General features: G+C 44.4%; 54 protein-coding genes and 1 riboswitch. Of the genes, 19 read left to right on the plus strand and 35 right to left on the minus strand.

Annotation, left to right across the window (positions count from 1 at the left end; all coding sequences use genetic code 11):
• The first annotated feature begins 237 nt into the window (after positions 1 to 237).
• From DW938_RS03295 to DW938_RS03350, 12 genes are all read left to right on the plus strand, one after another.
• Positions 238 to 2,949, plus strand: coding sequence for a response regulator (locus DW938_RS03295; protein ID WP_118123878.1), 2,712 nt, complete (start codon positions 238 to 240; stop codon positions 2,947 to 2,949).
• 5 nt (positions 2,950 to 2,954) lie between these two features.
• On the plus strand, positions 2,955 to 3,713 hold the full coding sequence (locus tag DW938_RS03300) for a response regulator (RefSeq protein ID WP_181984357.1): 759 nt from the start codon (positions 2,955 to 2,957) through the stop codon (positions 3,711 to 3,713).
• 90 nt (positions 3,714 to 3,803) lie between these two features.
• Positions 3,804 to 4,496 carry a cytidylate kinase-like family protein gene (locus tag DW938_RS03305; protein ID WP_118123880.1) on the plus strand — a complete coding sequence of 231 codons (693 nt, stop codon included), beginning with the start codon at positions 3,804 to 3,806 and terminating at the stop codon, positions 4,494 to 4,496.
• A gap of 125 nt (positions 4,497 to 4,621) precedes the next feature.
• A complete protein-coding gene (urtA, locus tag DW938_RS03310) occupies positions 4,622 to 5,863 on the plus strand; it encodes an urea ABC transporter substrate-binding protein (protein ID WP_118123881.1) in 1,242 nt (413 codons plus the stop codon).
• Positions 5,864 to 5,961: 98 nt separating this feature from the next.
• Positions 5,962 to 6,867 carry an urea ABC transporter permease subunit UrtB gene (gene urtB, locus DW938_RS03315; RefSeq protein WP_117927753.1) on the plus strand — a complete coding sequence of 302 codons (906 nt, stop codon included), beginning with the start codon at positions 5,962 to 5,964 and terminating at the stop codon, positions 6,865 to 6,867.
• A 17-nt stretch (positions 6,868 to 6,884) separates the two neighbouring features.
• A complete protein-coding gene (urtC, locus tag DW938_RS03320) occupies positions 6,885 to 7,994 on the plus strand; it encodes an urea ABC transporter permease subunit UrtC (protein ID WP_118123882.1) in 1,110 nt (369 codons plus the stop codon).
• Between the two features lies 1 nt (position 7,995).
• Entirely contained in the window at positions 7,996 to 8,775 is a 780-nt protein-coding gene (gene urtD, locus DW938_RS03325) for an urea ABC transporter ATP-binding protein UrtD (RefSeq protein WP_118123883.1), read from the plus strand.
• Position 8,776: 1 nt separating this feature from the next.
• Positions 8,777 to 9,469: an urea ABC transporter ATP-binding subunit UrtE gene (gene urtE, locus DW938_RS03330; protein ID WP_117896372.1), complete on the plus strand. Its 693-nt coding sequence runs from the start codon at positions 8,777 to 8,779 to the stop codon at positions 9,467 to 9,469.
• Between the two features lie 26 nt (positions 9,470 to 9,495).
• Positions 9,496 to 10,566, plus strand: a complete 1,071-nt coding sequence (locus tag DW938_RS03335; protein WP_118123884.1) for a response regulator — start codon at positions 9,496 to 9,498, stop codon at positions 10,564 to 10,566.
• A gap of 54 nt (positions 10,567 to 10,620) precedes the next feature.
• Complete coding sequence (locus DW938_RS03340) at positions 10,621 to 10,818, plus strand: hypothetical protein (RefSeq protein WP_118123885.1); 198 nt, start codon at positions 10,621 to 10,623, stop codon at positions 10,816 to 10,818.
• 105 nt (positions 10,819 to 10,923) lie between these two features.
• Entirely contained in the window at positions 10,924 to 12,042 is a 1,119-nt protein-coding gene (locus tag DW938_RS03345; RefSeq protein ID WP_118123886.1) for an iron-containing alcohol dehydrogenase family protein, read from the plus strand.
• Positions 12,043 to 12,235: 193 nt separating this feature from the next.
• A complete protein-coding gene (locus DW938_RS03350) occupies positions 12,236 to 12,430 on the plus strand; it encodes an acetyltransferase (protein WP_117859442.1) in 195 nt (64 codons plus the stop codon).
• Between the two features lie 50 nt (positions 12,431 to 12,480).
• Here DW938_RS03350 and DW938_RS03355 read toward each other — a convergent pair whose 3' ends face one another.
• A complete protein-coding gene (locus DW938_RS03355) occupies positions 12,481 to 13,428 on the minus strand; it encodes a WYL domain-containing protein (protein ID WP_118123887.1) in 948 nt (315 codons plus the stop codon).
• On the minus strand, positions 13,425 to 14,669 hold the full coding sequence (locus DW938_RS03360; protein ID WP_118123888.1) for a WYL domain-containing protein: 1,245 nt from the start codon (positions 14,667 to 14,669) through the stop codon (positions 13,425 to 13,427). The genes DW938_RS03355 and DW938_RS03360 overlap by 4 nt, the downstream gene beginning before the upstream one ends.
• 142 nt (positions 14,670 to 14,811) lie before the next feature.
• On the opposite strand from DW938_RS03360, the gene DW938_RS03365 reads away from it, so the two are divergent.
• On the plus strand, positions 14,812 to 16,047 hold the full coding sequence (locus tag DW938_RS03365; protein WP_118123889.1) for an RtcB family protein: 1,236 nt from the start codon (positions 14,812 to 14,814) through the stop codon (positions 16,045 to 16,047).
• 12 nt (positions 16,048 to 16,059) lie between these two features.
• Positions 16,060 to 16,512 (plus strand): DIP1984 family protein, encoded by a 453-nt coding sequence (locus DW938_RS03370; RefSeq protein ID WP_118123890.1) that lies wholly within the window; start codon positions 16,060 to 16,062, stop codon positions 16,510 to 16,512.
• A gap of 364 nt (positions 16,513 to 16,876) precedes the next feature.
• Here DW938_RS03370 and DW938_RS03375 read toward each other — a convergent pair whose 3' ends face one another.
• The 12 genes from DW938_RS03375 to DW938_RS03430 all read right to left on the minus strand — a co-directional run bounded on the left by DW938_RS03375 (position 16,877) and on the right by DW938_RS03430 (position 36,076).
• Complete coding sequence (locus DW938_RS03375; protein WP_117905653.1) at positions 16,877 to 18,076, minus strand: cation:proton antiporter; 1,200 nt, start codon at positions 18,074 to 18,076, stop codon at positions 16,877 to 16,879.
• 43 nt (positions 18,077 to 18,119) lie between these two features.
• Positions 18,120 to 18,191: riboswitch (Fluoride riboswitch) on the minus strand.
• 46 nt (positions 18,192 to 18,237) lie between these two features.
• Positions 18,238 to 20,418 carry an ABC transporter ATP-binding protein gene (locus DW938_RS03380; RefSeq protein ID WP_118123891.1) on the minus strand — a complete coding sequence of 727 codons (2,181 nt, stop codon included), beginning with the start codon at positions 20,416 to 20,418 and terminating at the stop codon, positions 18,238 to 18,240.
• A 34-nt stretch (positions 20,419 to 20,452) separates the two neighbouring features.
• A complete protein-coding gene (locus DW938_RS03385; RefSeq protein WP_181984358.1) occupies positions 20,453 to 20,995 on the minus strand; it encodes a DUF1854 domain-containing protein in 543 nt (180 codons plus the stop codon).
• 16 nt (positions 20,996 to 21,011) lie between these two features.
• The gene (locus DW938_RS03390) at positions 21,012 to 23,282 is read right to left on the minus strand and encodes an ABC transporter ATP-binding protein (RefSeq protein WP_118123893.1); all 2,271 of its coding nucleotides are present in this window, start codon (positions 23,280 to 23,282) and stop codon (positions 21,012 to 21,014) included.
• A 375-nt stretch (positions 23,283 to 23,657) separates the two neighbouring features.
• Entirely contained in the window at positions 23,658 to 25,154 is a 1,497-nt protein-coding gene (locus DW938_RS03395) for a sodium-dependent transporter (protein ID WP_118123894.1), read from the minus strand.
• 274 nt (positions 25,155 to 25,428) lie between these two features.
• Positions 25,429 to 26,382 carry a carbohydrate kinase gene (locus DW938_RS03400; RefSeq protein WP_118123895.1) on the minus strand — a complete coding sequence of 318 codons (954 nt, stop codon included), beginning with the start codon at positions 26,380 to 26,382 and terminating at the stop codon, positions 25,429 to 25,431.
• A 14-nt stretch (positions 26,383 to 26,396) separates the two neighbouring features.
• The gene (locus DW938_RS03405; RefSeq protein ID WP_118123896.1) at positions 26,397 to 27,767 is read right to left on the minus strand and encodes a glycoside hydrolase family 32 protein; all 1,371 of its coding nucleotides are present in this window, start codon (positions 27,765 to 27,767) and stop codon (positions 26,397 to 26,399) included.
• A 55-nt stretch (positions 27,768 to 27,822) separates the two neighbouring features.
• On the minus strand, positions 27,823 to 29,760 hold the full coding sequence (locus DW938_RS03410) for a PTS beta-glucoside transporter subunit IIBCA (protein WP_118123897.1): 1,938 nt from the start codon (positions 29,758 to 29,760) through the stop codon (positions 27,823 to 27,825).
• Between the two features lie 180 nt (positions 29,761 to 29,940).
• Positions 29,941 to 30,927 (minus strand): LacI family DNA-binding transcriptional regulator, encoded by a 987-nt coding sequence (locus tag DW938_RS03415; RefSeq protein ID WP_118123898.1) that lies wholly within the window; start codon positions 30,925 to 30,927, stop codon positions 29,941 to 29,943.
• A 140-nt stretch (positions 30,928 to 31,067) separates the two neighbouring features.
• Complete coding sequence (locus tag DW938_RS03420; protein WP_118123899.1) at positions 31,068 to 32,420, minus strand: MATE family efflux transporter; 1,353 nt, start codon at positions 32,418 to 32,420, stop codon at positions 31,068 to 31,070.
• Entirely contained in the window at positions 32,413 to 35,097 is a 2,685-nt protein-coding gene (locus DW938_RS03425) for a glycosyl hydrolase family 59 (protein WP_118123900.1), read from the minus strand. Before DW938_RS03425 ends, DW938_RS03420 begins: the two co-directional genes overlap by 8 nt.
• A gap of 160 nt (positions 35,098 to 35,257) precedes the next feature.
• Positions 35,258 to 36,076 (minus strand): AraC family transcriptional regulator, encoded by an 819-nt coding sequence (locus DW938_RS03430; RefSeq protein WP_181984359.1) that lies wholly within the window; start codon positions 36,074 to 36,076, stop codon positions 35,258 to 35,260.
• Positions 36,077 to 36,465: 389 nt separating this feature from the next.
• On the opposite strand from DW938_RS03430, the gene DW938_RS03435 reads away from it, so the two are divergent.
• Together DW938_RS03435 and cysK are read left to right on the plus strand one after the other, a co-directional pair.
• A complete protein-coding gene (locus tag DW938_RS03435) occupies positions 36,466 to 37,179 on the plus strand; it encodes an acyl-ACP thioesterase domain-containing protein (RefSeq protein ID WP_118123902.1) in 714 nt (237 codons plus the stop codon).
• A gap of 164 nt (positions 37,180 to 37,343) precedes the next feature.
• Entirely contained in the window at positions 37,344 to 38,276 is a 933-nt protein-coding gene (cysK, locus tag DW938_RS03440; protein ID WP_022286644.1) for a cysteine synthase A, read from the plus strand.
• A gap of 164 nt (positions 38,277 to 38,440) precedes the next feature.
• Here cysK and DW938_RS03445 read toward each other — a convergent pair whose 3' ends face one another.
• The 15 genes from DW938_RS03445 to DW938_RS03515 form a co-directional block, all read right to left on the minus strand.
• On the minus strand, positions 38,441 to 39,643 hold the full coding sequence (locus DW938_RS03445; RefSeq protein ID WP_118123903.1) for a transglutaminase domain-containing protein: 1,203 nt from the start codon (positions 39,641 to 39,643) through the stop codon (positions 38,441 to 38,443).
• Between the two features lie 17 nt (positions 39,644 to 39,660).
• Positions 39,661 to 40,182, minus strand: a complete 522-nt coding sequence (locus DW938_RS03450) for a DUF4358 domain-containing protein (protein ID WP_118123904.1) — start codon at positions 40,180 to 40,182, stop codon at positions 39,661 to 39,663.
• Between the two features lie 145 nt (positions 40,183 to 40,327).
• Positions 40,328 to 41,239, minus strand: coding sequence for a dihydroorotate dehydrogenase (locus DW938_RS03455; RefSeq protein ID WP_118123905.1), 912 nt, complete (start codon positions 41,237 to 41,239; stop codon positions 40,328 to 40,330).
• Positions 41,232 to 42,005: a dihydroorotate dehydrogenase electron transfer subunit gene (locus DW938_RS03460; RefSeq protein WP_118123906.1), complete on the minus strand. Its 774-nt coding sequence runs from the start codon at positions 42,003 to 42,005 to the stop codon at positions 41,232 to 41,234. The genes DW938_RS03455 and DW938_RS03460 overlap by 8 nt, the downstream gene beginning before the upstream one ends.
• 18 nt (positions 42,006 to 42,023) lie before the next feature.
• On the minus strand, positions 42,024 to 42,506 hold the full coding sequence (locus DW938_RS03465; protein WP_117896421.1) for a hypothetical protein: 483 nt from the start codon (positions 42,504 to 42,506) through the stop codon (positions 42,024 to 42,026).
• Positions 42,507 to 42,527: 21 nt separating this feature from the next.
• A complete protein-coding gene (gene pyrF, locus DW938_RS03470) occupies positions 42,528 to 43,463 on the minus strand; it encodes an orotidine-5'-phosphate decarboxylase (RefSeq protein WP_118123961.1) in 936 nt (311 codons plus the stop codon).
• A gap of 28 nt (positions 43,464 to 43,491) precedes the next feature.
• Complete coding sequence (locus tag DW938_RS03475) at positions 43,492 to 44,760, minus strand: dihydroorotase (RefSeq protein WP_118123907.1); 1,269 nt, start codon at positions 44,758 to 44,760, stop codon at positions 43,492 to 43,494.
• An 87-nt stretch (positions 44,761 to 44,847) separates the two neighbouring features.
• Positions 44,848 to 45,327 carry a hypothetical protein gene (locus tag DW938_RS03480; RefSeq protein WP_117876837.1) on the minus strand — a complete coding sequence of 160 codons (480 nt, stop codon included), beginning with the start codon at positions 45,325 to 45,327 and terminating at the stop codon, positions 44,848 to 44,850.
• Between the two features lie 39 nt (positions 45,328 to 45,366).
• Complete coding sequence (ilvD, locus tag DW938_RS03485) at positions 45,367 to 47,034, minus strand: dihydroxy-acid dehydratase (RefSeq protein ID WP_117876839.1); 1,668 nt, start codon at positions 47,032 to 47,034, stop codon at positions 45,367 to 45,369.
• A gap of 42 nt (positions 47,035 to 47,076) precedes the next feature.
• Positions 47,077 to 47,595, minus strand: a complete 519-nt coding sequence (locus tag DW938_RS03490) for a hypothetical protein (protein ID WP_117876841.1) — start codon at positions 47,593 to 47,595, stop codon at positions 47,077 to 47,079.
• A gap of 15 nt (positions 47,596 to 47,610) precedes the next feature.
• Positions 47,611 to 48,411 carry a hypothetical protein gene (locus DW938_RS03495; protein WP_118123908.1) on the minus strand — a complete coding sequence of 267 codons (801 nt, stop codon included), beginning with the start codon at positions 48,409 to 48,411 and terminating at the stop codon, positions 47,611 to 47,613.
• 28 nt (positions 48,412 to 48,439) lie between these two features.
• The gene (locus DW938_RS03500; protein ID WP_022286632.1) at positions 48,440 to 49,399 is read right to left on the minus strand and encodes an ROK family glucokinase; all 960 of its coding nucleotides are present in this window, start codon (positions 49,397 to 49,399) and stop codon (positions 48,440 to 48,442) included.
• A 28-nt stretch (positions 49,400 to 49,427) separates the two neighbouring features.
• A complete protein-coding gene (locus tag DW938_RS03505) occupies positions 49,428 to 49,673 on the minus strand; it encodes a hypothetical protein (protein WP_117858428.1) in 246 nt (81 codons plus the stop codon).
• 10 nt (positions 49,674 to 49,683) lie between these two features.
• The gene (locus tag DW938_RS03510; protein WP_117858431.1) at positions 49,684 to 50,640 is read right to left on the minus strand and encodes a type I phosphomannose isomerase catalytic subunit; all 957 of its coding nucleotides are present in this window, start codon (positions 50,638 to 50,640) and stop codon (positions 49,684 to 49,686) included.
• 128 nt (positions 50,641 to 50,768) lie between these two features.
• Positions 50,769 to 51,485 carry a hypothetical protein gene (locus DW938_RS03515; protein WP_118123909.1) on the minus strand — a complete coding sequence of 239 codons (717 nt, stop codon included), beginning with the start codon at positions 51,483 to 51,485 and terminating at the stop codon, positions 50,769 to 50,771.
• Between the two features lie 302 nt (positions 51,486 to 51,787).
• On the opposite strand from DW938_RS03515, the gene ruvX reads away from it, so the two are divergent.
• Both ruvX and DW938_RS03525 read left to right on the plus strand, forming a co-directional pair.
• A complete protein-coding gene (gene ruvX, locus DW938_RS03520) occupies positions 51,788 to 52,219 on the plus strand; it encodes a Holliday junction resolvase RuvX (protein ID WP_022286628.1) in 432 nt (143 codons plus the stop codon).
• A complete protein-coding gene (locus DW938_RS03525) occupies positions 52,182 to 53,042 on the plus strand; it encodes a metallophosphoesterase (RefSeq protein WP_118123910.1) in 861 nt (286 codons plus the stop codon). The genes ruvX and DW938_RS03525 overlap by 38 nt, the downstream gene beginning before the upstream one ends.
• Here DW938_RS03525 and DW938_RS03530 read toward each other — a convergent pair.
• The 6 genes from DW938_RS03530 to ylxM all read right to left on the minus strand — a co-directional run bounded on the left by DW938_RS03530 (position 53,001) and on the right by ylxM (position 56,259).
• Positions 53,001 to 53,309: a sulfite exporter TauE/SafE family protein gene (locus DW938_RS03530; RefSeq protein ID WP_242992354.1), complete on the minus strand. Its 309-nt coding sequence runs from the start codon at positions 53,307 to 53,309 to the stop codon at positions 53,001 to 53,003. The genes DW938_RS03525 and DW938_RS03530 overlap by 42 nt on opposite strands.
• 81 nt (positions 53,310 to 53,390) lie before the next feature.
• Entirely contained in the window at positions 53,391 to 53,750 is a 360-nt protein-coding gene (locus DW938_RS03535; protein ID WP_242992356.1) for a sulfite exporter TauE/SafE family protein, read from the minus strand.
• A gap of 55 nt (positions 53,751 to 53,805) precedes the next feature.
• Positions 53,806 to 54,039, minus strand: coding sequence for a KH domain-containing protein (locus DW938_RS03540; protein WP_022286624.1), 234 nt, complete (start codon positions 54,037 to 54,039; stop codon positions 53,806 to 53,808).
• Between the two features lie 113 nt (positions 54,040 to 54,152).
• Positions 54,153 to 54,395, minus strand: coding sequence for a 30S ribosomal protein S16 (gene rpsP / locus DW938_RS03545; protein ID WP_022286623.1), 243 nt, complete (start codon positions 54,393 to 54,395; stop codon positions 54,153 to 54,155).
• Positions 54,396 to 54,462: 67 nt separating this feature from the next.
• On the minus strand, positions 54,463 to 55,830 hold the full coding sequence (ffh, locus tag DW938_RS03550) for a signal recognition particle protein (RefSeq protein WP_022286622.1): 1,368 nt from the start codon (positions 55,828 to 55,830) through the stop codon (positions 54,463 to 54,465).
• Positions 55,831 to 55,863: 33 nt separating this feature from the next.
• Complete coding sequence (ylxM, locus tag DW938_RS03555) at positions 55,864 to 56,259, minus strand: YlxM family DNA-binding protein (RefSeq protein WP_022286621.1); 396 nt, start codon at positions 56,257 to 56,259, stop codon at positions 55,864 to 55,866.
• Positions 56,260 to 56,467: 208 nt separating this feature from the next.
• Here ylxM and DW938_RS03560 point away from each other — a divergent pair, with 208 nt between their 5' ends.
• Positions 56,468 to 57,436, plus strand: a complete 969-nt coding sequence (locus tag DW938_RS03560; protein ID WP_118123911.1) for an aldo/keto reductase — start codon at positions 56,468 to 56,470, stop codon at positions 57,434 to 57,436.
• Positions 57,437 to 57,671: the final 235 nt, after the last annotated feature.

Raw genomic sequence — 57,671 nt, forward strand, 5'->3', positions numbered from 1 at the left:
TTTGCTTCTTTTCTCAACTTTGTTCATTTTGCCTATTGATTTTTCTTAGCAGGTTTCTTTTTTCTTAATTTTGTCCAATATCTATTGTAGCACTACAAAAGTTGAAATAGCTAAAATTCCACAACAGTTGACAAAACTGCAAAAATATGATATAATTTTAGTGTAATAATTTAAGGGCAATGACGCTCCGTGTATTTTTCACGGGGCGTTTTTTGTTTTTTTGTGGGGGTGTTTTCTGTGAAGGTCAGTAAAAAGAAGGGCAGAAGTGTGCTCAAAAGCCGCAATATCACCATCTGTGCAGTTGTGGTGTTTCTTCTTATTACTGCTCTTACTTTAATGAGCAGCAGATATATGTCCCGGTGTATCGACAGAGAGAATACCGCACAATCAAACAGGGGAGAGCTTTCTGACCTTGGGCAGGAGCTTGCGGACGCTTCCGATTATCTTACCGATGAAGCTAGAAAATTCTCCGTAACAGGAGATATCGAACATCTTTATAACTATTGGTATGAGGTCTATGAGGAAAAGACCCGTGACCGTGTTATAAATAGCCTTTCCGCTCTTGATCCTCCTGAGAACGAAACTGCGCTTCTTGCGGAAGCCAAAAAGTATTCTGATACTCTCATAAAGACCGAAACGGTGTCAATGAAGCTTATGCTCACTGCAAAAGGCATAACAGCTAAACAGTATGGCGACAGCAAGGGAGGCAGGTTGGCCGAGTATGTTTCCATTGTGGAGGATACGCCACTGCTTGAGGAATACAGCGGACTTAGCCCTGATGAAATGAAAGAGCGTTCCCGCGAGATACTTTATGACAGCTTTTATAACGATTCTAAAACCATGATAATGTCGCCTATAGAACGCTTTCGTCAGGCTCTTAATAAACGTCTTGATGCAGAGGTGGAAAGCGCTGCCGCAGGACGTGAAACTGCACTGGTGATACAGCTTGTGTGTTCAGCGAGCGTGCTAGTTATTGTGGGCATAGTACTGATAGTTTTTGAGAGCCTTTATGTCAGACCTATAAACGACTACTCTGAGAGCCTTTCAAAGCGTAATGAAAATTCTGCCGAATTTGACCTTTCAAACGTCCGTGTGTCACCAAAGGGAGCGTATGAGCTTTTTCGATTTGGCGAGCTTTTCAACCGCCTTTCGCAGATACTTCAAAATGAGCTTAAAAAGCGTGAAACAGCCGAGGCACAAATGCGTCAGGCTAAAGAAGAAGCAGACAGGGCGAACAGTGCAAAAAGTGATTTTCTTGCACAAATGAGCCATGAGCTTCGCACGCCGCTTAATGCTATCACAGGCTATCTTTATATGCTTTCAAATACCAGTCTTAATGATGCTCAGAAGAGATATTGCACTAATATAAACACAGCCTCAGAAAATCTTCTTGGTCTTATAAATAACGTTCTTGACTTTTCCAAAATAGAGTCGGGAAGCTTGCAGCTCGAATACACCGATTTTGACCTGGTGAAGCTTATAAGCGACACCTATTCCATAATGGAAAGCACAGCCATAGCAAAGGATATCCCATTGCGTCTTGATATATCGGGGGATTTGCCGAATTGCATCAGCGGCGACCCTTTGCGATTGAGGCAGGTGATTGTAAATCTTATCGGAAATGCGGTGAAGTTCACCGACAGGGGCGAGGTGGTCTTTGACTGTAAATGTCAGGAAATAAAGAGCAAAAGCGTTGTTATCAAGTTCAGTGTTTCAGACTCAGGGGAGGGCATACCCCAAGACAGGCTTGAGAGCATTTTTGAACCTTTTATCCAAAGCGACGCAGGAGTGACAAGACGTCACGGCGGAACAGGTCTGGGGCTTCCTATCTCGCAATCTATCGTCAAGGCGGCAAGCGGTGGTAAATATAGCATCGAGGTTACATCTCAGCTTGGAAAAGGCTCGTGCTTTAGCTTTCTTATGCCGTTTGATGTCGCAGAGCCGTCACAGGTGCAGAGCGAAAATGATACTTCTCAGGGCGTGCTTGTTGAAAAAACGGTAATTTTGTTGGTGGACGACAACAGTGTGAACCTGGATATCGAAAGCGAGATATTAGGTACATACGGCTTGCAGGTGGATACCGCCGACAGCGGCTCAAAGGCTATAGAATATTGCCTTGGTCATAGTCCTGATATGATAATTCTTGACCTTCATATGCCTGATATGGACGGCTATGAAACAGCAAGACACATAAGAGAACTTCCTGATTTCAGACTTACGCCAATAATCGCTCTTACTGCCGACGTTGTTTCGGGCATAGAACAAAAAGCCTATGAAGCAGGCATGGACGGCTATATCTCAAAGCCTTTCCGACCTGATGATCTTAGAAAAATGATATACAAGCATTTGCACATAAGGCGTGAAATGCCCGAAAAAGCTACAGAGCAGGGTGATGAGGTGTTTGATTGCGTTGCCTGCCTTGACGCTTTGGGTGGAAGCAAAAGCATACTATTTGATATAATAAAGCGTTTTATTTCCGAACACGGAAGCGACCAGAAATATATCTGCCAGCATATCGAAGCGGGAAACTATATGAACGCGCGGATTATACTCCATGACGTTATAGGGATTTCGGGCAATCTTTGTTGCAGAAAGCTTCATGAAAGTGCAAAGGCATTAAGTGATATTCTCAAATCTGATGCACCGCAAAATGCTGATACAAAAGACTTTGAGGAGCAGTGGGAAAAGGCAGTGAGCAGGCTTGAAGAATTTTTGCAGCTTGATGATGACAGCATGGTGCAAAATGCAGAGAGCCAGAAAAACTCACAGCTTGTAAAAGAGCTTTTAGACCTTTGTAAAGCCTTTGATATCTCTGCGGCGGAATATTTTCAACAGCATAGGGCAGAGTTTAAAGAGTGCATGGAAAAGACGAAATTCAGGCAGCTTGAAGAATACATAAACAGATACGACCTTCTCAGCATCACACAGTCTGAGGATTTATGGAGGTGACAAGTGTGTATAAGATACTTTTGGCAGAGGACGACGCAGATATGCGTTTTATCTACTCACGAATGTCAGTGTGGAAAGAATGTGGCTTTGTTATAGCAAAAGAGGTGTCAAACGGCAAGGACGCTCTTGCTGTGCTTAGATCCGAAGATTTTGACCTTGTGCTGACGGATATAAGAATGCCGTTTATTGACGGCATAGAGCTTCTTGGAAAGATAAACGAGCTTGGCATAGATGTGGCAGTGGCTTTCATAAGCTCATATGACGAGTTTGAATATGCACGAAAAGGGCTTGTGCTTGGGGCGTTTGACTATCTTTTAAAGCCAGTCAATGAGCAAAAGCTTGGAGATATGCTAAGACGTGTAACCGAAAAGCTTGAAGAGAAGAAGGTTGAAAACACCTGCTCAGACTATGTGCTTTCGGCACTTGAAGCCGTGGGCAAAAGTAGCGGAGACAGCTTTACTCAGGATATCTGCACATATTTTTCAAATACAAGCTGTCGGGATATCTCAGTTGAGCAGGCGGCGGAGCATTTCGGCTTCAGCCGTGACTATTTCGGTAAGCTTTTCAGACGGCAGATAGGAGAAAGCTTCAGCAAATTCAGCACCCTTGTGAAAATAGAATACGCAAAAGAGCTTCTGCGGCAAAGCGGTATGAAAGCCTATGAGATAAGCGAGGAGCTTGGCTATTCAAGCGCAGACTATTTCACAAAGGTGTTCAAAGAGATAACGGGCGTTTCCCCTGCGCAGTACAAACAATCATTGTGACTTGTCTGAAAAATATAGGGTTTTCTCTGATTTTTAGTGTTTTTATCTTTTGAACCCTGTGCTATACTATAAGCACAGGAGGTGATAGAAATGGACAATTTCGTTATTACCATAGCAAGAGGCTTCGGAAGCGGAGGAAAGCAGATCGGACTTGCTCTTTCAAAACAGCTTGGGATACCTTGCTATGAAAGCCAGATACTCAGCATGGCTTCAAACTACAGCGGAATAAACAAGGATCTGTTTTTTAAGGTGGATGAAAAGCTGAGGGGCTACCACCTTATCAAAAGGCTTATGAAGTCTGCGAATAAGGACGATATCGTTGAGCCGACGGACAGGAGCTTCATTTCTGACGTTAATCTTTACAATATTCAGGCGAAGATAATCAAGGAGCTTGCCAAGCAGCAATCCTGCATTATCATTGGAAAATGTGCAAATCACCTGCTGCGTGACTATGACAACACCGTAAGCGTGTATATAGAAGCTCCAAGAGCTTTCTGCGTAAAAAATGTTATTGAACGCCTTGGCGTCACCGAGGAAGAAGCCCACAGAATGATCTATCAGACCGACCGCTATCGTGCCGATTACTACAAGTATTACACAGGCGGTGAAACGTGGACAAATCCGGTGCTTTACGATATGACCCTTAATTCTGACCGTATGGGAATGGATAAATGCACTGAGCTTATCATTCAGTATCTGAAGATAAAGCTTGGAGAGGATATTCTCGATAAAAAAGGTACAGCGGAAAATGATAAGGCACTTAAACAGCTTGGTCTGTTTTAGGTAAAAAACTGAATATCACAACAATGAAGTTGGTTTATCTGTCAAGGGAAATACCCTTTGGTGCAGAGAGCCAATTTTTTATTGCATTTAGTATGGAAAAGTAAAATGAATTGGAGGAAAACACTATGAAAAAGACAAGAATGAAGAGATTTTTAGCGGTGCTTTCAGCAGCGGCTCTGGCGGCAACGATGCTCACAGCCTGCGGCTCAGGAGGGGGCTCAAGCAGTGGTGACGGCGACACAGTTAAGGTAGGGCTTCTTCACTCCCTCACAGGCTCAATGGCTATCAGTGAAAAGTCAGTTCGTGACGCTGAGGTGCTTGCTATCAAGGAGATAAATGCCGCAGGCGGTGTAAACGGCAAGCAGATAGAATACGTCGAGGAGGACGGAGCTTCCGAGCCGTCAACATTCGCAACAAAGGCTGAAAAGCTTATTGACAGCGAGGGCGTTTCAACTATCTTCGGTTGCTGGACTTCATCATCAAGAAAGGCTGTTAAGCCTATCGTTGAGGAATACGGCTCACTTCTTTGGTATCCTGTTCAGTATGAGGGCATGGAAAGCTCATCAAATATCGTATACACAGGTGCAGCACCAAACCAGCAGATCGTTCCTGCTATCGACTATCTGCTGGAGCAGGGCTATAAGAAATTCTTCTTGCTTGGCTCTGACTACGTTTTCCCAAGAACAGCGAACATGATAATCAACGCACAGCTTGAAGCAAAGGGCGCAGAAGCCGTTGGTGAAGAGTATGCAGATATGGACCAGACGGATTTTGCCGCTATCATCTCAAAGATCGAAGCTGCAAAGCCTGACGTTATCATCAACACTCTTAACGGAACAGGCAACGTTTCATTCTTCAAGCAGATGTCTGAAAAGAACTATACAAGCAAGGATTACATGACAATGTCATTCTCTATCGCAGAGGAAGAGGTCGCTACTATCGGTGCTGATATCCTAAAGGGTCACATGGTATCATGGAACTATTATCAGACAACAGACACAGAAAAGAACAAGGAATTTGTTAATGCATATAAGGACGCATACGGTGAGAACAGAGTGACATCTGACCCTGCGGAAGCTGCATATGACGCAGTTTATCTTTGGAAAGCAGCCTGCGAAAAGGCAGACAGCTTTGAGCCTGAGGACGTTATCAAGGCAGTCGAGTCAGGCGAGATATCCTTTGACGCACCGGAAGGCACTGTAACTATCCAGGGCGACAACCACCACCTTGTAAAGCCTGTAAGGATCGGTCAGGTGGGCGACGACGGACTTATCAACGAGATCTACGCAACTGATCCTGTTGCTCCGGACCCATATCTCTCAACTTATGATTGGGCAGTTAAGGCAGGAATCCAGCCTCTTGAATAAGCATATTTCATAATAAATCCTCTGTAAGTATCCTTTAATGCACAGTCAGTAATTTGGCTGTGCATTATTAAGGACACGAAAGGACGTGGCAAAAATCTATGGATCGTTTTATAAACACTATGTTCAACGGCGTAAGCCTTAGCTCTATCATACTTCTTACTTCTCTCGGCCTTGCAATAACCTTCGGACTTATGAGGGTCATAAACATGGCTCACGGAGAGTTTGTGATGATAGGCGCATATACAACATATGTCGTTCAGCAGATATTCGTAAAATACTGTCCCGAAAGCATTCGTGACGTTTATTATTTTGTTGCAATCCCTGCCGCATTCGGCGTGACGTTCATTCTTGGAAGCTTGCTTGAAAAGTTTATCATCTCCCGATTATACGGGCGAGAGATAGACAGCTTGCTTGCAACATGGGGCATAAGCCTTATTTTACAGCAGGCGGCAAGAAGCATTTTCGGCACACAGGGTGTAAACGTAACAGCACCGTCATTCTTAAACGGTGGAATAAAGATAGGCGGCTGTACATTCTCATACAACAGACTTTTCATCATTCTTCTTGTGGCACTTTGTCTGCTTCTGGTGTGGTTTATCATGTATAAGTCAAACTTCGGCAAGCAGATGAGAGCTGTTATGCAAAACAGAACAATGGCAAAATGTATGGGCATAAACTCACGCAAGGTGGATAACATTACCTTTGCTATCGGCTCAGGTCTTGCCGGGATCGCAGGCTGTTCAGTGGCGCTTCTTGGTTCTATCGACTCGACTGTAGGTCAGAGCTACATAGTAAACAGCTTTATGGCAGTTGTTCTTGGTGGCGTCGGCAAACTCCTCGGCACTGCTATCGGCTCTGTAATAATAGGCTCTGCAAGCATTTTCACAGAGAATTATACTTCATCAACTATCGCAAAAGCTATCGTTCTGCTTATCGTTATTATCTTTTTGCAGAAGCGTCCACAGGGACTTTTCGTTATCAAGAGCAGAAATCTCGACGAGTAAGGGAGTTGTTTCGGTCAATGAAAGTTAGCGGATTTTTCAAAAAGAGAGGAGCGGCTATAAGCTTTCTTATAATAGCAATAATACTTGGCATCATGCCGTTGCTTCTTAATGCCGGAATGCTCTCCGGTTCATCTACAGTTATATTTCTCGGCAAGTGTATGGCGTTCGCCATTGCCGCAATGGGTATCGACCTTATATGGGGCTATACAGGTATCCTGAGCCTTGGTCACGGACTTTATTTTGCCCTTGGTGGATACTGCATGGCAATGTATCTTAAACTTCAGGAAACAGGCGGCAAGATAACAGACTTTATGCACATAGGCGGACTTGATGAACTTCCTCTTATCTGGAAGCCTTTCAACTCCTTTGCTCTGACCCTTATCCTTATTATAGCAGTACCCTCAGTGGTGGCGTTTATTATCGGATATTTTATCTTTAAAAACAGAGTAAAGGGCGTTTATTTCTCTATCATCTCACAGGCACTCACATGGGCGGCTTATTCTATCTTTATCGCACTTTCTACCTACACGAACGGAAACGTGGGTATCACAGAGATAAAGACCATTTTCGGAAGCATCAAGGGCAATCTTCACAGAAACGAGATGTTCAAGCTTTATTATCTTGCACTTATCCTTATGACACTTATCTTCGCACTTTCAAGATTTCTTGTTAGCCGTAAGTTCGGCAAGCTTCTTATCGCTATCAGAGACGGCGAGAACAGAACATACTTCTCAGGCTATAAGGTAAGCGCATATAAGAACTTTATCTATGTGCTGTCTGCGGCACTGGCAGGTATCGCAGGCGCAGTTTTTGTAAACTTCAACGGAAGCATTACTCCGTCACAAATGACTATTTCATATTCTATCACAATGGTCATATGGGTAGCTGTTGGCGGCAGAGGAACGATAATAGGTGCTGTTATCGGTGCATTTCTTATCAATCTTTGCGAGTATAACCTCAGCTCAGGAAGCATGGTTGAGATATGGCAGTATATAATCGGCGCAGTGTTCTGCGTGACTATCATATTCTTCAAGAGCGGTATCGTTGGTATCGTCAGCGAACAGCTCCCAGCACTTTTCCGCAAGCTTAAAACAAAGGGCAAAGACAAGGCAAAGGAGGCGGCGTAAAATGGCTACAGCTACAAAGACAAATGATGTTGTTCTTGAAATAAACAATATTTCCGTTTCCTTTGACGGCTTTTACGCCCTCACAGAGGTGAGAACAAAGGTCATGCGCAACAGCATACACTTTTTCATCGGACCCAACGGCGCTGGAAAGACCACGCTTCTTGACATAATCTGTGCAAAGACAAAGCCCACCTCAGGTACTGTTATTTTCCACCCAAAGGGCAGAGAAGCCGTAAGGCTCACAGGCATGAAAGAGTATAAGATAGTGCAGGAGGGCGTGGGAAGAAAGTTTCAGGTACCATCTGTATTCGTAAACCTCACTGTGGAGGAGAACATGATACTTTCTCTAAAGGGTCACAAGGGCATACTTGATTCTATTTTCAAAAAGCCTTCAAAGGAGGATATGGAAAATATCCGCTCGACGCTTGAACGTGTGGGACTTGAGGATAAAGCGTCAGAACGTGCAGGCAGTCTTGCTCATGGTCAGAAGCAGTGGCTTGAGATAGCGATGCAGCTTGTGCAGAAGCCTGAGATAATAATGCTTGACGAGCCTGCCGCAGGCATGGGTAAGCCCGAAACTTTCCGAACGGGCGAGATCCTAAAGGAGATAAAAAAGGATTGCACTATTATCGTTATCGAGCATGATATGGACTTTGTAAAGCAGGCAGCTGATATCGTAACTGTGCTTCATGAGGGCAAAATGCTCATGGAGGGCAACATCGGCGACATACTTGCAGACAAGACAGTTCAGGCTGTTTATCTGGGAAGAGGAGGCGAGTAAAATGCTAAGCTTGAAAAACGTTGACTCATATTACGGTGAGAGCCGTGTTATAGAAAACCTGAGCTTTGAGGTAGAAAAAGGCGGGATAGTGGGGCTTATCGGCAGAAATGGCGTTGGCAAAAGCACCACTCTCAAAAGCATAATGGGAATTGTAAAGACCCCGAAAGGAGAGATAATATTTGACGGGGAGAACATCATCAAAAAGCCTGTCTATGAGCGTGTAAAGCTTGGCATAGGCTATGTTCCACAGGGACGTGATATTTTTTCACGGATGACAGTTGAGGAAAATATCGAGCTTGGATTGCAGCCAAAGGGCGGTAAGGGCAAAGTGCCTGATTATATATATGATCTATTCCCTATACTTCCGAAGTTTGCAAAGCGTAAGGGCGGCGACCTTTCAGGCGGTCAGCAACAGCAGTTAGCAATTGCAAGAGCCCTCGCAGCAGAGCCGAAGATACTTATTCTTGACGAGCCTACAGAGGGCATACAGCCGTCGATAATTCAGGATATAGGAGCGGCGATACAGAAAATAAACGAGTGGAAAGGCATAACAGTGCTTCTTGTGGAGCAGTATTTGGATTTTGTTCTTGAAAACACCAACAAGCTTTATGTAATGGAAAAGGGCGAGATAGTCTATGCTAACGAAACAAAGCTTGCAGACAAGGACGAGGTACAAAGACTCATGACGGAATAGTATTTTTTAGGCAAGGCGGTGATGGAATGTTTGAAAAAGCGGAGATACTTATTGTTGACGATATGCCTGAGCATATAGCCTTTGCAGGCACTATACTGCGAAACGAGGGCTTCGGGGTGCTTGGGGCGACAAGTGCAAATGCGGCTCTTAAAATGACAGAAAAGAGCAAGCCTCACCTTATCCTTTTGGATATCAAAATGGAGGGCATGGACGGTCTGGAGCTTTGCAGGCATTTCAAATCTGATGAGGAAACAAAGGAGATACCTGTTATCTTCATGACTTCTGAATCCGACCCTGCCATGATAAAAAAGGGCTTTGAGCTTGGGTGCTGTGACTATGTTGTGAAGCCGTTTACAAAGGAGGAGCTTTTGGCACGAGTGAAAACTCACCTTGAAATATACAGCAAGCGCAGAAAGCTTGAGGCGGCAAACAATGAGCTTAGTCTGTTCTGCTCGGCAATATCTCACGACCTGCGTTCGCCGCTGAATGTTACGCAGATGTTGGCTGATACGCTGAAAAAGGACATAAGCGCAGGCAACACAGAGGACGCATTGAAGATAGCTTCAATGATAGAGGGTAAGACTGCAAAGCTTATCACAATGATAGAACGGCTTCTGAGTTTCTCAAAAATGTGCAGTATCGAGCCTGAATATGAAACGCTTGATATGAATGAATTAGTAAGGGATATCTTCGACGAGTGCAAGTCCGCTGAGCCTGAGCGAAACATAACTCTTATCGAGGGCAGTTTGCCGCAAATAAGCGGTGATGATGTGCTGGTGAGAATGCTTGTGAAAAACCTTATGACGAACGCTTTCAAATTCACCCGCCACAGGCAGAACGCTGTTATAACAGTGTCTGCAATACCTGACGAGAGCTATGTGGTAATATCCTTCAGAGATAATGGTGCAGGTTTTGACATGGCATATGCTGACAAGCTTTTCGGTGTTTTTCAGCGGCTTCATCTTGACGAAGAATACGAGGGCAGCGGCATTGGGCTTGCCACGGCAGACCGCATAATAAAGCGTCATGGTGGCAGGATAGAAGCATATGGCGAGGTTGACAAGGGTGCAGAATTTACTCTGTATTTTCCTAAATAGCTATAAAGGCTGTACTGTTTGTTTGATGCTCTCGGCTGATTTTTTTTCATACAAATGAGAAGGTTAGGCAGCTTTTTTCACGCTGCAATGAACGGCATGGCGGCAAGGGACAAGATGTTCGCTATACTTGACGAGCCGACAGGCAATCTTGACAGCCTTAACGAAGCGGTGATACTCAAAGTGCTCCGCGACGAGGGCGCAGGCAGAACAGTGGCAGTGGTTTGGGAGTGCCGCTTTTTGATATATTTTTAATAATTATTAACAAAATATCACAAAATTACTCTATAAATAGTTGTATTATTAAATCATATAATTATGACGGTAGAAAATGCCGTTAAAAATAACGGAGGAAAGAATATGTCTTACAACGAATTTTTACCAAGCTACTCTATTGGCGACGACTGCTACAAAGAAATACCTTATGTTACCCGACGTTATGGAAAAACCGCTGTTGTTATCGGTGGAAAGACCGCTATGGAAAAGGCTAAGCCTGAACTGCTTGCGGCTCTCAAAGGCTCTGATCTTGAGATAACCGACTTCATATGGTATGGCGGTGATTCAAATTATGAGAACATTGAAATGCTTAAAGCTATGCCGGAAGTGCAAAATGCGGATATGGTCTTTGGCGTTGGCGGTGGACGTGCCGTTGATACTGTAAAGACCCTTTGCGACAGAATGGACAAGCCGTTTTTCACTTTCCCGACCCTTGCTTCAAACTGCGCTTCATGTACGGCAATATCTGTTATCTACAACGCTGACGGCACTTTCAAGGAATATGCTTACCTCAAAGCCCCTGCGATCCATACTTTCATTAACACAAAGATAATCGCAGAGTCTCCTGAAAAGTTGTTCTGGGCTGGTATCGGCGACGCTCTCAGCAAAGAGTACGAGGTGGTCTTTGCCTGCCGTGATAAGGATATGACCCATACGCCTTTGCTTGGCAGAGTTCTTGCAGAGGCATGCACAGAACCGCTTGTATCCTACGGAAAAAAAGCACTTGCGGATTGCAGAAATAACGTTTCTTCAAAGAATATCGAGCAGATAGCTCTTGATATCATCATTACAACAGGTCTTGTTTCAAATTTTACTGTTCATCAGAACAACCCCGATCCAAAGGACGATTACTATTATAATTCATCTCTTGCCCATTGCGTTTACTATGGCGCTTCGCTGTTTCCAAAGTGCGAGCATGACCACCTCCACGGAGAGATAGTTTCATTCGGTGTGCTTTGCCTGCTTACATATGACGAGCAGTTTGAAGAACGTCAGCGCATTTTTGAGTTCAACCGCAGTATAGGTCTGCCATGCACATTAGGAGAGATAGCTCTGACAGAAGAAGATGTCCCAGCCATTGCACATAAGGCGGCAAGCGTTGTTGAGTGGACTTATGTTCCTGGCGAGCCTTCGGAAGAAAAGTTTATCAAGGCGATACTTGATACCGATAAGGCAGGAAAGGAATTTCTTGCAAAGGCATAATAACAAAGAACAACAGCATATATAAATGGTGACTGAGCTGTATGGCTTTGTTATAAATAATAAAAAATAGGATAGTGCTTTTTTAATAAGTACAACACAATGGAGATTGCAGCGTAAACGGGAGGTTTACGGCGATCTTTAAAACCTCCCGCTGAGTAGCAGTTGACATTTACAACATTCAGGAGGTAAAACAATGAATAAAAATATTGTGATTCGTTTAGAGAAAAAAGAAGAATACTATGAAGTCGAAAACCTTGTAAGGGAGAGTTTTTGGAACGTTTACCGTCCCGGCTGTCTTGAACATTATGTGCTTAGTCAGCTTAGAAATGACGCTGATTTTGTGCCGAAGCTTGACTTTGTGATGTTGCTTGACGGGCAAATCTTTTAAACGATAAAAAGCAAGGCTCTCTGCCATATAAACGGCAGATAGCCTTTGTTTTATTCTTTCATCAAAGCCAACTGCCTGTCCACCCTCTCCTTGATTTTCCTGCGAAAATCATATGGCGAAAGCACCTCCACCACAGGTCCGAATGCCAACAAACGTATTATTATCTCATTTTCATTCTGCTCATCATATTTAATAGAAACCATACATTCACCGCTGTCCTCATCAAAGACCGACTCTTTTTCAAGCTCTGCAAATTCAAGCATAAAACGATTTACCGCATTTCGCTCGTTAAGTATCTTTATTTTTGCCTGCTTTTTCTTGTCTGTGACAGCTAAAAAGCTCTCAGGCGTTATATCCGTCAGCTTAGTGAGTGTTACCTGCGACAGGTTTATAATGCCACTGTCCACCATTCTGCGCTTTTGGTATCGGTTCACATATACCCTGAACTTGTTGTTTTTGGCAGAGTATTCGATTTTTGTGGGCAGAAAATAGTGTGTGATGCGGTTGTCTTTTCTTGTCTGAAAGCTTATTTTGATAAGCTTTTTGCCATGGATAGCCGAGAGTATATCCCGAAAATGCTGTATGTATTGTGGGTCATGAAAATCATCACCGTCAGAATATTGGTCAAAGCAATTCAAAAAGTTTCTCTGATATAGCTTTTTCGCACCAAGCAGTTCCGCCAACTGCGACTTTTGCTCAGTGTCAAGAAACAGACCGCTTCTCGGGTCGCTTAGCACCGCACAAAGCCACGCTTTTTCAAGTGCCGTCAGCGGGATATGAGGCTCTTTTTTCAGGATAGACTTGTATACGCTGTCTTCTTTTTTCAGCAGACCATATCCGCCCTCGCCTGTGAGCTTAGGTTCGAGGAAAAGAACGCTTTCAGAAAAGCCGTTTTGTCTGATGATATCTGCTATCTCAGCCTTTGTGACAGTGTGTCTTTTCAGAATTTTCTCCGTTATGCTGTAATAGGTGCTGTATATTTCCGAAAACAATTTCATTTGTCAGCACCTCCGTATATTTCATAAAGCCTTGTGATATCCGAATCAAATTTATCCTGCAATTCCTCATTTGTTGTTTCAAATGCCACTATCCTGCCGATGAACGTTTTTATCCATGGGAAGGCTTCGTTAGCGTCAAAAAGGTCAATGTCAAAGGCATAAAGCCCGTCGGATTTCTTTGTTACAGTACCGCTTCTTTTTTCACGTTCCAAACGCTTCACAACATACATTTCTTTTGCTTCGTCTACCGCTATTTCCATGTGGATATGCTCTTTTTGTCCGTATCTGCGTGATTTTCCGAAGCTCGTTCCCCATAAAAATCTGCGGTTGTCCTCATAATATCTGTAATATGTATCATAGTCAGCTACCACATCAAGGGGAGTAACTTTCACTATGGAATCCACCCTTACAGACATCAAACGTTTCTGCTTTGTGAAATACATGATAAGATAATTTCTTCCTGTCTGCACCGAGCAATGTATCTTCAGTGGAACGGCTGTTATCTCGTGCTTTTTGTCGTTCTTTCGGCTTACGCAGGATAGCAGAACAGCCTTTTTCTGCTCCATTGCCCCCATGATATCAATGAGTATCTCATCATCAAGAGTATGCACCATGTAAGCGTGCTTACGCACAAAAATATTATTTTTCGCACCCAGCTTATCCATGATAAAGCTGCCCACCACGCCAAAAGGGTTTTCCTCAGAGAAAAATTTTATCATATCCCCCAAGCCCCTATACCTGCTTACAATATCATCTGCATAACAACCGGTTTTGGTGTATAGGATATTTCTTCCGCTTTTGATCTCCGACACCAAGCCCTCTTTTACATATTCCTTTAGCTTGATACGGATTATCTGCACGTCTATTATCATGCCGTAGTTTGCAGAAATATAGTCTGCTATCTCCGACACTGACATGGCGTTATCTTCAAGAGCGTCCATTAAAATAAAGTGCAGACGGATATCATTGTCCGTAAAGGTCTTTGAACGATAGCACTGATACAGTGGGTTTTGAAAAATGTTCCCCGAATCCACCTGCACAGATACTTTCTTTTTGTGACCCTCCAAAGAGGTGTGAACGTGGTCTGAAAGCCAGCTTTCTATCCTGCGCTTTTCGTTATCATAGGTGCGCTTGCTTTTTGCGTCAAAGCTTTCTCTTGTGTGAAATCCAAAGATATAGAAATCACGCACATATTCTCTTATCTTCTCAAAATTTTTTATAAGTTCAGAATATACCGCCATTCAGAACACCTCCTTTGATAACATTATACCAAATCTATACTCCCATTGCAATACATAACAAAACCTCGCACCTTTTTTTATATGATTATTTTGTATCTATCTGCTATAATACATACAACAGCAAAAGCAGGAGGTATACAAAATGTTTGAATATTATGATAAAGATAAAATGCTAGTACCGATCAAGATATGGACAGAGTCTATAGACGATATCGAGGAAAGCTGTCTTGAGCAGGCGATAAACCTTGCAAATCTTCCATTTGCCCATGACCATATCGCATTGATGCCTGATACTCATACAGGAAAGGGAATGCCTATAGGCGGTGTGATAGCCTGCAAAAATACGGTGATCCCAAATGCAGTTGGCGTTGACATCGGCTGTGGAATGGCGTTCGTGCAGACAGATATCCCTGTGAACATTCTTCATGACACTGTAACAGGGAGCGGCGAGCTTATAAAGGTGATAGTAGGAAATATACTCCGTACTATCCCTGTGGGTTTTAGTCATTATGGCAAGCCACAGACTTCTGCCGTGCTTGATAAGGCGCAAAGCGAGATAGAAAGATACGATGCTGACAGCGAATTGCTGAAATTTATCGAGCAGGGATATTATTCCGTTGGCTCGCTTGGCGGCGGAAACCATTTTATCGAGATACAGGAAGACGAAAACGGCATGGCTTGTATAATGCTCCATTCGGGAAGTCGAATGTTCGGCAACATGATAGGGCAGTATTTCAACAAGATAGCCCATGAGATTAATGACAAGTATTTTTCAACTGTTCCCTCAGAGTATAATTTGCCGTTTCTCCCTGTGGATACAGACGAGGGTCAGAGATATCTCAACTGGATGAAGCTTGCAATGGACTTTGCTTTTGAAAACAGAGAGGTAATGCTTGAAAAGGTAAAGCATATTTTTACAGAGCAGGTTGAGAAGTATACGGGTATCACACCGAACTATAGTGACGAGATAAACTGTCACCATAACTATGCCGCACTGGAAAATCACTACGGTGAGAATGTGTGGGTACACCGCAAAGGCGCTATCCATGCGGCAGAGGGCGAAGTCGCTATAATCCCAGGATCTATGGGCTCAAACAGCTATATAGTCAAGGGCATGGGCAAGGCTGAAAGCTTTTTGACTTCTTCTCATGGTGCAGGCAGAAACTATTCACGCACAGGCGCAAAGGAGAAATTCTCCGTTGAGTCTGTTATGGTAGACCTGAGGCAAAGAAACGTGGTGCTTGGAAAGACCAGTAAGAAAGACGTGGCCGAGGAGTGCCGCTTTGCTTACAAGGATATAGATGTTGTTATGAAAAATCAAAGTGACCTGACCACGCCTATAAAGAAGCTTTTCACAGTGGGCGTTGTCAAAGGATAGGAGGTAATTTATATGAAACTTGCAACTGCATTGGCTGAGCGTTCTGATATCCAGAACAGAATAAACACGATCTCAGTCAGACTTGACAATAACGCAAAGGTGCAGGAGGGCGATGTTCCTGCGGAAGACCCAAAGGCTCTTATGGAGGAACTTGACAGGCTGATAGTCCGTCTTGAAGATCTGGTGGCACGGATAAATCTTACCAACAGCGGAACAGTATACGAGGGCAAGACTATCACAGAGCTTCTTGCACACAGAGATTGTCTGAAAAAGAAGGTAAGGGTATTGCGGGATTTTCTGAATACCGCAAGCAGTCGTGTCACAAGAATGACAAGAACAGAGATAAAAATAGTCAGCACTGTTCCTGTGTCAGAGATACAGAAAACGGTTGACGGTCTTTCAAAGGAACTGAGAAATGTGGACGAGAAAATTCAGGAGCTGAACTGGACAACAGAACTGGTGTGATGAAATGGGTGGGATATCTACAGGGTGGATGTATCTCTATCAGCAGAGAATGTGCTGATTATGGACAGAAACTTCGGGCAGGTTTCAGAGGTTCAAGTCCTCATTTGACAACGCATTGCCAGCAACGTAACATGCGTATCGTAACAAATTCTTATTACCACCTTGCATCAACTGTAGATAGGGTAGGGATATGAAAATCGGCATGACCTTGATTTGGTCGTGCCGATTTTTTTATGCAATGTAATCAGAATTTTTCGTGAAATGTGCAAATGCTCAAATTATTCCCTCATAAAATGTGTGAAATCAAAAATTATTCACTCATAAAATGTGCAGAGAGTGCCACGATCGCCTATTTTACGTCCTTTTACTCCTCATGTGCAAGAAGCCTTTTATAGCTGCGGTCAATGCCTATTGCACCAAGGGGTGCTGTGATAAGGATCGCAAGCACAGCCACAGAAAGCACTATCTTTCCGCAGGGAAGACCAAGTGACATCGGCACTGAGCCGATAGCCGCCTGAACTGTCGCCTTTGGCATATATGCCGTTACACAGAAAAGCTTTTCTTTAAGGGTCAGCTTCGTGCCGAGAAGACATATCCATACGCCCACGGCTCTGAAAATAAGCGCTCCGAAAATAAGAAGCACAGCCGCCGCACCTGCCGTAAGGGTGTAGCGTATATCCACTGCCGCACCAACAAGGACAAAAAGCACAGCCTCAGCGGCTATCCAAAGCTTGCCAAACTTTTCTGAAAGCCTTGCAGACACGCTTTTGTCAGCCTTTATTTTTATCACGCAAGCCATTGCCACAACTGCAAGAAGTCCTGATACAGCCACATAAGGCTTCAAAAATGTTTCCACTGACATGAGCAGGAACGCCAAGCCCAAGATAGCGATGACCTTTGTGCTGTTTCTTATTTTGTTACCTTTGCGGTAGGATATCTCAAAAATATAGAAAAGCACAAACCCTGACAGCGAGCCGAGAAGCACTCCAAGAATTATCGACACAGGGATATTAAGAAAATCCGTCGCCTTTGCAGAGCCGCCCTGCGCCATTGTTACGAATGTGGAGAACAGCACGATAACGAAAATATCATCGCATGAAGCTCCCGCAAGTATCATTTGCGGTATGCTTTTTTCAGTGCCGTATTTTTCTTCCATAAGCTTCACCATTCTCGGCACTACCACCGCAGGGGATACTGCACCAAGCACCGCACCCATAACAGCGGCTTCCGTGTGGTTTATCCCAAGAAGCAGCGGAGCAAGGATAAAATATCCCAGTATCTCAAAGCTTGCAGGCAGAAATGACATCATGACCGCAGGTCTGCCCACCTTTTTCAGGTCGGACAAATTGAGTGACAGCCCTGCTTTGATAAGGATAATGATAAGGGCTATCTGCCGAAGCTCTGAGGATATGCCAAGTATCTTAGGATCCAGCAGATCGAGAACGTAAGTGCCTGTGAGAATGCCCGTTGCAAGCATACCGATTATCCTCGGCAGACCGATAGCCTGAAAAATGGCGGCGGCTGACAGCCCCACAAGAAAGATCACAGCCAGTGAAAATAACATAATTATACCTCCCAAAAATCAAAAAAAGCTGACAACTCCTGCGTAAAAAACAGAAGTCATCAGCTTAATAAGCGGTTTAGGTTTCCCAGGGGAGAACATCATTCCCCAATATGAGATTTTACTATTGTATTTTACCACATTGCCGTGATAATGTCAAGTGCTTAACAGGTCTGCGGTTGGACTTTTTTCATTTTTGTGGTCTGGCGCTGAGCCATAACAAGCTTGTAGTATACGCCTTTTTTCTGCATAAGTTCAGCGTGAGTGCCAAACTCTGCAAGTTTGCCCTTGTCAAGGACGATAAGCCTGTCGGCGTTGCTGAGGGTGGAAAGTCTGTGAGCAATGGCAATTGTCGTCCTGCCCTTTGTGAGCTTGCCCAAAGCGTCTTGTATCTGCTTCTCCGTCTGAGTGTCAAGAGAAGCCGTCGCCTCGTCAAGTATTATTATCTTAGGGTCATGGAGTATCGCTCTTGCGATGGCAATTCTCTGACGTTCGCCGCCCGAAAGCTGATAGCCCTTGTTGCCCACTCGGGTGTTGTAGCCGTCAGGGAGCTTTGTGATAAAGTCATGTGCATTCGCAATTTTCGCTGCTCTTATTACTTCCTCAAAGGTAGCGTCAGGCTTTGCATATGCTATATTTTCAAGTACGTTTCCGTCAAAAAGGAAAGTTTCCTGCAACACCACGCCCACCTGTGAACGCAGGCTGTGCTGTGCAATATCCTTTATGTTCACACCATCAATGCGTATCTCTCCCTGCGTGCAGTCATAAAGTCTGAGAATAAGATTTATCATTGTGGATTTTCCCACGCCTGAGTGTCCCACAATGCCTATCATTTCGCCTTTGTTTATCTTGCAGGTTATGTCTTTCAGCACAGGATTGTATACCTTGTAGCCGAAATAAACGCCGTCAAATTCGATATCGCCTTGAATGTCAAGGTCAATAGGGTCATCACAATCACGAACGTCAGTGTCCTCGTCAAGTATTTCAAAGACCTTGCCTGCGGAAACTGAGGTGTCCGCAAGATTTCTCGGTATCTGTATGAGCCAGCGTATAGGCTCGTAAAGCATTGCAACGTAGGTGGTGAACTGTATAAGCTGACCTAATGTCATGGTGTGGTCGAGAATCATGTTTCCGCCGAAATACAGTACGAAGAAGTTACCAATGGTGAGGATAAATTCTGAGGCAGGAATGGTGAGATACCACATCATTTCCGCACGAACACAGCTTTTCGCCCAGCGTTCGGAACATTCTGTGTAGCGCTGTATCTCTCTTACCTCGTTGCCGTAAGATTTTACAACTCTTATGCCGTTTAAGATATCATGCAAAGTTTCTCCATGAGAAACGCCGTTTTTCCATACCTTTGTGTAGCGTATCGCCATGGCGTCAAAAAGCTTTTGCACTATTATGAAAACTATCGGCACAGGCAAAACTGTCATAAGCGCAAGCCGCCAGTCCATGATAAAAAGCAGTATGCCTATTATCACAAGGGAAAGTATTTTTACTATGGCGTCCTTGCCGTTTGCAGTGATGAAGTCCTCAAGCTTTGCGGCGTCGCTTGAAACACGGTTGATAAGCTCGCCTGCTGTTCGCTTTGATATGGAGTTCATGGAAAGCTGCTGTGACTTTTCAAATATCTCCTGCCTAAGGTCACGACCCAGATTGAGCGCCACCTTGAAGCTGTTTTTCATGTTGAAAAACTCAAACACTCCTGCCAAAAGCAGCAGGGTGACGATAGTGATGATAACGCCTGCAAGGCCTGCCCAATGGGTGTTTTTCGGGGTAACATACTTGTCGATTATAACTCTGTCAAGATATGGCGCAAGCACCCATATAAGCTCGGAAAGTATCGTGCATATAACTGCGATCGCAAAATATTTCTTGTATGGCGCAATGCGTTTTATCAGCTTGACCATTGTCTTGCCCTTGCCTGTGCAGTAGATACATTCCTTTGCGCCTTCCAGCGGCAGACCGCATTTGGGGCAGACAGGCTCTTCCGTGTCGGTTATCTCCATAAGCTCGCCTGTACGCAAACAGTGGTCAAGAAGCTTCATAAGCTCGGCGTATCTGAGAAACTGATCCTGCGAAAAACCGCAGAAGCAGATAGTTTCACCGCTTTTCAGCGTTCCCTGAGCCATTGAAGTGCCTATCTGCTGTTTGCACTCAAACTCGGAGAAATCGTTTATGCTGTATTCAAGTGTTATCTCACTGCCGTTGTAGACATATATCTTTTCTTTTGTCACGCAGAAATGTCCGTTCATTTTGTCGCCCTCACGGGTGAAGTTCGCAGGCAGGGAGTAAACAATGTCTGCCGGGGCATTCTTCGGCAGGGAAGTTTTTAGATCCATTTTTCACACTCCTTTCAGTGTGGTCTGACACCTTTTAGGTGTACATTTCAAGCACCTGACGGCTTTTTCTGTCAAGCTTGTGAATGTCAGGACAGAAATATTTGTTGCCGTCTGCGTCGTTGACGTAGAGATAATCATAGCCTATCATTCTGAAATTCTGATACCAGTCACGGATACAGATAGTTTTCTGTCCCGAAGTTGTGTCAGCCTTTACAAAGATCGCACCACGCATATTGTCCTTTATGCTGTAGACCTTTGTTATCTCAGGCATATAGTATTTGTATTCAAGATAGCTGTCAAGAAGCTTGTATTGCTCATCGTCAAGCTCCGCCATATCTTTTATAACGCCTATCTCACGGAACTCTTTTTCGGAATTTTCGTATGAAAGGCTTATGTAGGTGGTCTTTGAGTAAAATGGTATGAGCCTTGTGGGGTTTACCTTGTGATAAGTCCTGCCCTCATAATCAAGGGTAAGAAAGCCGCTTTCTTCCTTTGCAAGGCGTATCCTTTTGCAGTCAAGCAAGGTCAGCTTATCGACCTCGTAGACCTCCTGCTCAGCGGTAATATTTTCAGCCATTATGTTCATCTCCTTACTATTCGTTTATGAACTGCAATGCTTCCGATTGCAGCTTGTAAAGCTCAAAGTATTTGCCTTTTTCTTTTATGAGCTTGTCATGCGTACCCATTTCTTTAAGCTCACCATTTTCGATAACGCAGAGCATATCAGCGTCACGGAGCGTTGAAAGGCGGTGTGCGATAGAAATAATCGTCCTGCCCTGTTTCAGATTGTCGATAGCGGCTTGTATCTTTCGCTCTGTCCTTGTGTCCATGGAAGCGGTCGCCTCGTCAAGGATAAGTATGTTAGGCTTCTGAATGATAGCCCTTGCGATAGATATTCTCTGCTTTTCACCGCCTGACAAGGATATTCCGCCCTCGCCGACCTTAGTGTTATAGCCCTCAGGGAGCTTTGTTATAAACTCATGTGCGTTTGCGGACTTTGCCGCTTCGATAACTTCTTCCATGGTGGCGTCAGGGTTTGCATAGCGGATATTGTCAGCTATCGACCCTATGAAAAGAAAAGTTTCCTGAGAAACTATGCCTATGTTACGGCGAAGATCGTCAAAAGCTATCTTCCTGATAGGCACACCGTCAATGGTTATCTCACCGCCTGTTACGTCATAAAGCCTTGCCATAAGGTTTATGATAGTGGATTTTCCTGCGCCTGTTTTACCAACGATTCCAAACATATGCCCAGCCTGAACCTTGAAAGAAACGTTTTTTATGATAGGGTGTCCTGCTTCATATTCAAAGGATACATTTTTAAGCTCGATATCGCCCCTCATGTTTTCCATGTGAACAGGGTGTTCGTCCTCTTTTACAGTAGGCAGAGCGTCCATTATCTCAAACATTCTTGATGCGGCGTCCATACATTTTGCCCAGCGGTCGCCTATCCATGTGAAAAAGTTGATAGGATCCATCGCCATTTCGGTATAGGAAATAAGTGCTGAAAGTGCGCCGAATAGTATGTGACCTTTTATAACAAGCACTGCGCCAAGGCAGAAAACAAGCTTGTTCACTATCCTATAGAACGTCCATATAACAGGGATAGTGTTTGCTATCCGTGAGTTTATCCTTGAGTTTATCAAAAATGCGTCAGTGTTTTTTACCCTATAGCGTTCTATCTCTCTGTCCTCACGGGCGAAAGCCTTTACCACACGCTGACCGTTCATAACGTCAGACAGCACTGAGTTTGCAGAACGCATTGCAACGTCATATTTACGGTAAAGCTTGCGCTGGCTTTTGTAAAACTGGTGCTGAACTATCTCTATCACCGAGATAGTGAGGATTATGCCAAGTGACAGAAGGGGCGAAATTGTGAGCATTATTACTGCAATACCCACTATTTTTACTACGTTTGTAAGTCCATATGGTACTATATCCGTGAAAAACCAGTAGATGTTCTGACTATCTCTGTCGACCCTGGACATAAGTGAGCCTGTCTGTTTGCTTGTGAAAAAGTCAAGGGAAAGCCGCTGCATTGATGAGAATATCTTAACACGCAGTCTGTGAGTAACAACAGGCACGACCTTTGAGGTTATAATGCCTGAAATGATACGCATTATCATTCCTGCAATGTTTATGCCCACGATGAGCATTACTATCATGAGTATCCTGCCATAGTATTTTCCGTTTTCCGCAAGCACATCATCATAGAGCATCTGAGAGCCGAATATCGGTGAAAGCACTGCAAAAACGTTGCTTAAAACTATGGTGAGCAGTATGAGAAATACCGCACCCTTAAATTCACCGAACATAGAAAGCAGGCGTTTGAACACCGAGCGTCTGTCTACACATCTCGGACAGACAGGGCGGTTAGGGTCAGGATAAGGCTCACCGCAGGTAGGGCAGTGGGTCTTTACTCCTTCCAGCAGGCGGTCGTCGATAGGCTCGTTCTTGACTGTGCAGTTCACACGCTGGCTGAATTTCTCAAATTTGTCAGCAAAGCCAAGTGAGAACCTCGCTATAGGGAACTCCTTGCCGGACTTGTCCTTTATCATAAGTCTTGCGGAATTTGCATAGCGGTCAACAAACATTTCTTCAATGCTGTCTATGGGGTATTCATCATAGCCTGATACTGTGAAGCTTACGAGATTTTTTCTCTTCTGCCCACGCTTCATTTTTCCGTATTCTTCATAGCCACGGAGTATGCAAAGGGTGTCTTTTGTGAAAGTTATGTATACGTCCACATATCCGCCCTCACCGTCAAGGTCAGCTTTTACGCAGTAAAGCAGCTCGTCAGTCATAACTCCACGCTTTAGCAGTTCGTTTTCTGCAAGCTGTGGCAAAACGTCAAAAAACTTCATGTATTCCCTCCTTTTCGGGATAAATTTCATATTCTTCCGATATAATCCTGTAAATTCGCATAATGTAACTGCCTATAACAGGTCAAAAAAAGACCCCTGATACCTGATATCAGAGGTCGCAATAGATCTGCAGTATAATATCCAGAAAGCTGATAAAAATCTCATTAGCTTTTGGGAATAAGGGCAGGTAAAATGACATCTGAAAGGTATATTGAATTTACATTATTTGCAAGACTTATATTCTCGTTAGTCTTTAGAAGATCAAAAAGAATATTTCTCATTTCACCCACCACCTTTCAGTTTATTCTTATAGCGTTTATCATTATACGAATTTTTGTGAAACATCACGCAAGGTTTATTATATAACCAAACTTTCTATTTGTCAATAGGATTTTCCAAATTTTTTTTGCTTTTTGAGAAAGCTGCCCAGAATATCAGCACAAGAAGTATCACCGCAAAGCACATCCAGCCTATAAGGACCGGCAGACTTCTGTTTGAAAATGTGTCATAGTAGCCTTTAAGATAGATGAAGCATATAAGTGCAGGCACAACGTAGGTCATGTAGCTGCGAAGTCCGTCAGGGATATGCTTTCCCTTGCCTGTGTTGGTTTCCTTGATGAAGTTCTCCCAGCCCCAGCCGTTTTTGCGAACGCAGAACAGCACTCCCACAAGAGAGCCAAGTGGAAGAAGATTCGATGATACCAAGAAGTCTTCAAGGTCCATGATAGTCGAACCTGCGCCCATTGGCTGGATATTTTTCAGCAGGTTAAATCCAAACACAGCAGGCATTGTAAGCACAAGTATCATCACAAGGTTTACAATAAGGGATTTTTTTCTGCTCCAATCCCACAGTTCTACTGACATTGTGATAATGTTCTCAAACACTGCGATAACGGTGGAAAGAGCCGCAAATGACATGAAGATGAAGAAGAATATTCCCCACAAACGGCTTGAAGCCATATGGTGGAAAACGTTAGGCAGAGTAATGAAAAGCAGTGACGGACCTGAGTCAGGCTCGATGCCGTATGCAAAGCAGGCAGGGATTATGATAAGTCCCGCAACGACAGCCACGGCAGTGTCAAGAACGATAACGTTCACAGACTCGCCTACAAGAGTGCGGTCCTTTTTCAAATAGCTTCCGAATATCTCCATTGTGCCTATGCCTATGCTAAGGGTGAAAAATGCCTGAGTCATTGCGGCAAAAAGCACTGATGTGAAGCCTTTTTCCTTAAAGACGTCAAAGTCCGGCACAAGAAAGAATTTAAGCCCCTCAGAAGCGCCTTTCAGCCTGATAGAGTTCACCGCCAGCACCACCATGAGCGCCATAAGCAGTATCATCATAAATTTCGTTACCTTTTCAATGCCGTTTTGCAATCCCAGTGCGCAAACACCGATACAAAGTATGATAACGATAGCCGAGAATATGAGCATAAGCCACGGGGAAGCCTGCATATCCTTAAAAGCCTCAGCCGTTGCCGCTGTGCTTGAAGCGTCCAACGAGCCAGTGGCGTATTTAAAAGCATAGTATAACATCCAGCCTGTGACCATGGTGTAAAACATCATGAGCAGATAGTTTCCTGCAATGCTCGTGTATTTTGTGCAGTGATATCGACTACCGGGCTTTTCAAGTCGGTTGAAAGCCTGAGAAAGACTTCGGTTGCTTCCTCTGCCTATGGCAAATTCGCATATGAGTATTGGCAGTCCCAACAGCACAAGGCAGATAAGGTATAGGAACAGAAAAGCTCCGCCGCCGTTTTGTCCGCAAATGTATGGAAATTTCCACACGTTGCCAAGACCAATGGCACACCCTGCGGACACAAGTATAAATCCCAATCGTGATTGAAAGGTTGCTCTGTTTTTATTTTCGTTCATAATAATTCTCCTGTAAAAATAGTCATACAATCTCTATTATATAGTATATCTTATCTTTTGTCAAATTTTCACAAAGTATCATGTTACTATGCTAAAACGTGTTAAAATGAGCCTTTCAAAAAACGCAAAAGCGGGACGTCGAGGACGCCGTCCCCTACATATACTGCAAAATGTTTTGTGAAAATTTGCCGAAAACAAAAACCCTCCCAAAAGGGGAAGGCTTTGTCATAAGGAAATTGATTATAGGAAGGATAACTATTATACAAATTTATATTTATACAAAATCTATTTTTCTGTAGGAGTCTATAGCACCCTGATGTTTAACGCTTTCACCGCAGAATTTATTTGAAAACGCTATACAGCGTTCTAGCTGTGCATTGTCAAGGTCACAAAGACCTTCGGCGGTCACACTGAGAGCTTTCAGTGCATATAGGAACGAGCCTATAAATCCGTCTCCTGCGCCTGTTGTGTCAACTGCTTTCACCTTTTCACTCTCTGCAAATGCCTGCGCGTTCTTTGTGAAAGCATATGCTCCCTCTGAGCCGCAGGTGTATATCACAAGCTTCACATTGCCTGTGAAAAGCTTTGGCAGAGCGGATTTGATGTCGTTTTCACCTGTGATGAATCCAAGCTCTTCGTCTGATATTTTCACAATGTCAGCCATTGGTATAAACTCATTCACGGTATCATGCAGAGCTTTCTTGTCGTTCCAGAGAGGAAAGCGCAGATTAGGGTCAAAGCTTATCATTGCGCCTTTTTGACGTGCATAGGCGATAGCCTTTTTGTGTGCGTCTTTCATCGGAAAATCTCCAAGGGAGACACTGCAAAAATGCAGTGCGTATGCGTCCTCAAACCATTCTTCTTTTACCTGCTCCGCTGAAAAAAGCATATCTGCGGAGGGCTTTCTGTAGAATGAGAACGTCCTGTTGCCGTCATTTTCAAGGCTCACAAAAGCCAAAGCTGTGTTCGCCTTGTCGGTGAAGCTCACAAGGGAAGTGTCGATTCCAGCCCTTGCAAGGTCGCCTGCTATCTTTCTTCCGAATGGGTCATCACCAAGCTGAGTGATAAATTTCGAGCTTCCGCCAAGGGTAGTGAACGCTCCGCAGACGTTTGCAGGCGCTCCGCCGCTTTTAGGGCTGAAAGCCGTTACTTCTTCAAAGGCACAGCCTGTCTGTGCAGGAATAAAGTCTATCAGTGCCTCGCCAATGGCAAAAAGTGTGTTTCCCATTGCAGTTCCTCCTCTCAGATGTCCCAGACCTGTGCCTCAAAGCCGTTTACTTTAAGCTTTACGCTGTCATTATCGGGATATATTCTTGTTGACATTACAGTTTCGCCTTCATTGATATAGACTTCGATGCTTGACATATCCGCGATAACTCTTATATTTCTCACGCTGTCTATCTCTGCGTTTCTTGTTGTTCTGCCACAGCCGTATTTTTCGTCAGTAAATTTCATTGTAAAGAGCTTTTTCTCTTTATCAAAGCTAAGTTCAAGCTTGTCGTCAAGAGATATGCTGAAGCTGTCAGCAGGCTCACCGTCAAGTTCAAATGGCAGAGGATATTCTGTAGTTTGACCGCTGCTCTGACGGCGTGCGTTGCTTTTAAGCCCGTCAAATTCAGCTATAGGCTGCTGTCTGAGCTTGCCGTTGGGTGCAATAGTTACAACTCTCGGTATGGTAAGGCAGTGCTGCCAGCCAAGCTCAGTTGTGGCATTGCCGTAGACCTTGTTATCCATGCCAAGCCAACCTATGAGTATCCTCCTGCCCTGAGGGTCAAGAAATGTCTGCGGTGCATAGAAGTCAAAGCCCATGTCCCATTCGGTGAAATCGCCTAGAACGCTGTCCTCAAGCTTGCCATGAACAGGGAAGTAGCCCGACTGGTTAAGGTTCTGCCACTTTGTTTCATAGTGAGGCATACCCTGCGGGCAGGTGCTTAAAAAGCCATTGCCGTCTATCTCGAAATAGTCAGGGCATTCCCACATATAGCCGTAGCCCTCTTTGTATACCTTGCCGTTGTATTTCCAGTTTATAAGATCATCAGATTCGTATACAAGCACACAGCCCTCATCATCAAGCGTTCTTGCGCCAAGCACCATTTTCCATAGGTCGCCTTCTTTCCACACCTTTGGATCTCTCACATGGCATGAGCAGAAATCAGGGTAGTCGCTGTTTCTGAGAAGTACCTGCTTTTCACTCATTTTGCTTCCGTCTGTGGTGGTGACGTGGATAACGTTCGCACCTCTGCCTGCTTTGACATAATCATAATCGCCTATCATCTTCACATTACCTGTGTAGAAAATATGCAGAACGCCGTCGTTTTCAATGGCGCTTCCTGAGTAGACGCCATGGCTGTCCTCAGGAATGTCAGGCATCATAACTGCTCTGTCATAAGTCATGTGCATAAGGTCGCTGCCGTGATAATGTCCCCAGCCTCTCGGTGTGTGACCGTCAGCGGCTATTGGGCTGTACTGAAAATAAACATGATATTCGCCCTTGTAAAAGCTCAGACCATTCGGGTCATTGAGCCAGCCGTCAGGCGGTTCGATATGAAATCTCTGACGCCATTTTGCGTTCTTTATTCTTTCTCTGTTTTCCAGTTTTTCTTTGTTATCCATTTATATCCTCTCCTTTTGGCTCATTGACTATGATTATTGACGGTTTGTCTGTACTTTATGCGTTTACCTTTATTAGCCTATCTCCTATAGTCACTTCTGTGCCTTCTTCTGCAAGCTCCTCAACGGAGGCAAATTCGTCTGAATTGCCCACAAGAACAGGTGTGATAGTCTGATAGCCCTTGCTCTTTATAAAGTCCATATCGAAAGTGATAAGCGTCTGTCCCTTTGTTACTCTGTCGCCCTCAGAAACGTAAGCCTTGAAGCCCTCGCCTTTAAGCTCAACAGTGTTTATGCCAACGTGGATAAGAAGTTCCTTGCCGTTGTCAAGGGTCAGACCAACTGCATGGAAAGTGTCAAAAAGCGTTTCGACCTTGCCGTCGCCGGGTGCAACGACCTTGCCCTCAGTAGGTTCTATTGCCGCACCAAGACCAAGTATGCCCTGCGCAAAGGTCTGGTCAGGAACGTTTTCAAGCTTTACAGCCTTGCCGCTAAGCGGAGCTGTGATAATGCCGTCATCTGCTACGTCTGCATTTTCAGCCTTTGTTTCCATAGCCTGTGCAGGCTGTTCAGCCTTTTCTGTCTTGTTTTCGGAAGTCTTGTTCTCGTTTCTTATCTGCTCGTTGTTCGTGCCGAAAAGCCAAGTAAGAGTGAATGCAACGCCCATTGCTACAGCCATTGAGATTATATACTTCACTGGGTGGTTGAGTGTAAGAAGTATTGCAAATATTCCTGTTACACCTGTTGCAGTTGCGCCAAGGTGGAGGATAGAAGCGACCATTGCTCCGCAAGCGCCGCCGATAGAACCGAATATGAAAGGCTTTACAAATCTAAGGTTTACACCGAATATTGCAGGCTCTGTGATGCCAAGCATACAAGACAGTGCAGATGGATAAGCCATTGATCTGATCTTATTGTTCTTGCTTCTTACTGCCACTGCAAGGCAGGCAGCTCCCTGAGCCATGTTTGCGGCAGATGCCAGAGGCAGCCAATAGGTCGCACCGTATTTAGCAAGCTGACCAATGTCGATAACAGTGTACATATGGTGTATACCGCCAACAACTGTTGTTGAATAGAAACCGCCCATTATGAACGAGCCAATGCCGAATGGGATAGTGATAAGCTTCTGAACGCCTGTGATAATGCCATTTTCAAGGGCAACGAATACAGGACCGATAAAGGTGTAAACGAGGAAAGCTGTTACTGTAAGGCTCACAAGAGGTGTAACGAAAAGGTCGATAATGTCAGGCACTTTCTTGTGAAGCTTTTTCTCGATGTTCGCAAGAATGAATGAAGCGATTATGATAGGTATTACATGACCCTGATAACCTACCATGTGAACGTTGAACAGACCAAATATGGAGAACGTCTGCTCATATCCGTTTGTGGAAACTGTCCAAGCGTTTTGCAGGTCAGGGTGGATAAGGAACATTCCTATTACCGCACCAAGATAAGGGTTGCCGCCGAACACCTTAGTTGCAGAATAGCCAATAAGTATCGGCAGAAATGTGAACGCTGCATTTGAAAGCAGTTTGAATATTGTGAAAACATATCCATTGGTGTCAAGGGAGATAAAGCCGTTTGAAGCCATGAAATTCAAGGCTTCCATTATTCCCATGATAAGACCGCCTGCAACGATAGCAGGGATTATAGGTACAAATACGTCGCCGAGAGTTTTGATAAGCCTTTTGAACCAGTTCTGCTTCTGGGCCACCTGAGCCTTGACTTCGTCCTTTGAAGAGGCTTCCACGCCTGCCTCAGCGATAAATTCGTCATAGACCTTGTTTACCGTTCCGGTGCCTATGATGATCTGAAGCTGTCCTGAAGCTTCAAAAACGCCCTTTACAACATCAATGTTCTCCAGAGTATCCTTTTGTATCTTTGAGTTGTCTGCGATTATAAGTCTTAATCTTGTGGCACAGTGTGCGGCACTGACCAGATTTTCCTTTCCGCCTATAGCAGAAAGTATCTCACGAGCTGAACTTCTGTGATCCATAATATCCCGTCCTTTGCTTGCTTTTTTATTATTTTGTCCGAACTATGTTATTTTATCAGTTTCATTATTTATGTGATACCGATTTCATTAACTATATTATAACCCATGACAGTGCATTTGTCTATTGACAAATAATATAAACTTACAAGGCGGTATTACAAGGTTTCACACAGTTTCACATTATTTCTCTGTAGACTCACGCTCTTCCAGCTCAAAACCGAGCGTCAGTGTCCTTGGTATAGAGCTTTCTCGTTTAAGTGAATTGAGCAGCATTTGTGCCGCTTCTATGCCTGCGGTGCGATAATGAAAATGCACAGAGGTCAGGGGAGTGGACGTGACATTACAAAGCTGAGAGTCGCCAATACCTGCTATCATTATATCCTCTGGTACTTTCAATCCCTGTTCACGGCAGGCAAGGAGTGCGCCTGCGGCAAGATTGTCGGTGGCACAGAAAATGTGGTCGTACCTTCTGCCGCTTCTCAGTAATGTCAAAGCCTTTTTGTAGCCTGAGTCCATTTTAAATTCAGCCGTCTGCATATCAGACTTTTCAATGTTGATGCCGTTATCAGAAAGGGCGTGGATAAACCCGTCTTTTCTTGCCTGACCTGCCGCCTTGTCCTGCTCGGTAACACCGATAAAAGCGGGCTTTTTGCAGCCTTTGTCAAGCATAAGCTTCTCTGCGGTATAGGCGGCTTTGTAATCGTCATGACAAACGCAGTTTGCACCCTTGTATTCCTGTCCCACAATTACCACCGGCACACGCATTTTTTTCAGCACAGCGTCATGTAGCGGAGTGAAAACAGAAGCCAAAAAGATAACTCCGTCAACACGATTGCTTCGGAAAAGCTCCAGATATTCCACTTCTTTCTTTGGGTCGTTGGCAGAGTTCACAAGCAAAAGCTGATAGCCCTGCTCACTGAGTACCTGACTTATTCCCTCCACCTCTCTTGCACAGCTCTCGCTTGAAAGCTTCGGTATAATAACTCCCACAAGCTTTGTCACCCTTGTTCTCACGTTCTGCGCCTGAACGCTCGGGGCATAGCCTGTGGCTTCTATGGCGGCTTCAATAAGCCTGCGCTTTTCTTCACTCACATAGCCGTCGTTAAAATATCTGCTCACAGCAGATTTTGATACGCCTGCGGCTTTTGCAAATTCGGTAATGTTCATTGCTCGTCACTCCTTTTATTTTATTATACCACAGCACTATGAAAAATCAATATGGTTTCATATGAATATTTCATATATAATGTGAAACTGTTTCAACAAAAAAAACTGCCGCACCCAATCGGTACAGCAGTTATGAAAATCTATTTCACTATGGCATGAAGCCTCCATTTTCCACCCTTGTATCTTATAAGGCTCACCATAGCGGTCACAAACCATGTTGCGGCGGTGGTGTACCATATGCCCCAATAGCCTATGAAAGCTATCCTTGTAAGGATAAGTGAAAGACCTATCCTGCATATTACCTCTGCCATGCCGTTTACAAGGGCATAGTTTGTATCGCCTGCGCCGTTCAAAAAGCCCCTTGTGGTGTGGATAATACCCAGCGACCAGTAGAAAAGTGAGGTTATGATAAGCGCTTTTGCCGATATGCTTATAACAGTCTTGCCCTTGACAAACCAAGATGTTATCGCTCCACCGAACAGTGTGAACAGCACAAGCACCACCGCCGAGAATATCACTGATATCTTTATTGCACAAGCAAGACCTTTCTGCGCACGTTTTTCTTTTCCTGCACCGATATTCTGTCCTGTGAATGTTGAAACAGCCGCATTAAGTGAAGAAAACGGCTGTTGAACGAACTGCTCGATACGCATTGAAACTGTGTATGCCGCCATGACCGTTTCGCCAAAGCCGTTTGTCACACGCTGGAGAGCCACCATTGATACCGAGATAAGCCCATTTTGTATGGCGATAGGCACGCCTGTTTTCACACAGCGGCTCATCATGTCCTTGTCGGTGTGCAGATCATCTGCGGTGAGCTTTATCTCTCCGCTCACTGCAAAGCAGTACACAATACAAGAAATGGCAGAAAGTGCCTGCGTAAGCACTGTAGCCCATGCCGCACCTGCTATTCCGAATTTGAATACCACCACAAAAAGCAGGTCAAGGAGGGCGTTCAGCAAACTTGCTGCACCTAAGAATATCAGCGGTGTTTTTGAGTCGCCCAAAGCCCTCATTATGGCGTTTATCCAGTTGTATGCTGCCACCGCTATCGTTCCGCCGCAGGCTATCTGCATATAAGCCGCAGAGTCGCCTATAAGTCGGTCGGGGACGTTTAAAAGCTCCAGTATAGGTTTTGCGGCAGGAACGGATAAAAGGCTTATTACAATGCCGAATATAGCCGTGACAAGCGCTGAGTTGAATACTGCCGACCGCAGGGCTTTTTTCTTGCCTGCACCGAAATACTGTGCGACAATTATTCCTGCACCCACCGACAGCCCTATGCAAAGGGTGTAAAAAAGATAAGTGATAGAGCCTGTAGCACCAACAGCGGCAAGGGCGTCATCGCCCAGATAACGCCCCATCACCATAGTGTCCACTATATTGTATGTCTGCTGCAAAAGATTTCCTGCAAGTAAGGGCAGTGAAAACATTATTATGTGTCGCATTTCACTGCCTTGTGTCATGTCTGTTGTTCTGCTTATTTTAGTCATTATTTTCCTTACGCTTCTTTCTCGCTATGCCGTATATCACTGCACCAACTGCCGCAGCAGCGCAAACGCCTGCCCCAACAGCTATAGGAAGCTTGCTTTTGCCTGACTTAGTGCTTTCAGACTTCGCAGGCTTTTTCTTCTCGAATGGTATCTTTCCGCCTGTTACCTGCATAGCGTCAATTGTATATTTACCTGATTTTATGGTTACCTTTGCGGTGTGAGCGCCCTCAGACAAGCCTTCAAAATGGCATGATATCTCACGCTGACCTGTCCTTGAAACTGTCACGAGCTGTTCATCACCTCCGTCTATTGATACCCCGAGTATAGCGTTTTCTCTTGTTTCACCTGAAAGCGCAAAGCCTGTTCCCTCAAAGCTTACTGTGAAGGAGTCGCATTCTGTGCCTTTAGATGAGGTGCGTTTGTAATTTTTGAAACTGCTCATAAGGTGGTGTTCCCAGTTGCCCTCAAAAGTGAAGCAAGAGTCTGTTTCGTCAAAGCGAGTTACATATGTGTCAATGCCCTCCACAGGTTCAGCAGAGAAGTTGTCAAAGCTGTTTTTGTTGTATGAGCTGAAAAGTGCCGCTCTGCCTGCGCCGATAAGAGATTTCCCCTCGTTCACAGTGTATTCAGTCACCATGTTTCCGTCAACATATCCACGGATAACGTTGTTTACAGCCTCGACTTTCAGATTGTGAGAAGTCGTGCCGTCAAAGCCGTCTATGCTTCCACTGCTAAGAGTGCCGTCATTTGCTTTAAGCTCCCAGCTTCCGTTCTCATAAAGCTTTATCCAATAGCCACTGTATGAATTGCAGCCAAGCGTGTATCTCAGACCAACGCCCACATAGTTTGATTCTGCGTCCTGCGAAGTCGCAAAAGCAGCGTCAACGTTCACAGAGTAGTTATACCACCTGTCGTCACCGAATGTAGTCACAGGTTCGGGGGTGTAGCCCCACTCGTTGGCTTTCATGTCAGCCGTTATCTGCTGAACTAGCATATTGCCCTTGTCGGTCTTTTCCACCTCGAAAGCACCGCCCTGATCTGTTGTGTATCTTGGCGCATTGCCCCTTGATGAAAGATAATTCTCAGGATAGCCTGCATACTCAAAATCGTCCGAATATGGAAGCTTCAAAACAGTGCGTTCGCTCTCGTCAGCGTTTTTGTATTCTGTGCGCTCAGGTGTAACAGTAGAAATTGTCACAATAGAATTTGGTTTCACTGTCACAGAGTATGTATAAGCTCCGCCGTTCTCTGTAGGGGTTATATCCTCAGTTTTCTTGAAATAATTCTCGTCATAGCTGCCGTCAATGCTGTCAGGACCTCTTGTTTCCCATACGCTCACGTTGCTTGACGCCTTGTCAAGTCCTGATACCTTGAGGTCATACTGTATAGGCTCGCTTGTAGTGTTTGTGATAACGGTGCTGTAATCGCCTGTTTCTGTGTCTGTGGCGGTCATATAGCTGTAAACTGCGTCGACGATAGCGTGGCCGTCACCGCCTTTTTTGCCGTCGCTGAAGCAGCCGCTGTCAACGAACGCCCAACCCTTTTGTATGAACTGTGAGAAATGCAGTGACATATAAAAACCGCTGTCAAGCATATAATAACCGCTCCAAGGGTCGCAGGCTGAGATAAGCTGTTTCTGACAGTAGCAAGCGCCGTCATAGTATGCCGATACAACAGGCTGATACTCATAAAGTGTCATTTTGCCGTTTGGATACATTCCGATTATTCTGTTTGCAATATCAAGGGTGCCGTTTATGCCTGCCAGACCTGAGCCGTCATATCTGTATGTGCCCTGAGCATATGCCATTGGCGAGCTTGCTTCGCTGAACCAAAGCTCTTTGTTTTTTTCATATGCAAGCTTCTGTGCGTTCTCGGTGGACTCGCTTGTGTAATGGCTTCCCACCACGTCAACAACGTTCATAAGTTCGCTGTCCTCATACATTCTGTCAGCAAAGCCCCATGTGCAGACCTCTTCTCCACCGACTATCTTTATCTTTGAGTAGTCATAAGGGGTGCCTTTTTCACTTTTGAGATGTGAGGAAAGATATTTCACCCATTCAAGGTCAGCTCCACGCTCATTCTGCACAGCACTTACATAGTCAAATTCAAGTCCATATGTTTCATAAGCGGAGTCAAGTGTGTTTTTATACCATTTGTATCTTGCAGCATAAACGTCGGAAGCGTCAGATACCCACTTTGGTTCACTCCACCAAAGCATATCCAAGGTGATGTCAGGATTTATCTTCTTTGCGTCAGCGGCAAGCTGGTATGCCGCACCTCTTGTTACGTCAGCCTTTTCGTCCTCTGTTCTCATTACAGACGGTTCTGTGCCTGATGATGAGTTTATATCCGCACCCATTTCCAACTTAAGGTGAGTAATGCCGATGCCCTCTTTGCCAAACATATATTCCATTATCTGCTCATATACATCAGGGTGTTCAGCCTTGTAATCCAACAGAAGCCTTGATGAGTTGTTTGCGCTCACCATGCCTGCCCCTCTGTAGCGCATATTTTCTTTGAGCTGAGCCGTAGTTCCGTCAATAACTATCTCTCTTGTATTATTTGTATTGCTATCGTTCACCGTTGTTCCCTCCGCACTGCAATTGTAAGCGCCTGCGCCAGATATCATCATGACCAATGCTGACACCATTGACGCGCTCCTTTTTAGTATCGTCATAAGTTATCCTCCTTGCATAAAGCATGGCTTCTTGTTTTCTTATGACAATTATAAGCTTAAAGGAGGGTATGGTCAATCTGAAATATTTTGCATATTATTAAGATACGAACATTTTGCTTTGAAATATGCTAAGAAAATTCTAATAAAGCTTAAAATATTATTACAAACCTGTTCCTCTTGAACGACGGTATTCTCTTGGCGAAACGCCCTCAAGCTTTTTGAAAACGATGCTGAAATAGTTTCTGTCCTCATAGCCCACCTGTTTGCCTATGTCGCCTATGTCAGAGTCGGTGTTAAGAAGCAGAGATTTTGCCTGAGAGATACGTCGTTTTGCAATATATTCAAGTGGACGCATTGAAGTTTCTGCTTTAAAAACACGGCAGAAATGTTGTACTGACACTCCCGAAAGTCCTGCAAGTGTTTCTGCGGTGATATCCTCCATGTATCGGTTGTCAATATACAAAAGCGCCTGCCTTGTAATGCTACCCACGTTGTTTCGGCTGTCAGGGAAAAGCATTGCAGTCCTCATGGTAAGGATATATTCATACACAAGTGCGGAAGTTTTTTCGCCACAATTCACAGGGTCGGCAGCGGCAACTAAAATTCGCTCAAAAAGCTGAGCGGGTTTTTGGGTGTTTATCTCAGGGGAGAATCTAAAGCTGTCAAAGCCAAGGTTTGCAAGCATTTGCCCCGCAAATTCACCACGGAAAACTATCCAGTTTGTTATCCAATTTCCATTTGAGGGATAATATTCATGCGGAACGCTAGGGGGAAGATAAAATGCCGAGCCTTTTGTCTGCACAAATTCTTCTCCCCCGACAATTAGTCTGCCCTCGCCCCCTGAGGTAAAAAGAAGCTGATGTGAAACAAGCCCTTTGTCCCTTGTGACGTGAAATTCAGGGTCGGAAATGCCTATTCCGGTGAGATAAAAGGGCAGTGAAGTCTGCCTGCCGATAACAGGATATATGACCTTTGTCACTGCCACACCTCCTTTTTAAAGTGAAGTTTCATGGTAAATTATATATCCACAAGTGCGATTTGTCAATAGTTCGGTGCTTGACTACGGGTAAACATTGTACTAAACTTTTATACACAGCGTTTTTCGACACAGCGAACGCCCGAAAGGCAGATGAACATTTTGGAAAAAATCACGATAGGAAAGCATTCAAAGCTCTGATACAGACTGAAGGGTCAGAATTTTCGCTGACCCTTTTGCTTTGCCCTGCTGTTTAATTCTCCGAAACATCAATAACAACATACTCAGACTTGCAGTAATATTATGCTTGCTAACAATTTTAACTGTTTCGCTGTTGAAAAAAGCGACAATAAGTTGTATAATTATCATATAGCAGAATGGAGGAAAGCAATATGTATGAAATGAAACGCACTGTAAATTGCAGCCAGATAGGTTCGCATGGCATAATAAGAAATAGCTGCCTTGTTGACCTTTTGCAGGATTGCTCTGTTATCCACCTTGACACTCACCCTGTTATGTCGCCTTTTTTTGAGAAAGAAAACTGCGTGATGTTTCTTGTGTCAAGACAGCTTGATATCGTCCGCAGACCTGAGCAAAACGAAAAGCTCACCGTCAAAACATGGACATATGAGCTTAAAAGAATGTATGGCTACAGAAACACAGTTATATATGACGAAAACGGTGATATCTGCGTGAAGTCTATAGCTTCTGGCGCTTTCATGGACAAAACCTCTCAGCGGCCTATAAAAGTTCCACAGGAGCTTGTTGATAGGGTGAAGCTCTATCCAAAGCTTGATATGGAGTATCTTCCAAGAAAGATAGCCCTACCTGATACTGAGCCACAGGTGTATGAGGATATCCCGGTGCTGAAATGCTATATCGACATGAACGAACACGTCAATAATGCGAGATATCTTGACATAACAGACGAGTTTGTGGAAAACGAGTCTGCTGTGAAGCGTATCCGTGTGGAATATAAAAATCCCTTGAAGCGTGGTAAAGTCATAAAGGCTCTTGTTTATACCGATGAGGGCAGAAAATTTGTGGAGCTTTGTGATGAAAATAATAAGCCATATTGCATTACTGAGTATGATTATAGGTCATAATGTACAAATTGAAGCTTGCAATAAGCTGATTTTGTTGTATAAAACACAGAAAGCATATTAATCCTATTGACATAGTAGGAATAAAGTGATATAGTATAACCATAGCAAACATAAGCGGTACAGAAAACCGCATAAAATAATTTTCATATCGGAGGTAGATTAAAATGTCAAAGATCTATAAGGGCGTTTCGGAGCTTATCGGAAAAACTCCAATAATCGAAGCAGTTAATTTTGAAAAGGCAGTAGAGGCTGACGCAACTATCCTTGCAAAGCTTGAATATTTCAACCCGGCAGGAAGCGTTAAGGACAGAGTTGCACTTGCAATGATCGAGGAAGCTGAGAAGAAGGGCGTTCTCAAGAAAGGCGCAACTATCATAGAGCCTACATCAGGAAACACAGGTATCGGTCTTGCGGCTGTGGGCGTATCAAAGGGCTACAAGGTAATTCTTACAATGCCTGAAACAATGAGTATCGAAAGAAGAAATCTTCTTAAAGCATATGGAGCACAGATAGTTCTCACAGAAGGCGCAAAGGGCATGACAGGTGCTATCAAGAAGGCTGACGAGCTTAAGGGCGAGATCGAGAACTCTGTTATCCTCGGTCAGTTCGTAAACCCTGCAAACCCAGCCGCTCACTTTGCAACAACAGGTCCTGAGATCTGGGAAGATACAGACGGCAAGGTAGACATCTTTATTGCAGGCGTTGGCACAGGCGGAACAGTAACAGGTGTTGGTCAGTATCTCAAATCAAAGAACCCTGACGTTAAGATCGTAGCAGTAGAGCCTGCAACTTCACCTGTTCTTTCACAGGGCAAATCAGGTCCACACAAAATTCAGGGTATCGGTGCAGGCTTCGTTCCTGATGTCCTTGATACAAAGGTTTATGACGAGATCCTTCCTATCGAGAATGAGGACGCTTTCAAGACAGGAAACAAGTTCGCTAAAACAGAGGGTATCCTCGTTGGTATCTCCTCAGGTGCAGCACTTAAAGCCGCTGAGATACTTTCAAAGAGACCTGAGAACAAGGGCAAGACTATCGTTGCACTTCTCCCTGATACAGGTGAGAGATATCTTTCAACAGCACTTTTCGAGAACTAATTTCTCAAACATACAAAATCGGAAAAGGGCAGACAGTCAGGCAAGCTGACGTGTGACCCAAAGGGCAAGCTTTCTTCGATCAAATCCGATATAAAAAGCCGCAGGGTATACAGCGTAAAAACTGTATGCCCTGCGGCTTTTATTAAAGAATCCCCTTATAATCTTTAACCCATTATGTTATTATCAGAATAATCAGGCTCATACTCATAATCTATTCCGAGAGCATCTGAGAATGCCTTTGAAAGCTTGTCGTAATCAATGCCAAGTGCATTGTCTGTGTCATAAGAATTATCTGAATCGTCATCGTCTGCCGAGTTTAAAGAAATTCCAAAGCAAACCTTGTCCCCTGCGTCAATAACAGGTGTGGAAGAGACGTTGTAATCGTCAATGTAAAAGTTTGATATTATGTTTGTGACCTGCTCCGCAACAGCAGTGCTGCCTGCACCCTCCGGCACGTCCAGTGACATATATACAGTTTTTCCTTTATCTGACATTGCTTTCTTTATGCGTTGAGGTATATCATAAACGCTGTCAAGCTTCTTGGCATTCTTGCATATGTAGCAATCGTCAGTGGCAGTGCATTCAGGGAAGTCCTCTTTGTTCCAAGGATAAGAGCCGTCGTCCTTTGCAGTGTCAGGTACGTTGAAATATGCGTAGTCAGGAGCTTCGTTGCCGCCGTCAAATGTCACATCAAGGTGATACCATTTGCCGTCTATCTTCACAACGTTCCAAGCGTGTTCGCCGTTTTCTGTTGAGTGTATTATCTTGCTGTCGATACCCAGAACATCAAAAAACAGCTTTATTGTTGTTGCGTTTCCAACACAGATAGTAGAGTGGTCATGGAAAAATCCGTAAGGATTGTATGACTCGTCATCTTCACTTTCATCAGATATCGCCACAAGAGAATCGTCATTAAAGTGCGTCTGAGAGAACACATAATCATAAACAGCCTTTTCCTTGTCATATTCGCTCATGCCGTCTTTGATTATCTCGCCCACAGCCTTTTTTAGCTCTTTGAGTATGTATTTGTCCTTATCGTCAGTGAGCTTTGAATCGTCACCCGACTTGTAAGCTTCAACCACTGCTGTATCATCATAGATAGGGTGTATCTCACCGTTTACGTTGCCGTCACCGTCTGAGGGATCAAATATATCCTCCCCAAGAATGTTAGAAAGCGTGTTTTCCAGCTTTTCAAGCTTGTCGTTAAGTTCTTTTATCTTCTCGCTGTCGCTGCTTTCTGATTGTGATGATGTGCTTTTAGCAATTTTAGTATCAGAACTGCTTTTATCTTTAGCACAGCCTGTCATACCCGCTGTAAGGCTGGTCAGACAAAGTGCAAGGGTAAGTATTTTTTTCGCTGTTGTCATTTTCTTTCCTCCGTTTTTTAATTTATCATGTCTGTTATCTCATCAGATATCTCGTCAGCATTGTCAGAGATAACAAGCACACAGTAATCTCCGGCCTGAAATATCTTTGCCGCCTGTATTTTCTTTGTTTCTTCAGGCTTGTAGTTTTCATACTGATTAAGTCTGTAGCTCAGCCTGTCTGCAAGCTGGCTTTTTGCACTGCTTCCGTCAGCCATTTTGAGCATAGATATCTCGTCAGCATAATTGCCGTCAGAGGAGTAAAGTATTCCTCCATCGCTGAGCTTGTCAGCTTCTATACCATAAAGCTTTTCGGTATTCTTTGTGAAGCTGTCCTCACCGTAAAAAGTCGAAGCGTCCATGTGGTCGCCCTCTATTGCCGAAAGGATATCCTTTGCAGTTTTACCGCTGTCTGCTGTAGATGTAACAGCACTTTCGGAAGCCTCAGACGAAATGGCGTTGTCTGCTCCGCATGATGTCATTGAAAGCGTGGTAAGAACTGTAAGTGCAGATGTTATCACGCAAAGTACTCTAAGAAACATATCTTTCCCCTTTCTCTGTCAGCCTTTCCTGACGACTTAAATTATAGCATTTTTGCAAGCTGTTTTCAATGGATTTAAGAAATTCGTAAGAAAAAACACCATAAAAATATCCGCCCTGTAAAAAGACGGATATTTTACTATGTTGTTACCAAGGCTTAACAGTGCCGACTATCTCAGAGATGTTGTTTATACCGTTGTCTTCGCAGAATTTCTGCATACCCTCGGCTATCTTCACAGGTGCATAAGGGTCAGCAAATATTGCCGCACCTACCTGAACAGCTCCTGCGCCTGCCATCATCATTTCAATGGCGTCTTCCCATGTGGCGATACCGCCCATGCCCATAACAGGTATTTTAACAGCGTTTGCCACCTGCCATACCATTCTTACGGCAACAGGGAACACCGCAGGACCTGAAAGTCCGCCCACGTTGTTTTTCAGTATAGGACGGCGTGTTTTTATGTCGATACGCATACCGAGAAGCGTGTTTATAAGGGAAACAGCGTCCGCACCGTTTGCCTCAACAGACTTTGCAATGTCCACAATGTTCGTAACGTTCGGCGAAAGCTTTACCATAAGAGGCTTTTCCGTAACGTCCTTTACAGCCTTTGTGACCGCACCTGCAACGTTGCAGTCAGTGCCGAAAGCCGCTCCGCCCTGTTTTACGTTCGGGCAGGATATGTTAAGCTCTATCATGTCAACAGCCGTGCCGTTGAGCTTTTCTGCAAGCTCTGCACATTCTTCAATAGTAGAACCTGCAATGTTGGCTATTATCCTTGTGTCTTTTGTTACAAGGTTTGGAAGCTCGTAGTTTATGAACTTGTCAACGCCGCCGTTTTGAAGTCCAACAGAATTGAGCATACCGCTTGGAGTTTCCGCAACTCTAGGACCTGGATTGCCCTCACGGCGGTGAAGCGTAGTGCCTTTTACGGATATTCCGCCCAGCTTTGAAAGGGGATAGAACTGCTCGTACTCTCTGCCGTAGCCGAATGTGCCGCTTGCAGGGATAACAGGGTTTTTGAACTCAACTCCGCAGAAATTCACATTTATCCTATTCATCAAACACTACCTCCTCGCTGTCGAATACAGGACCGTCCTTGCAAACGTGAGAATTGAACTCCTGACCGTCCTTGACAGTGCGGCATACGCATACAAGACACGCACCCACGCCGCAAGCCATTCTCTGTTCAAGAGATACCTGACAGTAAATGCCGTTTTCCTCACATATCTTCGTGATATTTTTGAGCATTATCATTGGACCGCAGGCATAAACGATATCAGGCTTTTCGCTTTTAAGCACATCAATAAGTGCGTCAGTAACAAAGCCCTTTCTTCCTGCTGAGCCGTCGTCAGTGCAAAGCTGAACGTCACAGCCCATGGCCTTGAAGTCCTCCTGCAAAATAACAGCCGCAGCGTTTCTGAAACCGCTTATAACAGTGGCGTTCTCGCCGTATTCCTTTGCAATGCCCACCATTGGAGGTGTGCCTATGCCGCCGCCGATACAGACAGCTTTTTTGCCCTTTTCAAGCACCTTGAAGCCGTTACCCAGCGGTGCGATAATGTCAACAAGGTCGCCCTTGTTAAGCTCGCTTATCTTGTCAGTGCCGTGACCTCTTACCTCAAAAACAAGGCGGATAGTACCCTTGTCCTTGTCGATATCGCAAATAGAGATAGGTCTGCGGAGGAAAAAGCCCTCTGCCTGCACCTGTGCGAACTGTCCTGCCTTTGCCGCCTTTGCGATGTGCGGACAGTATATCTCAATGTCAAAAATTCCTTTTGCAAGGGTCTTTTTTGAAACTATTGGGTATTTACCCTGCTTGTACATTAAAAATCCTCCCTGTACTTAGTTCTTTACCTCATTCGGAGCGTTCACCGCATCAAAAACGAGAGTGACCGAGTTATCATTATCAGTATAAGTAAGCTTTAGCGTGTAAGAGTCAGCAAAATAGCCTATCTCCTGCCTTTTGGACATATTCTCCCAACCGGCAGGCGGCGCAAAATCCACTCCGCTGTCATCAACAAAGATAAGATCAAGATCGTCGCCGTCCATTTCGATAGTGCCTTTTAAGCAGGGATTGCCTGCTTCTGCGTCATACATGAGATAGTTGCCGTCTGAACGGATAATAAGGCTGAGATAGCCCGAATAAAGCTCGCTGTTGTCAAGGGGCGTTTCACGGCATTTCCACTCGCCTACGATACATCTTGGAAAATCGCTTTGCTCCTGCTGACTTTCCGTCAAAGAGCTTGTATCCTCGTTCTTTGCGCAGGAGCATAAAAGCAATGCTCCCACCGTCGCTGTAAACAATATAACGCCCTTTGCTGTCATACTCAGTCACTCCTTTAGTGTTTATTCAAGTGTGATCTTTGGCAGATATGAGATTATATCCTCTTTCATTCTGATAACTTCACGTCTTGCAGCCTTTGCAAAATCATGCTCGTCACAGTTATCCTCTTTCTTGTAAGCACACATTACGCCACGGGAGGAGTTCACTATAGCACCAAGTCCGTGATCGTCAAATGCCTTTGATACGCCCTCAGCACCGCCGCCCTGTGCGCCGTAGCCTGGTACAAGGAAGAATGTGTGCGGCAGAGCCTTTCTCATTTCAGCAAGCTGCTCAGGATAAGTTGCACCCACAACTGCGCCAACACCGCTGTAGCCATACTTGCCCGTAACGTCCTTGCCCCACAGCTCGCACATTGAGCCCATTGTGGCATAAACTGTCTTGTTGCCTATCATAAGATCCTGAAGCTCACCGCTTGACTTGTTTGATGTCTTTACAAGAACGAAAATGCCCTTGTCATATTTTCTGCACTGGTCAAGAAGCGGGTTTATACCGTCTGAGCCGAGATAGCCGTTTACAGTGAGAGCGTCTGCTCCGAAAGCCTCCACAAGCTCACCGCCAACGTCAGTAAGACCAAGATGTGCGGTTGCGTAAGCTTCCATAGTTGCGCCGATATCGTTTCTCTTGCCGTCTGTCATGACGAACATACCTTTTTCCTTTGCATACTGTATAGTCTTGTAAAGGGTCTTTACACCCTCGTAGCCATACATTTCATAGTATGCAGCCTGTGGCTTGATAGCAGGGCAGATATCGTGTATCTCGTCGATTATAGTCTTGTTGAACTCCCATATAGCCTTTGCCGCACCCTTGAGCGTCTTGCCGTATTTCTTGAACTTCTTTTCCTTGATGTATTCAGGAACATAGTCAAGCTTTGGGTCAAGCCCCACTACTGACGGGTTCTGTGTCTTTACGATATTTTCAATAAGTCTGTCAAATGCCATTTTTATCTTCCTTTCGGATATTTTTATATTAAAGCTCAAAAACGAGCTTTCCTCTGCATATTGTGTACATTACCTTGCCTTTGAGCCTTGTGCCTTTGAACACGCTGTTTTTGCTCTTTGAATTAAGCTCGGCAGGGATAACTTCCCATTCATAGTCAGGGTCAAAGATACAAAGGTCGCATCTTTCGCCCACTGCTATCTTGATAGGCTCAAGCCCCATTATCTTTCTCGGATTTACCGACATTATCTCTGCTATCTTGTCAAGACCGCACTTGCCGCTGTGGTAAAGTATTGTAAGCGTAGCTGCAAGGGAAGTTTCAAGTCCCACAACACCGTTTGGAGCTTTCTCAAAGTCAGCCTTTTCTTCTGCGGAGTGTGGAGCGTGGTCGGTGATGATGCAGTCGATAGTGCCGTCAAGAACAGCTTCCTCAACAGCCGCCCTGTCCTCCTCAGTTCTAAGTGGAGGCGACATTCTGAAATCTGCGTCACGGGCTAAAAGCTTTTCGTCTGTGAATGTGAAATAGTGCGGCGCAGTTTCGCAGGTGACCTTAACGCCGTCCTTTTTCGCCGCTCTTATGATGTTCACAGAGCCTTTTGTGGAAACGTGGCATATGTGAACTCTCGCATTGCAGCTCATTGCAAGGCATATCTCACGGGCTGTGATATAGTCTTCAGAGGCTCTGTCCATGCCCTTTACTCCAAGCTTTTCGGATATCTCGCCCTTGTTGATGATACCACCGTTTATTATCTTCAAGTCCTCGCAGTGAGAAGTCACGATAAGACCATTTTCATTAGTTTTTTCAATAGCCTGACGCATAAGCTCAGCGTTCTCAACAGGTCTGCCGTCATCTGAAATGGCGGTAACTCCTGCGGCTTTGAGTGCGTCATAGTCGCAAAGCTCCTGACCTTTCATGCCCTTTGTAACGCAGGCAATAGGGAAAACGTCGATACCTGTTTTCTTTGCCTTTTCAAAAACGTATTTCACACCCTCAGGGGAGTCGATAGGAGGCTTTGTGTTCGGCATACAAGCGACGCCCGTGAAACCGCCAGCCTTTGCGGCGTTCGCACCTGTGATGATGTCCTCCTTGTAGGTAAGACCTGGGTCACGAAAGTGAACGTGCATATCGAAAAGCCCAGGCAATGCACAAAGCTTGCCCTTTGCGTCGATAACTCTCTGAGCATGCTCGTCAGTTTTTCCAAGGTTGACTATCTTTCCTCCGTCAATGCCTATGTCCGTTATACCGTCGAGCCCTGTCTGCGGGTCGCAGGCACGGATATTTTTGATCAGTAGCTCCATTTTTACTCCTTTTTTATCTTAATCAAGTCTTTACTGCACAAAAGCTGCGGCTAAACATATCGTTCAGCCGTAGCCCTTGAAAATTCGTTATTTGCCGTCGTAGAATGAGCCGTCAGAGTCTTTTCTCTCGCAAGAGTAAACTCCGTCAGAGTTCTGGAAGATGAACTTGCAGGTAGCGACCTTGTCGCCCTCGTCCTCAGACGGTACAGAAAGGTTTTTGTAGGAAATAGTCGAGAAGAACTTCATTCTCAGACCGATATCAACAGTTGTATCTCTGTCAGACGGATTTACAAGAAGCTGTATCTTTCCGCTTCCCCCGTCCTCCTGAATTTTAAACCAGCCCTTTGCGACAACTGAGCTGTCATCAGCGCGAGTGATAGTGAAATCGCCCTCGTCAGAGAATTCAAAAGTAATGTTTGCGTCCTTATCTGTCCATGTTCCAGAGATAAGCTCTCTTGAATCGCCTGATCTTGACGGCTGATTGAATACATATGTGCAGATGAAAACACCTACTACTACAAGAACTACAAAAAGTATTCCAAGCAAGCCTGAAATGATTTTTTTCATATTATTCCGCCTTTCTCCCTTATTATTTTGTATCGGATATTAGTCCTTTATCTGAAGTATAGCACCTCTGTTTGCAGAAGTTACAAGTGAAGCGTATCTTGCAAGATAGCCTGTTGTTACCTTTGGCTGTCTTGGCTTCCAGTTCTTTCTTCTTTCAGCAAGCTCCTCGTCAGATACTTTAAGTGTGATAGAGCAGTTGTCAATATCTATTGCTATCATATCTCCTTCTTCAACAAGTGCGATAGGACCGCCTACGGCTGCCTCAGGTGAAACGTGACCGATAGAAGCACCTCTTGAAGCGCCGCTGAAACGTCCGTCAGTGATAAGTGCAACAGTTGAGCCAAGACCCATGCCTGCGATAGCAGATGTAGGATTGAGCATCTCTCTCATTCCAGGACCGCCCTTTGGTCCCTCATAACGGATAACGACAACGTCGCCCTCAACTATCTTGCCGCCTCTGATAGCAGCGATAGCGTCCTCCTCGCAGTCGAATACTCTTGCAGGACCTTCATGAGCCAGCATTTCAGGCGCAACAGCTGAACGCTTAACAACGCAGGTGTCAGGAGCAAGGTTTCCTCTGAGAACTGCGATTCCGCCTGTCTGAGAATATGGGTTGTCTATTGGTCTGATAAGCTCAGGGTTCTTGTTTACAACGCCGCTGATGTTCTCGCCTACTGTCTTGCCTGTGCAAGTCATGCAGTCTGTGTTGATAAGGTGTTTCTTGTTAAGCTCGCCAAGAACTGCGTAAACTCCGCCTGCTTCGTTGAGGTCTTCCATGTATGTGTGACCGGCAGGAGCAAGGTGACAGAGGTTTGGCGTTCTCTTTGATATCTCGTTTACAAAGTCAAGGTCAAGCTCTACTCCGCACTCGTGAGCGATAGCAGGGAGGTGAAGCATTGAGTTTGTTGAACAGCCAAGCGCCATATCAGCTGTGATAGCGTTGATGAAAGCGTCCTTTGTCATGATATCTCTTGGTCTGATGTTCTTCTTGTAAAGCTCCATTACCTGCATACCTGCGTGCTTTGCAAGCTTGAGTCTTTCAGAATATACAGCAGGGATAGTGCCGTTTCCTCTAAGACCCATGCCGAGAACTTCTGTAAGGCAGTTCATAGAGTTTGCAGTGTACATACCTGAACAGCTTCCGCAAGTCGGACAGGCTTTATTCTCAAATTCCTCAACGTCGTCAAGTGTGAACTTGCCTGCGTTGTAAGTACCAACAGCCTCGAACATACTTGAAAGGGAAGTTTTCTTGCCCTTAACGTGACCAGCCAGCATTGGACCGCCTGATACGAAAATAGTAGGAACGTTTACTCTTGCGGCTGCCATGAGCAGACCAGGAACGTTCTTGTCGCAGTTTGGTATCATAACAAGAGCGTCAAAGTGATGAGCCAAAGCCATGCACTCTGTTGAGTCTGCGATAAGGTCACGGGTAACGAGAGAATATTTCATTCCCATGTGACCCATAGCGATACCGTCGCAAACAGCGATAGCAGGGAATACAACAGGTGTTCCGCCTGCCATTGCAACGCCCATTTTAACAGCTTCAACTATCTTATCAATGTTCATGTGACCAGGAACTATCTCATTATATGAAGATACGATACCAACGAGAGGTCTGTCCATTTCTTCCTTTGTCATGCCAAGAGCATTGAAAAGTGATCTCTGTGGAGCTTTGTCTACTCCGTCACAAAAATAATTACACGCCATTTTTTATTACCTCTTTTGAAAAATATATTACTGAGAGCGGTATTATTCTCCGTCCTCATTTTCTTTTGTTTCAGCCTCGTCTGAGCTTTCCTCTGTCTTTGCAGGGTGCAGACGCTTTCTTACACCGTATGCAGAGCAGTATTCGCAAACGATATCCAGCACTGAGAATATGATAAGCATAAAATTCATTGAGAAGATACCTGTCACAAGCACGAATGCCGCAGGGATAATGAAAAGCGGGATCCCAGTGCCGTAAATATCTTCAAAATGATTGCCTTTTTTATAATGCCTTATCCAAAGCACCCAATAAAGTGCGATAACGAGCAGTGCAACAACAGCCCATATTATGAAAAGCAGCTTGCTTGAAAAGCCTACCTTGTAATCTCCGATAGCAAGGCACATATAGCCTATGCAGCCAAATCTGCCCACACACTTTGCAATGAAAACGATAATGTTCTCGTCCTCAAGCTCAGGCTTGTCGGCAGGTGTCTTGAAACAGGCTGCTATCACAGGTATCAGCAAAAGCAAAGTAGGTATAAAACCTATTATACTGAACTTCATTTCGTTTTGTCCTCCTTAGCGGAATGGTCTGTCCTCTATTTTAACTACTTCTCTGCGGAATGTGCGTGCCGCTTCGTCAACAGCAGCCATAAGCTTTTTCTCAAGTGGAGTACCAACAACATCAGCATTGTAACATACGCCGATGTAGCTTTGGGGGTTGAACTCATCATGGAATTGACAGTTATAAAAATACTCTATCTTGCCAAACCTGTTTTTCACCTTGGCTTTGAACTGTATCCTAGGTCCCATATCATCAACACGCAGGAACATCATTGCATTGTCAGGCGTGCCGCCATTTCGACATTTATCTATCATATAGTATATCTCGTCATCAGGCGCACTTACCATTTCAAAATAAGGTGTATTGCTGTCAGAGTAATTGTCATCAAAATCATCATCACAGTTTGGCAGATACATTGCGCCATAATCAAAGTCACATTCTGTTTCGATGAAATCACCGCTCAGGTCAAATGATACTTTCACCCTTATTTCTGCGTCTTTGCCGTCGAAAATTTCATAGGTTATTTCTCTTGACGGCTTTGCAGGAATACTTGCTGTGTCAAGAACTTCCTGCGGTGTGGTATATGTCGGTCTTGTATAAGCACAATTGCTTCTCTTGCTTGAACTTGTGCTTGAAGTGGCAGTGCTTGGTTTGCTTGAAGCCGTGGAGCTTGAAGTGCCATTTATAGCTTCGTTTTTCTTGTCCATAGCCTGATCAAACAGGTCTTTAAGCCCTGTCGGGCCGTTGCCGCTTTTTGCTGCAGCGTTGTCTATTGCGTCAACCGCACCCTTTAAAAGCTTATCAAATAATCCCATTGTAGTTGCCCCTTTTCTTTTTTGTTATTTATTTCTTGTGTGAAAGTCCAAGGAATGCCGCACCGATTATGCCTGCGTCATTTCCGAGCTTTGCAATAACTATCTCAGTGTTCTTTGCTGAATTCTTTGTGTAAATTTCCTTAGCCACAAGCTCTTTCAGCGGCAAAAGCAGAGGGTCACCTTCGTTGCATACGCCGCCGCCGATACAGAGTATATCAGGCTGGAAGATGTTTATTGTGTTTGTGATTCCGCAAGCAAGATACTTTATGTATTTGTCAACAACTTCCTTGCCTGCCTTATCGCCTGCTCTCATAGCGTTGAACGCAGTTCTTGCAGAAACTTTGCCGTCCTCTTCGTTCATTTTCCACATGATAGAGTCCTTGTCCTCGAACATAGCCTCTTTTGTCATTCTTACAAGACCTGTTGCAGAAGAGAATACCTCAAAGCAGCCGTGTCTGCCGCAAGTACACTGCGGACCGTTAGGGTCGATAACAGTGTGACCTATCTCAGCACCTGCAAAGTTGAAGCCTGAATATATCTTTCCGTTAATGATTATTCCTCCGCCAACGCCTGTGCCCAGAGTGATACAAACAGCGTCGTTCGCACCCTTTGCTGCACCTGCAACATACTCGCCGTATGCCGCAGCGTTAGCGTCGTTCTCAACATAGCAAGGCTTGTCGATAAACTTCTTCATAAGGTCAACAACGTGGAAGTTAAGGAAACCAAGGTTGTTTGAATACTCAATAACGCCAGTGTCAGAATTTGCAGTGCCAGGTGTGCCGATACCTACAGACTCTATCTGCTCTATCTCCAGCCCTGCGTTCTTTACAGCTTCCAAAGCGACCTTAGCCATATCCTCGCAGATCTCCTCCGCAGGTCTTGGCAGATTGGTCTTGCAGGTAGCCTTTGCGATTATCTCAAATTCTTCATTTACAACACCTGCTTTGATGTTAGTGCCGCCAAGATCAATACCAATGTAATACTTCATAATAATTTCTCCCTTTTATTTTCTGAGCTTACTGAGCGTTATCGCTCTCAGTGTCATCGTCATATTCGTGAAAGTTTATCTCTTCCTTTTCCTCTTTTGGCTTTTGGGCTTCAGCCTTTTTTGCTATGGCGTCATATACCAGAAGATACACAAGCTCCAGCACCACAAAGCTGATAAGACCTATCCAAAATGAGCTTGCAACAAATCCGATAATAAAAGCGATCACAAGTGCGCCAAGCTCACCTATCTCTTTTTTTAGGTCAAGTTTAAGCATTTATCTCACCTTAGTCTATCTTTGTAAGCACGAATGTGCATTTGCCCTCAACAGTATACTTGCCTGTGCCTGCTGAAATGAATACGCTTTCGCCCTTCTTTGCAGAAACAGTTTCGCCACCGCTGATAACAGGCTCGCCCTCGAGAACGAGAATACTGTTGAAACTGTTTTCGTCAGCGTCAAGCTCAGCCTTTGTTTCAACGTTCACTCTGTATGTTGTGAAGTATTCGCATTTTGAAAGAAGCTTTATGTCATAGCCGTCCTTCTTCTCAACAGGTGTCTCAGGATACTGCTCAGCAGGAGCAAGCTTTGTTACGTCAAGAGCCTTGTCAACGTGAAGCTCTCTAGGCTTGCCGTCCTTGCCAACTCTGCCATAGTCATAAATTCTGTATGTAGTGTTTGAGTTCTGCTGTATCTCAGCAATAAGGATACCCTTGCCGATAGCATGGAGCGTGCCTGACTTGATGAAGAAAACATCGCCCTTCTTAACAGGTACAGCGTTTGTTACTTCAAGAAGCGTGTTGTCAGCGATCCTTCTTGCAAATTCTTCCTTTGTTATCTCGTGCTTGAAACCGTAGAGAAGAGTAGCACCCTCGTCACAGTCAACAACATACCACATCTCGGTCTTGCCGTATTCGCCTTCAACTCTCATTGCATAATCGTTGTCAGGGTGTACCTGTACGGAAAGATTGTCCTTAGCGTCAATGAGCTTAATAAGGATAGGGAAGTTCTCAAATCTTTCGCAGTTCTTGCCAAGAACGCCCTTGCCTGCCTTTTCGATATACTCATTGAGTGTCAGACCCTTGTATTCGCCGTCAGCCACAACGCTTGGACCGTCCTTATGACAAGAAAGCTCCCAGCTCTCTGCGACCTTATCATAATCGCACTTTTTGCCGTACTCATCTCTAAGTCTGGTACCGCCCCAGATGTAGTCCTTAAATGCTGGATCAAGTTTAAATATTGACATTTTATATAGCCTCCAATTATTAAATATACCTTTTAATATAATACCATAACTCCGTCTATAAGTCAATATTTCTGGTATAAAAAAAGCAGGAGAACGAACTGCTCGTCCTCCTGCTGATAGCGTTATTTTTATTTCTTCTCGTCCTCACCGTTCTTAGGCTCATCAAAAAGATTTTTCTTGTCAACGAACTTGCCGGTGCTTACGTCAAAGGCTTCACTTGACTTCTTGTTCATGATTATCACAATTACCACAACTGCGATAGCAATTCCTGCGATGACCGCAATAACTATGATAATAGGGTTTGTTCCCTTTGAGTCTTTTTCTTCCTTTTCTGCATAAGTCTTTGTCTTGCAGTTCGTTACCGTTATGCCTGTTACTGTTATCTTTGCCCTGTCAGTTGCGCCGATTATGATGTTGTATACCTGACTGAAATCGTCCGTGCCGTATGCAGTTGCGATAGATTCAAAATCATATGTAGCTGATGAATCGTCAAACTTCACAGGTGCTATCTTTGCCCATACCGCACCGTCCTGAGCGGCTGATGTAGTGGTGTTGTCCCAGCTCTGGAAAATAAGCTCAGCATTGTATTTGTTTCCTGCCTTTTCGTTTATTTCCTCGCTCTTGAATGTGACGATTATCTCTGAATCCTTTGTAAGCCTTGTTGCGTTGAAAGTTGCCTGATCGACAGTGATAGACTGTTCCCAATTGCTACAAGTCGTTGCGGAAGAGCAGTCGATAGTAACGTCTTCTGTTTCTGCGTTTTCGGCAAAAGCTGTCAGTGTGCATGAGAATATTGAAGCGCAGGCGATGATAGCAGACATTGCTGCTGATAAAAATTTCTTCATTTTCTTTTTCCTTTCAAATTCTTACAAAATATAATTTTGCACAAAACCTAACCCTGATATTTGTGCATACCCTCTGATAATAAAGCATTATAACATAATTAAAAATAAAAATCAATAACCATAATGCACAAATAATCACAGTATTTAAGGAACTATTTTACTTTTTTGAGAAAATGATCTGCAGAAAGCTTTTCCACATTGCGTCCTTGCAGTTTAATTTCCTAAATTCTGCTTTAGGACTTGCTTTACAGACAGTATTATGATATAATGATACGAAAAGTCATGATGTAGAGGTGTGTGAAATGAAAATAATGGCAATAGATTATGGTGACGCAAGAACAGGCTTTGCAATAAGCGACCGCTCTGAGTTTCTTGCTTCTCCTATCGGCACTGTTCCTGAGAGAAACGCCGAAAGGCTCGCAGATAAGGCGGCTCAGACAGCGGCTGAGTACGGTGCAGGTGAGATAATAGTAGGTCTGCCTATAAACATGAACGGCACGGAAGGTCCAAGAGCAGAGAAGTGCAGGGCATTTGCTGAGCTTTTGAAAGAGCGTACAGACCTGCCCGTGAGAATGTGGGACGAGCGTTCCACAACTGTCACAGCACACAATATCCTTAACGAAACAAACGTCAGGGGAAAGGCAAGAAAGGCTGTTGTAGATACAGTTGCCGCAACGATAATTTTGGAGGGCTATCTTGAATACAGAAGAAAAAAAGCAAAGCAGGCTGACTAAAAAGCAGAAAAGAAATATCATCATAGTGATAATAGTGCTTGCGGTAATGGTATTAGCCGATTTTGTGTGGTCTAATACCTATATCGAGGTCAAAAAGCTGTCAGCGCATTTTGACAACTTGCCTGAGGGCTTCGAGGGCTGTAAGATAGTTCAGATATCTGACTTCCACAACGAGTGGGGCAAGGGCTATATAGATAGGCTGACGGAAAAGGTCAAAGACTGTGAGCCTGACTATATCTTTGTCACAGGGGACAGCGTAGATCAGATATTTCCCGATGTTGACCGCTCCCTTGAGCTTATGAAAAAGCTCCCTGAGATATGTCCTGTCTATCTTGTTATGGGCAACCATGAATACAATCTTTCTCAGGTGGAAAGGGAAAAGTTTGTTGCAGGCTGTGAAAGCTATGGTGTAAACGTCCTCTATAACGAGCATACCACACTCACACGAAATGGTGATACTATAAGCCTGTTGGGCTTTGACAATATGGAAAATGACAGCGAGGCTTTTTCTCAGGTCACAGAGGATTTTGTCATACTGCTAAATCACTATCCCGAGGATTGCAACTATTTCAGCAAGACCGCAGTGCAGTATGGAACGCATATAGACATAGACTTCACAGGTCACGCACATGGCGGGCTTATAAGGCTACCCTTTGTGAATGGTCTTTATGCACCTGGTCAGGGTCTGTTCCCCAAATACACCGACGGCACTTACAGCGTGAACGATACAACCCTTGTTGTATCAAGAGGAGTGGGCAACAGCGGCTGGACACAGCGTTTCTCAGACCCTTTTGAACTTGTGCTTTTCACTCTTGAAAAATAACTCTTTCAGTCCCATTAGGATAAGGAAAATACCGAAAGCTTTTGAAAGCAGGCTTTGCTCTATCCTGTTTGCAAGCCATGCTGATATAATAACAGCAGCCGTTCCCCACAAAACTGCGGGAACGGCTTTTTTCCATTCCACAAGCTTGTTTTTCGTGTGAAGCACAAGGCTTATTATTGCGATAGGGATAAAAAACACAAGGTTTATCCCCTGCGCCGCTAGTTGCGAAAAGCCTGCAAAGACCGTCAGATAAATTATAAGCACCATTCCGCCCCCAAGACCCATGGAGGCAAAGATACCGGTGAGAAAAGCCACCGCACATATTGTATACCAAGCCGTAATATCACCCTATTTCATAAATATCCTCACGCCTGCAATTATCATAAGTGCGCCGAAAATACGTTTTAGCAGGCTGTTTGAAAGCTTTTTCATGAGCATTGCGCCCACTGCTGCACCTGCCAGACCAAGGGGTATGAATTTCGCAGCCTGCCAAATGTCAAGGCTGCCGCCCTTGAAATATACAAGTCCGCTTATAACAGACAATGGAAGCGTTATAGCAATGGACGTGGCATGAGCTTTTTTCGCCTCACTGCCGCCTTTTTCAAGCATAGGCACTGCTATCATTCCACCGCCTGAACCGAAAAATCCGTTGCATATCCCCACGGCTATACCTGTGAGCGCATTGAAGTATTTTTTATTTATACGCAAAAAAAATCACCCCATACTATTATCTGTACAGGGTGATGATTTATTCACTGAACTATCAGTCTATCTCTACCATTATTTTCTGATCCACACGGGAAGCACCGGCACGCATTACGACTCTTATAGCCTTTGCGATCCTGCCCTGCTTGCCAATAACTCTGCCCATATCGTCCGGAGCAACGTGAAGATGATAAACCACGATACCCTCTGCGTTAGGCTCGTCAACAACGACCTCAACAGCGTCCTTGTTTTCAACAAGCTCAGAAACTATAGTTTCGAGTAATTCTTTCATAAAAATATCTCCATTCTCCCACGAAAATGCGGCAGGGAAGCGTTTTCCCCGCCGAAAACGGCAAGCGAAGTGGTGGGATAAGCAGCTCACCGTCTGATTTGTCTTGTCAGCTATTAGATAGTGCCGTTCTTCTTGAGAAGAGCCTTAACTGTATCAGTTGGCTGTGCACCGTTAGCGATCCAAGACTTTGCCTTTTCGTCGTCAACCTTGAGTACAGAAGGTTCCTTAGTTGGGTCATAGTAGCCCAGCTCTTCGATGAAACGTCCGTCTCTTGGATATCTTGAATCAGCAACTACGATTCTGTAGAAAGGAGCCTTCTTAGCACCCATTCTTCTGAGTCTGATCTTTACTGCCATTGTATTTTCACCTCCATAAAAAACTTCATATATCAAATCAATCACTTGATTGCTGATAGCTTATCAATTATTGTGGCATTCCGCCGCCAAGTCCTTTGAGAAGTGCCGCTCTGTTTCTTCTGGATTTCTTTCCGTGAAGATTTCCGCCAATACCGAACTGCTTCATCATTTTCTGCATCTGTTCAAACTGCTTAAGAAGCTGATTTACGTCAGATACCTGCGTGCCGCTTCCGGCAGCGATACGTCTTTTTCTCTTAGGGTCAATGATCGCAGGCTTTTCTCTTTCAGCCCTTGTCATTGAATTTATCATAGCCTCAGTCTTTTTCAGTTGAACCTCGCCCTGCTCCACCTGCTCGTCTGTTACCTTGTTTGCGCCTGGAAGCATTCTGATAATAGACTTCATAGAGCCCATTTTCTGTATCTGCTTCATCTGCTCCAGCAAGTCGTTAAGGTCAAAGCCCTTTTCCTGCATTTTTTCTGCAAGCTTTTTGGCGTCCTTTTCGTCAACTGTCTGAGTAGCTTTCTCGATAAGTGTGAGCATATCGCCCATGCCAAGTATTCTTGAAGCCATTCTCTCAGGGTGGAAAGCCTCAAACTCGTCAAGCTTTTCGCCCATACCAACGAACTTGATAGGCTTACCTGTTACAGCAAGCACTGAAAGCGCCGCACCGCCTCTTGTGTCAGAGTCGAGCTTTGTAAGGATGACGCTGTCGATGCCAAGAGCCTCGTCAAAGCTTGAAGCCACCTTAACGGCGTCCTGACCGATCATAGCGTCAACAACGAGCATTATCTCGTTCGGCTCAGCGATCTTCTTGATGTCCTTAAGCTCGTTCATAAGCTCCTCATCAATGTGAAGACGTCCTGCCGTATCTATGATAACAAGGTCATTGCCGTAATCCTTGGCGTGCTTGATACCCTCTTTTACTATCTTTCGTGGGTCTATCTGACCCATTTCAAATACTGCGACTTCGGCTCTCTCTCCCACAACCTTTAGCTGTTCGATAGCCGCAGGTCTGTAAACGTCTGCTGCTATAAGCAGAGGACGCTTGCCCTCTTTCTTGAACATCTTCGCAAGCTTTGCAGCGTGTGTTGTTTTACCTGAACCCTGAAGACCGCACATCATTATGATGCAAGGCGGCTTGTTAGGGAAGTTTATCTTCGAGTTAGCCTCGCCCATGAGCTTTATAAGCTCGTCATTAACTATCTTTATGACCTGTTGACCAGGAGTAAGGCTCTTTAGCACTTCCTCGCCAACGCTTCTCTCTGTTACCTTGGCAATAAAATCTTTTACTACCTTGTAGCTAACGTCAGCCTCAAGCAGAGCCATTTTAACTTCACGCATTGCCTCTTTTACATCGGCTTCGCTAAGTTTACCTCTTGATTTAAGACGCTTGAACACGCCGTTTAGTTTTTCTGAAAGTCCTTCAAACGCCATAAGCTGTCCTCCGTATAATTTTTTTATTTATATCTATTCTTCTTCGGTATATTCTGCGTTGTCAAATTCATCAAGCTTAGAATCGAGATTTTCAAGAAGCACTATCACCTTTTCGGCGATATCTCTCGCATAATTCTTTTTTTTACATTCGTTAAAAACGTCCATAGCCTGAGCCTTGAACTCTTTAAGCTCTGCCAGATAAGCCTCCTGCTGTTTTAGCAGACCTAGCTTTTCTTCATAATCAGCCATTGCAGTTTCACATTTTTTTATAGCGTCATGAACGCCCTGTCTTGAGATATCGAGCTGAGCGGCGATCTCTCCCAACGACAGATCGTCATTGTAATAAAGATCCATGATCTCGTTTTGCTTATCAGTGAGCAGGCAGCCATACAAGTCGAGCAAAACGCTGTTTTGCAAATTTTTACTCATGCCGCTTACCTCCCAATGGATTTCTGTAAAGTCATAAACCTTTACAATTATATATCAAGTTTACCGACTTGTCAAGGGGTTTTTATGAAAAAAATAAAATTTAACAAAATTCTGTGGAAAAAGTCCTTTTTATATGGTATAATAATATATTGCTAGACATAGTGATGATAAATAGTATAGGAAATTGTATGCCAAGGGGGAAGAGTACATGATAAGCTATGTGTTGAAAAACGACAGATATGAAATGAAAGTCCCTGCCCTGACTTTTGGTGCGGCAGGTTTTGAGAGAAACGATTGTGACGATGTGTATTTTGAGTTTCTCGACAAATATGTAGAGCTTGGCGGCTGGTGTATCGATACCGCAAGAGTTTACTGCGACTGGCTGGGGAATGGTCACGATTCCAGCGAGGGCGTAATAGGCAGATGGCTCAAAGCCAGAAATAATCGTGACAAAATTTGTATCGCCACAAAGGGTGGTCACCCTGAAATGGGTCATATGGACAAAAGCCGTCTTAGCAGGGAAGAGCTTACAAAGGATCTTGAAGAAAGCCTGAAAGTGCTGGGCGTTGACTATGTGGATATTTATTTTCTTCATCGTGACGACCCGAAGATACCTGTGGAAGAAATAATGCCAGTTCTCAATGATTTCTATGAGAGCGGAAAAATACATTTTATAGGCGTTTCAAACTGGACAACTCAGAGGATAGAGGAAGCAAATAAGTTTGCAGAGGAAAACGGCATGGAGCCTATCAGGATCAGTCAGATAAACTACAGCCTTGCACATTCGAGCGTTGAAACTTTCGGTGACAATACTCTTGTTTGTATGGATACAAAGGAGTTCCGCTGGTACAAGAAGCATGATTTTCCTGTTATGGCGTTCTCCCCGCAGGCAAAGGGCTTTTTTGCAAAGCTTGCAAAGGGCGACGCTGCAAACAATCTCCCTGAGGGACAGTATGCAGGCCCTGCTAATCTTGCAAGACTTGCAAAGGTAAAACAGCTCAGCGAGCAGACGGGGGACACTCCGGCAAAGATAACCCTCGGCTATCTGAACAGCCAGCCGTTTTTTGTATCGTCAGTTTTCGCAGTAACAAAGCTGTGGCAGCTTGACGAGGATATGGAAGCACAGGATCTTACATACGATCCAAAGACAGTGGCTTTCCTTGAAAATATGATATAAAATAAAAGCACTCTGCATTGACCGCAGGGTGCTTTATTTATTCTTGATACGTTGATACTTTGTAGGGGACGGCGTCCTCGACGTCCCACCCCTTACACAAAAAAACTTAACTATGTGATATCTGAATACACCACATAGTTAAGCATGTACGTTCATATTGATTATGCCATTGGTATTACGCCCTTCTGAAAATTCTAGTCGTAAACTCATGCTAAATTGTACTTTGGACTCACGC

Source organism: Ruminococcus sp. AM43-6, assembly GCF_003461785.1.
In the GTDB taxonomy this organism is placed as follows: domain Bacteria; phylum Bacillota; class Clostridia; order Oscillospirales; family Ruminococcaceae; genus Hominimerdicola; species Hominimerdicola aceti.

Bases quoted from the DNA above. Each gene is read 5' to 3' on its own strand.
- DW938_RS03445 (WP_118123903.1), bottom strand. From the start codon at position 39,643: ATGACAACAGCGAAAAAAATACTTACCCTTGCACTTTGTCTGACCAGC.
- ilvD (WP_117876839.1), bottom strand. From the start codon at position 47,034: ATGGCGTGTAATTATTTTTGTGACGGAGTAGACAAAGCTCCACAGAGA.
- DW938_RS03415 (WP_118123898.1), bottom strand. From the start codon at position 30,927: ATGAACATTACCGAATTTGCAAAAGCCGCAGGCGTATCAAAATCTGCT.
- DW938_RS03380 (WP_118123891.1), bottom strand. From the start codon at position 20,418: ATGGATCTAAAAACTTCCCTGCCGAAGAATGCCCCGGCAGACATTGTT.
- ylxM (WP_022286621.1), bottom strand. From the start codon at position 56,259: ATGAGTAAAAATTTGCAAAACAGCGTTTTGCTCGACTTGTATGGCTGC.
- DW938_RS03355 (WP_118123887.1), bottom strand. From the start codon at position 13,428: ATGAAATTGTTTTCGGAAATATACAGCACCTATTACAGCATAACGGAG.
- DW938_RS03500 (WP_022286632.1), bottom strand. From the start codon at position 49,399: ATGAAGTATTACATTGGTATTGATCTTGGCGGCACTAACATCAAAGCA.
- pyrF (WP_118123961.1), bottom strand. From the start codon at position 43,463: ATGGCATTTGACAGACTTATTGAAAATATCGTAAAGACACAGAACCCG.
- DW938_RS03350 (WP_117859442.1), top strand. From the start codon at position 12,236: ATGAATAAAAATATTGTGATTCGTTTAGAGAAAAAAGAAGAATACTAT.
- DW938_RS03505 (WP_117858428.1), bottom strand. From the start codon at position 49,673: ATGCTTAAACTTGACCTAAAAAAAGAGATAGGTGAGCTTGGCGCACTT.
- ffh (WP_022286622.1), bottom strand. From the start codon at position 55,830: ATGGCGTTTGAAGGACTTTCAGAAAAACTAAACGGCGTGTTCAAGCGT.
- DW938_RS03480 (WP_117876837.1), bottom strand. From the start codon at position 45,327: ATGAAAAAAATCATTTCAGGCTTGCTTGGAATACTTTTTGTAGTTCTT.
- DW938_RS03410 (WP_118123897.1), bottom strand. From the start codon at position 29,760: ATGGATCACAGAAGTTCAGCTCGTGAGATACTTTCTGCTATAGGCGGA.
- DW938_RS03490 (WP_117876841.1), bottom strand. From the start codon at position 47,595: ATGAAGTTCAGTATAATAGGTTTTATACCTACTTTGCTTTTGCTGATA.
- urtB (WP_117927753.1), top strand. From the start codon at position 5,962: ATGGATCGTTTTATAAACACTATGTTCAACGGCGTAAGCCTTAGCTCT.
- DW938_RS03390 (WP_118123893.1), bottom strand. From the start codon at position 23,282: ATGAAGTTTTTTGACGTTTTGCCACAGCTTGCAGAAAACGAACTGCTA.
- rpsP (WP_022286623.1), bottom strand. From the start codon at position 54,395: ATGGCAGTAAAGATCAGACTCAGAAGAATGGGTGCTAAGAAGGCTCCT.
- DW938_RS03370 (WP_118123890.1), top strand. From the start codon at position 16,060: ATGAAACTTGCAACTGCATTGGCTGAGCGTTCTGATATCCAGAACAGA.
- DW938_RS03540 (WP_022286624.1), bottom strand. From the start codon at position 54,039: ATGAAAGAATTACTCGAAACTATAGTTTCTGAGCTTGTTGAAAACAAG.
- DW938_RS03305 (WP_118123880.1), top strand. From the start codon at position 3,804: ATGGACAATTTCGTTATTACCATAGCAAGAGGCTTCGGAAGCGGAGGA.
- cysK (WP_022286644.1), top strand. From the start codon at position 37,344: ATGTCAAAGATCTATAAGGGCGTTTCGGAGCTTATCGGAAAAACTCCA.
- DW938_RS03335 (WP_118123884.1), top strand. From the start codon at position 9,496: ATGTTTGAAAAAGCGGAGATACTTATTGTTGACGATATGCCTGAGCAT.
- urtC (WP_118123882.1), top strand. From the start codon at position 6,885: ATGAAAGTTAGCGGATTTTTCAAAAAGAGAGGAGCGGCTATAAGCTTT.
- DW938_RS03405 (WP_118123896.1), bottom strand. From the start codon at position 27,767: ATGGATAACAAAGAAAAACTGGAAAACAGAGAAAGAATAAAGAACGCA.
- DW938_RS03515 (WP_118123909.1), bottom strand. From the start codon at position 51,485: ATGAAGAAATTTTTATCAGCAGCAATGTCTGCTATCATCGCCTGCGCT.
- DW938_RS03385 (WP_181984358.1), bottom strand. From the start codon at position 20,995: ATGGCTGAAAATATTACCGCTGAGCAGGAGGTCTACGAGGTCGATAAG.
- DW938_RS03455 (WP_118123905.1), bottom strand. From the start codon at position 41,239: ATGAATAGGATAAATGTGAATTTCTGCGGAGTTGAGTTCAAAAACCCT.
- DW938_RS03475 (WP_118123907.1), bottom strand. From the start codon at position 44,760: ATGGAGCTACTGATCAAAAATATCCGTGCCTGCGACCCGCAGACAGGG.
- DW938_RS03400 (WP_118123895.1), bottom strand. From the start codon at position 26,382: ATGGGAAACACACTTTTTGCCATTGGCGAGGCACTGATAGACTTTATT.
- DW938_RS03365 (WP_118123889.1), top strand. From the start codon at position 14,812: ATGTTTGAATATTATGATAAAGATAAAATGCTAGTACCGATCAAGATA.
- urtA (WP_118123881.1), top strand. From the start codon at position 4,622: ATGAAAAAGACAAGAATGAAGAGATTTTTAGCGGTGCTTTCAGCAGCG.
- DW938_RS03465 (WP_117896421.1), bottom strand. From the start codon at position 42,506: ATGACAGCAAAGGGCGTTATATTGTTTACAGCGACGGTGGGAGCATTG.
- DW938_RS03360 (WP_118123888.1), bottom strand. From the start codon at position 14,669: ATGGCGGTATATTCTGAACTTATAAAAAATTTTGAGAAGATAAGAGAA.
- DW938_RS03435 (WP_118123902.1), top strand. From the start codon at position 36,466: ATGTATGAAATGAAACGCACTGTAAATTGCAGCCAGATAGGTTCGCAT.
- DW938_RS03495 (WP_118123908.1), bottom strand. From the start codon at position 48,411: ATGGGATTATTTGATAAGCTTTTAAAGGGTGCGGTTGACGCAATAGAC.
- DW938_RS03375 (WP_117905653.1), bottom strand. From the start codon at position 18,076: ATGTTATTTTCACTGGCTGTGATCTTTCTTGTGGGGCTGTCAGCCGCC.
- DW938_RS03460 (WP_118123906.1), bottom strand. From the start codon at position 42,005: ATGTACAAGCAGGGTAAATACCCAATAGTTTCAAAAAAGACCCTTGCA.
- DW938_RS03425 (WP_118123900.1), bottom strand. From the start codon at position 35,097: ATGACGATACTAAAAAGGAGCGCGTCAATGGTGTCAGCATTGGTCATG.
- DW938_RS03560 (WP_118123911.1), top strand. From the start codon at position 56,468: ATGATAAGCTATGTGTTGAAAAACGACAGATATGAAATGAAAGTCCCT.
- urtE (WP_117896372.1), top strand. From the start codon at position 8,777: ATGCTAAGCTTGAAAAACGTTGACTCATATTACGGTGAGAGCCGTGTT.
- DW938_RS03450 (WP_118123904.1), bottom strand. From the start codon at position 40,182: ATGTTTCTTAGAGTACTTTGCGTGATAACATCTGCACTTACAGTTCTT.
- DW938_RS03340 (WP_118123885.1), top strand. From the start codon at position 10,621: ATGAGAAGGTTAGGCAGCTTTTTTCACGCTGCAATGAACGGCATGGCG.
- urtD (WP_118123883.1), top strand. From the start codon at position 7,996: ATGGCTACAGCTACAAAGACAAATGATGTTGTTCTTGAAATAAACAAT.
- ruvX (WP_022286628.1), top strand. From the start codon at position 51,788: ATGAAAATAATGGCAATAGATTATGGTGACGCAAGAACAGGCTTTGCA.
- DW938_RS03530 (WP_242992354.1), bottom strand. From the start codon at position 53,309: ATGGTGCTTATAATTTATCTGACGGTCTTTGCAGGCTTTTCGCAACTA.
- DW938_RS03345 (WP_118123886.1), top strand. From the start codon at position 10,924: ATGTCTTACAACGAATTTTTACCAAGCTACTCTATTGGCGACGACTGC.
- DW938_RS03395 (WP_118123894.1), bottom strand. From the start codon at position 25,154: ATGAACGAAAATAAAAACAGAGCAACCTTTCAATCACGATTGGGATTT.
- DW938_RS03510 (WP_117858431.1), bottom strand. From the start codon at position 50,640: ATGTCAATATTTAAACTTGATCCAGCATTTAAGGACTACATCTGGGGC.
- DW938_RS03420 (WP_118123899.1), bottom strand. From the start codon at position 32,420: ATGACTAAAATAAGCAGAACAACAGACATGACACAAGGCAGTGAAATG.